Annotated in this window: 51 protein-coding genes and 3 pseudogenes (1 of these 54 only partly in view); 24 read left to right on the top strand and 30 right to left on the bottom strand. The window is 69.8% G+C overall.

The window, feature by feature from the left end:
* Positions 1-121, bottom strand: the 5' end (the start) of a protein-coding gene (locus tag ACNPQM_RS28525; RefSeq protein WP_418086212.1) for an ABC transporter ATP-binding protein. Its footprint begins 818 nt before the window's first position; only the first 121 of its 939 coding nucleotides appear in the window; its start codon is at positions 119-121; its stop codon lies beyond the left edge, outside the window.
* A 108-nt stretch (positions 122-229) separates the two neighbouring features.
* Here ACNPQM_RS28525 and ACNPQM_RS28520 point away from each other — a divergent pair, with 108 nt between their 5' ends.
* The 3 genes from ACNPQM_RS28520 (at position 230) to ACNPQM_RS28510 (ending at position 3,314) form a co-directional block, all read left to right on the top strand.
* Complete coding sequence (locus ACNPQM_RS28520; protein ID WP_358856147.1) at positions 230-1,402, top strand: sensor histidine kinase; 1,173 nt, start codon at positions 230-232, stop codon at positions 1,400-1,402.
* A gap of 4 nt (positions 1,403-1,406) precedes the next feature.
* Complete coding sequence (locus tag ACNPQM_RS28515; protein WP_358856148.1) at positions 1,407-2,057, top strand: response regulator transcription factor; 651 nt, start codon at positions 1,407-1,409, stop codon at positions 2,055-2,057.
* Positions 2,058-2,156: 99 nt separating this feature from the next.
* Positions 2,157-3,314 (top strand): ROK family transcriptional regulator, encoded by a 1,158-nt coding sequence (locus ACNPQM_RS28510; protein WP_418086211.1) that lies wholly within the window; start codon positions 2,157-2,159, stop codon positions 3,312-3,314.
* A gap of 48 nt (positions 3,315-3,362) precedes the next feature.
* Here the strand turns inward: ACNPQM_RS28510 and ACNPQM_RS28505 are convergent, their stop codons facing one another.
* Together ACNPQM_RS28505 and ACNPQM_RS28500 are read right to left on the bottom strand one after the other, a co-directional pair.
* Complete coding sequence (locus ACNPQM_RS28505) at positions 3,363-4,127, bottom strand: GntR family transcriptional regulator (protein WP_358856150.1); 765 nt, start codon at positions 4,125-4,127, stop codon at positions 3,363-3,365.
* A gap of 250 nt (positions 4,128-4,377) precedes the next feature.
* Positions 4,378-5,262: an RNA polymerase sigma-70 factor gene (locus tag ACNPQM_RS28500; RefSeq protein WP_358856151.1), complete on the bottom strand. Its 885-nt coding sequence runs from the start codon at positions 5,260-5,262 to the stop codon at positions 4,378-4,380.
* A gap of 167 nt (positions 5,263-5,429) precedes the next feature.
* Here ACNPQM_RS28500 and ACNPQM_RS28495 point away from each other — a divergent pair, with 167 nt between their 5' ends.
* Positions 5,430-6,260: an alpha/beta fold hydrolase gene (locus tag ACNPQM_RS28495; RefSeq protein WP_358856152.1), complete on the top strand. Its 831-nt coding sequence runs from the start codon at positions 5,430-5,432 to the stop codon at positions 6,258-6,260.
* A gap of 75 nt (positions 6,261-6,335) precedes the next feature.
* On the opposite strand, the pseudogene ACNPQM_RS28490 reads toward ACNPQM_RS28495, so the two are convergent.
* Positions 6,336-7,181, bottom strand: a pseudogene (locus ACNPQM_RS28490) (DMT family transporter); the annotation flags it as partial.
* Between the two features lie 47 nt (positions 7,182-7,228).
* On the opposite strand from ACNPQM_RS28490, the gene ACNPQM_RS28485 reads away from it, so the two are divergent.
* The 3 genes and pseudogenes from ACNPQM_RS28485 to ACNPQM_RS28475 all read left to right on the top strand — a co-directional run bounded on the left by ACNPQM_RS28485 (position 7,229) and on the right by ACNPQM_RS28475 (position 10,604).
* Positions 7,229-8,722: a PLP-dependent aminotransferase family protein gene (locus ACNPQM_RS28485; protein ID WP_418086210.1), complete on the top strand. Its 1,494-nt coding sequence runs from the start codon at positions 7,229-7,231 to the stop codon at positions 8,720-8,722.
* An 88-nt stretch (positions 8,723-8,810) separates the two neighbouring features.
* A pseudogene (locus ACNPQM_RS28480) lies at positions 8,811-8,939 on the top strand (twin-arginine translocation signal domain-containing protein); the annotation flags it as partial.
* Positions 8,940-9,173: 234 nt separating this feature from the next.
* Positions 9,174-10,604, top strand: coding sequence for a GNAT family N-acetyltransferase (locus tag ACNPQM_RS28475; RefSeq protein WP_418086225.1), 1,431 nt, complete (start codon positions 9,174-9,176; stop codon positions 10,602-10,604).
* On the opposite strand, the gene ACNPQM_RS28470 is transcribed toward ACNPQM_RS28475, so the two are convergent.
* A complete protein-coding gene (locus tag ACNPQM_RS28470; protein ID WP_358856155.1) occupies positions 10,540-11,751 on the bottom strand; it encodes a trans-sulfuration enzyme family protein in 1,212 nt (403 codons plus the stop codon). The two genes, ACNPQM_RS28475 and ACNPQM_RS28470, sit on opposite strands and share 65 nt — an antisense overlap.
* A 59-nt stretch (positions 11,752-11,810) precedes the next feature.
* Between ACNPQM_RS28470 and ACNPQM_RS28465 the strand changes: the two genes are divergently transcribed.
* Together ACNPQM_RS28465 and ACNPQM_RS28460 are read left to right on the top strand one after the other, a co-directional pair.
* Positions 11,811-12,317, top strand: coding sequence for an Lrp/AsnC family transcriptional regulator (locus ACNPQM_RS28465; protein ID WP_418086209.1), 507 nt, complete (start codon positions 11,811-11,813; stop codon positions 12,315-12,317).
* Positions 12,318-12,437: 120 nt separating this feature from the next.
* Positions 12,438-14,123, top strand: coding sequence for a DUF885 domain-containing protein (locus ACNPQM_RS28460; protein WP_358856157.1), 1,686 nt, complete (start codon positions 12,438-12,440; stop codon positions 14,121-14,123).
* 451 nt (positions 14,124-14,574) lie between these two features.
* On the opposite strand, the gene ACNPQM_RS28455 is transcribed toward ACNPQM_RS28460, so the two are convergent.
* Positions 14,575-15,063 carry a rhodanese-like domain-containing protein gene (locus ACNPQM_RS28455; protein ID WP_418086208.1) on the bottom strand — a complete coding sequence of 163 codons (489 nt, stop codon included), beginning with the start codon at positions 15,061-15,063 and terminating at the stop codon, positions 14,575-14,577.
* 94 nt (positions 15,064-15,157) lie between these two features.
* Here ACNPQM_RS28455 and ACNPQM_RS28450 point away from each other — a divergent pair, with 94 nt between their 5' ends.
* The gene (locus ACNPQM_RS28450; RefSeq protein WP_358856159.1) at positions 15,158-15,604 is read left to right on the top strand and encodes an Lrp/AsnC family transcriptional regulator; all 447 of its coding nucleotides are present in this window, start codon (positions 15,158-15,160) and stop codon (positions 15,602-15,604) included.
* Here the strand turns inward: ACNPQM_RS28450 and ACNPQM_RS28445 are convergent.
* The 3 genes from ACNPQM_RS28445 to ACNPQM_RS28435 all read right to left on the bottom strand — a co-directional run bounded on the left by ACNPQM_RS28445 (position 15,594) and on the right by ACNPQM_RS28435 (position 20,728).
* Entirely contained in the window at positions 15,594-18,680 is a 3,087-nt protein-coding gene (locus ACNPQM_RS28445) for an AAA family ATPase (protein ID WP_418086207.1), read from the bottom strand. The genes ACNPQM_RS28450 and ACNPQM_RS28445 overlap by 11 nt on opposite strands.
* Positions 18,677-19,843, bottom strand: coding sequence for an exonuclease SbcCD subunit D (locus tag ACNPQM_RS28440; protein ID WP_418086206.1), 1,167 nt, complete (start codon positions 19,841-19,843; stop codon positions 18,677-18,679). The genes ACNPQM_RS28445 and ACNPQM_RS28440 overlap by 4 nt, the downstream gene beginning before the upstream one ends.
* A 258-nt stretch (positions 19,844-20,101) precedes the next feature.
* Positions 20,102-20,728 carry a YigZ family protein gene (locus tag ACNPQM_RS28435; RefSeq protein ID WP_418086205.1) on the bottom strand — a complete coding sequence of 209 codons (627 nt, stop codon included), beginning with the start codon at positions 20,726-20,728 and terminating at the stop codon, positions 20,102-20,104.
* Positions 20,729-20,787: 59 nt separating this feature from the next.
* On the opposite strand from ACNPQM_RS28435, the gene ACNPQM_RS28430 reads away from it, so the two are divergent.
* The 3 genes from ACNPQM_RS28430 (at position 20,788) to ACNPQM_RS28420 (ending at position 23,086) form a co-directional block, all read left to right on the top strand.
* Complete coding sequence (locus tag ACNPQM_RS28430) at positions 20,788-21,210, top strand: CoA-binding protein (RefSeq protein ID WP_418086204.1); 423 nt, start codon at positions 20,788-20,790, stop codon at positions 21,208-21,210.
* A 79-nt stretch (positions 21,211-21,289) separates the two neighbouring features.
* Entirely contained in the window at positions 21,290-22,114 is an 825-nt protein-coding gene (locus tag ACNPQM_RS28425; protein ID WP_418086224.1) for an aminoglycoside N(3)-acetyltransferase, read from the top strand.
* A 108-nt stretch (positions 22,115-22,222) separates the two neighbouring features.
* Positions 22,223-23,086, top strand: coding sequence for an alpha/beta fold hydrolase (locus ACNPQM_RS28420; RefSeq protein ID WP_418086203.1), 864 nt, complete (start codon positions 22,223-22,225; stop codon positions 23,084-23,086).
* 85 nt (positions 23,087-23,171) lie between these two features.
* Here the strand turns inward: ACNPQM_RS28420 and fxsT are convergent, their stop codons facing one another.
* The 6 genes from fxsT to ACNPQM_RS28390 all read right to left on the bottom strand — a co-directional run bounded on the left by fxsT (position 23,172) and on the right by ACNPQM_RS28390 (position 32,822).
* Positions 23,172-27,131, bottom strand: coding sequence for an FxSxx-COOH system tetratricopeptide repeat protein (gene fxsT, locus ACNPQM_RS28415; RefSeq protein WP_418086202.1), 3,960 nt, complete (start codon positions 27,129-27,131; stop codon positions 23,172-23,174).
* Complete coding sequence (locus ACNPQM_RS28410) at positions 27,115-28,467, bottom strand: TIR-like protein FxsC (protein WP_418086223.1); 1,353 nt, start codon at positions 28,465-28,467, stop codon at positions 27,115-27,117. The genes fxsT and ACNPQM_RS28410 overlap by 17 nt, the downstream gene beginning before the upstream one ends.
* Positions 28,468-28,643: 176 nt before the next feature.
* Positions 28,644-31,073 carry an FxsB family cyclophane-forming radical SAM/SPASM peptide maturase gene (locus ACNPQM_RS28405; protein ID WP_418086201.1) on the bottom strand — a complete coding sequence of 810 codons (2,430 nt, stop codon included), beginning with the start codon at positions 31,071-31,073 and terminating at the stop codon, positions 28,644-28,646.
* 22 nt (positions 31,074-31,095) lie between these two features.
* Positions 31,096-31,290 carry a hypothetical protein gene (locus tag ACNPQM_RS28400; protein WP_037690465.1) on the bottom strand — a complete coding sequence of 65 codons (195 nt, stop codon included), beginning with the start codon at positions 31,288-31,290 and terminating at the stop codon, positions 31,096-31,098.
* 339 nt (positions 31,291-31,629) lie between these two features.
* Positions 31,630-32,193 (bottom strand): YbaK/EbsC family protein, encoded by a 564-nt coding sequence (locus ACNPQM_RS28395; RefSeq protein WP_418086200.1) that lies wholly within the window; start codon positions 32,191-32,193, stop codon positions 31,630-31,632.
* Positions 32,194-32,249: 56 nt separating this feature from the next.
* Complete coding sequence (locus tag ACNPQM_RS28390; protein ID WP_418086199.1) at positions 32,250-32,822, bottom strand: helix-turn-helix domain-containing protein; 573 nt, start codon at positions 32,820-32,822, stop codon at positions 32,250-32,252.
* A gap of 93 nt (positions 32,823-32,915) precedes the next feature.
* Here ACNPQM_RS28390 and ACNPQM_RS28385 point away from each other — a divergent pair, with 93 nt between their 5' ends.
* A complete protein-coding gene (locus tag ACNPQM_RS28385) occupies positions 32,916-33,782 on the top strand; it encodes an EamA family transporter (RefSeq protein ID WP_418086198.1) in 867 nt (288 codons plus the stop codon).
* A 71-nt stretch (positions 33,783-33,853) separates the two neighbouring features.
* On the opposite strand, the gene ACNPQM_RS28380 is transcribed toward ACNPQM_RS28385, so the two are convergent.
* The gene (locus ACNPQM_RS28380) at positions 33,854-34,591 is read right to left on the bottom strand and encodes an acyltransferase (protein WP_366134086.1); all 738 of its coding nucleotides are present in this window, start codon (positions 34,589-34,591) and stop codon (positions 33,854-33,856) included.
* Between the two features lie 144 nt (positions 34,592-34,735).
* Between ACNPQM_RS28380 and ACNPQM_RS28375 the strand changes: the two genes are divergently transcribed.
* Positions 34,736-35,266, top strand: a complete 531-nt coding sequence (locus tag ACNPQM_RS28375) for a gamma carbonic anhydrase family protein (RefSeq protein WP_418086197.1) — start codon at positions 34,736-34,738, stop codon at positions 35,264-35,266.
* Between the two features lie 43 nt (positions 35,267-35,309).
* On the opposite strand, the gene ACNPQM_RS28370 is transcribed toward ACNPQM_RS28375, so the two are convergent.
* Together ACNPQM_RS28370 and ACNPQM_RS28365 are read right to left on the bottom strand one after the other, a co-directional pair.
* Positions 35,310-35,969 carry a DedA family protein gene (locus ACNPQM_RS28370; protein WP_358856169.1) on the bottom strand — a complete coding sequence of 220 codons (660 nt, stop codon included), beginning with the start codon at positions 35,967-35,969 and terminating at the stop codon, positions 35,310-35,312.
* Between the two features lie 155 nt (positions 35,970-36,124).
* A complete protein-coding gene (locus ACNPQM_RS28365; protein WP_358856277.1) occupies positions 36,125-36,562 on the bottom strand; it encodes a DUF4442 domain-containing protein in 438 nt (145 codons plus the stop codon).
* A 165-nt stretch (positions 36,563-36,727) separates the two neighbouring features.
* Between ACNPQM_RS28365 and ACNPQM_RS28360 the strand changes: the two genes are divergently transcribed.
* Both ACNPQM_RS28360 and ACNPQM_RS28355 read left to right on the top strand, forming a co-directional pair.
* A complete protein-coding gene (locus ACNPQM_RS28360; RefSeq protein WP_418086196.1) occupies positions 36,728-37,765 on the top strand; it encodes a hypothetical protein in 1,038 nt (345 codons plus the stop codon).
* A 71-nt stretch (positions 37,766-37,836) separates the two neighbouring features.
* Positions 37,837-39,141, top strand: a complete 1,305-nt coding sequence (locus ACNPQM_RS28355; protein ID WP_418086195.1) for an MFS transporter — start codon at positions 37,837-37,839, stop codon at positions 39,139-39,141.
* Here the strand turns inward: ACNPQM_RS28355 and ACNPQM_RS28350 are convergent.
* The 5 genes from ACNPQM_RS28350 to ACNPQM_RS28330 all read right to left on the bottom strand — a co-directional run bounded on the left by ACNPQM_RS28350 (position 39,103) and on the right by ACNPQM_RS28330 (position 43,114).
* Positions 39,103-39,948, bottom strand: a complete 846-nt coding sequence (locus ACNPQM_RS28350; RefSeq protein ID WP_418086194.1) for a spermidine synthase — start codon at positions 39,946-39,948, stop codon at positions 39,103-39,105. The two genes, ACNPQM_RS28355 and ACNPQM_RS28350, sit on opposite strands and share 39 nt — an antisense overlap.
* A gap of 22 nt (positions 39,949-39,970) precedes the next feature.
* A complete protein-coding gene (locus tag ACNPQM_RS28345) occupies positions 39,971-40,816 on the bottom strand; it encodes a patatin-like phospholipase family protein (RefSeq protein WP_418086193.1) in 846 nt (281 codons plus the stop codon).
* A 68-nt stretch (positions 40,817-40,884) separates the two neighbouring features.
* Positions 40,885-42,054, bottom strand: coding sequence for an elongation factor Tu (gene tuf / locus ACNPQM_RS28340; RefSeq protein WP_358856174.1), 1,170 nt, complete (start codon positions 42,052-42,054; stop codon positions 40,885-40,887).
* A 93-nt stretch (positions 42,055-42,147) separates the two neighbouring features.
* On the bottom strand, positions 42,148-42,315 hold the full coding sequence (locus ACNPQM_RS28335; RefSeq protein ID WP_358856175.1) for a hypothetical protein: 168 nt from the start codon (positions 42,313-42,315) through the stop codon (positions 42,148-42,150).
* An 82-nt stretch (positions 42,316-42,397) separates the two neighbouring features.
* Positions 42,398-43,114 carry a DNA alkylation repair protein gene (locus ACNPQM_RS28330; RefSeq protein WP_418086192.1) on the bottom strand — a complete coding sequence of 239 codons (717 nt, stop codon included), beginning with the start codon at positions 43,112-43,114 and terminating at the stop codon, positions 42,398-42,400.
* A 49-nt stretch (positions 43,115-43,163) separates the two neighbouring features.
* Here ACNPQM_RS28330 and ACNPQM_RS28325 point away from each other — a divergent pair, with 49 nt between their 5' ends.
* From ACNPQM_RS28325 to ACNPQM_RS28315, 3 genes are all read left to right on the top strand, one after another.
* A complete protein-coding gene (locus tag ACNPQM_RS28325) occupies positions 43,164-43,877 on the top strand; it encodes a TVP38/TMEM64 family protein (RefSeq protein WP_418086191.1) in 714 nt (237 codons plus the stop codon).
* 231 nt (positions 43,878-44,108) lie between these two features.
* Positions 44,109-44,981: an undecaprenyl-diphosphate phosphatase gene (locus tag ACNPQM_RS28320; protein WP_358856178.1), complete on the top strand. Its 873-nt coding sequence runs from the start codon at positions 44,109-44,111 to the stop codon at positions 44,979-44,981.
* 421 nt (positions 44,982-45,402) lie between these two features.
* Positions 45,403-45,750 (top strand): hypothetical protein, encoded by a 348-nt coding sequence (locus tag ACNPQM_RS28315; RefSeq protein WP_418086190.1) that lies wholly within the window; start codon positions 45,403-45,405, stop codon positions 45,748-45,750.
* Between the two features lie 1,294 nt (positions 45,751-47,044).
* On the opposite strand, the gene ACNPQM_RS28310 is transcribed toward ACNPQM_RS28315, so the two are convergent.
* From ACNPQM_RS28310 to ACNPQM_RS28300, 3 genes and pseudogenes are all read right to left on the bottom strand, one after another.
* The gene (locus ACNPQM_RS28310) at positions 47,045-47,431 is read right to left on the bottom strand and encodes a hypothetical protein (protein ID WP_418086189.1); all 387 of its coding nucleotides are present in this window, start codon (positions 47,429-47,431) and stop codon (positions 47,045-47,047) included.
* Between the two features lie 420 nt (positions 47,432-47,851).
* Positions 47,852-48,656 (bottom strand): annotated as a pseudogene (locus ACNPQM_RS28305) (IS5 family transposase); the annotation flags it as partial.
* 45 nt (positions 48,657-48,701) lie between these two features.
* The gene (locus tag ACNPQM_RS28300) at positions 48,702-49,286 is read right to left on the bottom strand and encodes a DinB family protein (protein WP_358856181.1); all 585 of its coding nucleotides are present in this window, start codon (positions 49,284-49,286) and stop codon (positions 48,702-48,704) included.
* Positions 49,287-49,291: 5 nt separating this feature from the next.
* Here ACNPQM_RS28300 and ACNPQM_RS28295 point away from each other — a divergent pair, with 5 nt between their 5' ends.
* Both ACNPQM_RS28295 and ACNPQM_RS28290 read left to right on the top strand, forming a co-directional pair.
* Positions 49,292-49,420: a hypothetical protein gene (locus tag ACNPQM_RS28295; RefSeq protein ID WP_281066960.1), complete on the top strand. Its 129-nt coding sequence runs from the start codon at positions 49,292-49,294 to the stop codon at positions 49,418-49,420.
* A gap of 30 nt (positions 49,421-49,450) precedes the next feature.
* Complete coding sequence (locus ACNPQM_RS28290; protein ID WP_418086188.1) at positions 49,451-49,957, top strand: hypothetical protein; 507 nt, start codon at positions 49,451-49,453, stop codon at positions 49,955-49,957.
* A 1-nt stretch (position 49,958) separates the two neighbouring features.
* On the opposite strand, the gene ACNPQM_RS28285 is transcribed toward ACNPQM_RS28290, so the two are convergent.
* Positions 49,959-50,576 (bottom strand): TetR/AcrR family transcriptional regulator C-terminal domain-containing protein, encoded by a 618-nt coding sequence (locus tag ACNPQM_RS28285; protein ID WP_418086187.1) that lies wholly within the window; start codon positions 50,574-50,576, stop codon positions 49,959-49,961.
* Between the two features lie 65 nt (positions 50,577-50,641).
* Between ACNPQM_RS28285 and ACNPQM_RS28280 the strand changes: the two genes are divergently transcribed.
* Positions 50,642-51,904, top strand: coding sequence for a beta-ketoacyl-[acyl-carrier-protein] synthase family protein (locus ACNPQM_RS28280; RefSeq protein WP_418086186.1), 1,263 nt, complete (start codon positions 50,642-50,644; stop codon positions 51,902-51,904).
* Here the strand turns inward: ACNPQM_RS28280 and ACNPQM_RS28275 are convergent.
* Positions 51,863-52,147 carry a helix-turn-helix domain-containing protein gene (locus tag ACNPQM_RS28275; RefSeq protein WP_418086185.1) on the bottom strand — a complete coding sequence of 95 codons (285 nt, stop codon included), beginning with the start codon at positions 52,145-52,147 and terminating at the stop codon, positions 51,863-51,865. The genes ACNPQM_RS28280 and ACNPQM_RS28275 overlap by 42 nt on opposite strands.
* Positions 52,147-52,380 carry a tyrosine-type recombinase/integrase gene (locus tag ACNPQM_RS28270; RefSeq protein WP_418086184.1) on the bottom strand — a complete coding sequence of 78 codons (234 nt, stop codon included), beginning with the start codon at positions 52,378-52,380 and terminating at the stop codon, positions 52,147-52,149. The genes ACNPQM_RS28275 and ACNPQM_RS28270 overlap by 1 nt, the downstream gene beginning before the upstream one ends.
* Before the next feature lie 138 nt (positions 52,381-52,518).
* Between ACNPQM_RS28270 and ACNPQM_RS28265 the strand changes: the two genes are divergently transcribed.
* Positions 52,519-53,316, top strand: a complete 798-nt coding sequence (locus tag ACNPQM_RS28265; RefSeq protein ID WP_418086183.1) for an NAD-dependent epimerase/dehydratase family protein — start codon at positions 52,519-52,521, stop codon at positions 53,314-53,316.
* A 208-nt stretch (positions 53,317-53,524) separates the two neighbouring features.
* Here the strand turns inward: ACNPQM_RS28265 and ACNPQM_RS28260 are convergent, their stop codons facing one another.
* Entirely contained in the window at positions 53,525-54,622 is a 1,098-nt protein-coding gene (locus ACNPQM_RS28260; RefSeq protein ID WP_418086182.1) for an IS630 family transposase, read from the bottom strand.
* Positions 54,623-55,365: the final 743 nt, after the last annotated feature.

The raw sequence follows: 55,365 nt of genomic DNA, 5'->3' as shown, positions 1-55,365 counted from the left end.
CGGCGCCGTTCGGGCCGAGGAAACCGGTGACCCGGCCGGGTCTCACACTGAACGTGAGGCGGTCCACCGCGCGGGTCGCGCCGTATTCCTTGGTGAGCTCATGGACGTCGATGCTGGTCATGTCCTCAGCCTGGCGGCCACGCCCCGCCCCCGCCCTCCCCCGCCGGAGGGGATCACCTCCCTCGCTCGGGGGAGCTGTCACGTTCGAGACGGCTGGCACGATGGCGGCATGCGTCGCCTTCTCCGTCCACTGACCGAGCCGTTCACCTACACCCGCTGGCTGCACATGCTCATTCCGTGCGCGGTCGGCAGCGTGTGGCTGTTCATCTCCATGGACACCCCATGGGCCCTCCTGATCTTTGCCGTGCCTGTGGGCCTGGTCCCCGGAATGCGGCTCGCCGAGGGGGTTCAGGCCCAGCTGTTGCTGATGCCGTCGGAGCGCGGCAGGCCCGATGCAGCGATCTCCGCGGCTCCGGCGGAGACCTGGGCGGACCGCTGGCGGACCGTGGTCTGGCTGGAGGTGCGGCTGCTGCTCTCGGTGGTGGCGGGGTTCGCGACGGTGTGGTTGTCCGCCACGGCGGTTGACCTCGTCCTCACCGCGTCGGGTTTGGGCCCGAGCGACGACTGGCTGATCCGCGGCGTGGAGCCGCACTGGTGGTACGCGCTGCTTGCGCCCGTGCCTCTTCTCCTTCTGCTCGCAGTTGTCGTGATATGCGGTGAGGTGATCACGGCGGCTGCGCGGCGGCTGCTCGGTCCGTCACCGGTGGAGCGGTTGACCGCGCTGGAGGAGCGCACCGAGCAGTTGCTGGAGCGCAATCGCATTGCGCGCGAGCTGCACGACTCGATCGGGCACGCCCTGACCGTGGCGGTCGTCCAGGCGGGTGCGGCGCGGGCGGCGAACGATCCGGCGTTCACCGAACGGGCACTGGCCGCGATCGAGGAGACGGGCCGGGCAGCACTCGACGATCTGGAGCGGGTGCTCCGGGTCCTGCGGGAATCGGAGGCACCGGTGGGACAGCGACCGACACTTGCCGAAGCGGACCGGCTGCTGGACTCGGCGCGCGGTTCGGGGGCGAAGGTCGACGCCGAAGTCTCCGGTCCGGTGGAACTGGTGCCGGGACCAGTGTCCCGCGAGGGGTACCGGATCCTGCAGGAGTCCCTCACCAATGTGCTGCGTCACTCCGGGTCCGTCCCCGTGCGGGTGAAGATCACGGTCGCGGACGGCTGGCTGGAGCTTGAGGTGACCAATCCGCTCACCGGGTCGACAGGTACTCCGGGCGGCGGCAGCGGACTGCGGGGCATACGTGAGCGGGCCGCGCTCCTGGGCGGAAAGGCCAAGACCGGTCCGTACGACGGCGAGTGGAGGGTGCACGCGAGCCTCCCGCTGGACGGCCTACGCTGACCGGATGCCGGTTACCGTTCTTCTGGTCGACGACGAACCCCTCGTGCGCGCGGGACTGCGTGCGGTGCTCGAGGCCCAGCCCGATATCGAGGTGGTGGGCGAGGCCGCCGACGGTGCCGCAGTGATCCCGCTGCTGCGCCGACTGCGCCCCGATGTCGTGGCGATGGACGTGCGCATGCCCTTGATGGACGGCATCGAGGCAACCCGGGTGGTGCTGCGCACGGTGCCGGATCCGCCGAAAATCCTGGTGGTGACGACGTTCGAGAACGACGAGTACGTGTACGAGGCGCTGCGCGCCGGGGCGGACGGTTTTCTGCTCAAGCGGGCCCGGCCCTCGGAAATCGTGCACGCGGTGCGTCTGGTCGCCGAGGGCGAGTCGCTGCTCTTCCCGGCCGCGGTCCGGCAGCTCGCCGCCGAGTACGGGACGAGCAAGGCCAAGGCGGCCATGGAGCGCGCGGCGCTCACCGAGCGGGAAGGGGCGGTGCTCCGTTTGATGGCCCGGGGACTGTCCAATGCGGAGATCGCCGCCAAGCTGGTGGTCGGCGTCGAGACGGTGAAGACCCACGTCAGCGCCGTACTGGCCAAGTTGGGGGCCAGGGATCGGACGCAGGCGGTGATCGCCGCGTACGAGTCAGGTTTCGTGGCTCCGCGCTGATACCGACGGCGCCGGGATCCCTGTTCCGGGTCACGGTCGCTCCGCTTCCGGGCAACGAGTACGATCCGCTGACATGCTCGCGAGCTGGGAGGACACACCGTGGGCCGGTTGACCGGTGGGGACCCGTCGCTGTTGCGACGGATCAATTCCGCGGTGGTACTTCATGCCCTCAGGGGGGCCCACTCCCCCACGCTCACAGACCTGACTCGTATCACGGGTCTGTCCCGGCCAACCGTCGAGGGAGTCGTCGAGGGCCTCATCGAGGCCGGTCTGGTCGTCGAATCGGCGCCCGACGAGGGTGAGGCCCGACGCCAGGGCAGGCCGGCCCGCAGGTTCCGGTTCCGCGCCGAGGCGGGACATCTGCTCGGCATCGAGATCGGCCCGCACCGCGTCTCCGCACTTCTGTCGGGGCTGGACGGCAGGATCATCGGCGCCGGTTCGCGCGAGGTGTCCGAGACGGCTTCCGCGGACGACCGGCTCGACCGGGTAAGGGCCGTCGTCGCCGATCTGCTGCGGCGCTCCGGGGTGGCCCGGAGCAGTCTGCGTGCGGTCGGGGTGGGCAGTCCGGGGATCGTGGAGGCCGACGGGACCGTACGCCTGGGCACCGCGCTGCCGGACTGGACCGGTCTCGCGCTCGGTGAGCGGCTGCGGCGCTCCTTCCGCTGTCCGGTGCTCGTGGAGAACGACGCCAACGCCGCGGCGGTGGCCGAGCACTGGAAGGGCGCCGCGACCGAGTCGGACGACATCGTGTTCGTCCTGGCGGGGCTGAGCCCGGGGGCCGGTTCGCTGATCGGCGGACGGCTACATCGTGGTTACGGCGGTGCAGCGGGCGAGATCGGCGCACTCCATCTGCTCGGCCGCGAGGTCACACCGGAAAAGCTGCTGTCGACGACGGACACGCCGCTGGATCCGCTGGACGAGCAGGCGGTCGCCGCGGTGTTCGCGGAGGCCCGGCACGGCGATGTGCGGGCTCAGGCTGCGGTGGAGCGGTTCATCCAGCGGCTGGTGCACGATGTGGCGGCGCTGGTGCTGGCGCTCGACCCGGAGCTGGTGGTCATCGGTGGCTGGGCCGCCGGACTCGACGGAGTGCTGGATCCGCTCCGCGGTGAGCTGGCCCGGTACTGTCTCCGGCCACCGCGGGTCGCGCTGTCGCTGCTGGGCGAGGCAGCCGTGGCCACGGGCGCCCTGCGGCTGGCGCTCGACCATGTCGAGGAGCAGCTCTTCGCCGTGGAGAGATCGGTGACGGCCCGCCGCTGAGCGCGACGGGCCGTTCGTTGCGTTCGAAGCCGGCGGGACCGGCCGGGCTCACGACGCGTGGCGCTCCTGGCCGGGGTGGCTGATCTCCAGGTCGCCGGAGTCACCGAAGGTGAGCCGGCACGTGTCGGCCCGGTAGGTGGCGACGGAGACCGCAGCCGTGCCGCCCGCCGCGAGGTAACGGGTGGTGACGACGAGGACGGGTGCGCCGGGGAGCCGGTCGAGCTCCTTGGCGTCGTCCGCTCGCGCGGAGCCGAGCTCCACCGAGCGGTCCTGACCGTCGAGGCCGAGACGGTGCAGTTCCCGCACGACGCTGCGGGCGCGGGCGGCACCCGACGGGGTCTCGATCGCGGACAGTTCGGGGACGGACGCCGACGGCACGTACAGCAACTCCGCAGCGACCGGCTGCCCCTGAGTGACCCGGATCCGGCGAACGATGTGCACCGGCTCGTCGTTCTCCACGTCAAGCATGGCGAGGACCGGGGCGGGCGCTGTCGCGCTCGTGCAGCCAATGGGCTGCCAGGCCTCGTCGGCGCCACCCGTCCAGTCGTGCTGCGCGGTCGAGACGGCGACGCCCACGCGCGGCGGGGCGACAGTGGTCCCCACGCCGCGGCGGCGCTGCAGCCTGCCTTCGAGTTCGAGCTGCTCCAGAGCCTGTCGGAGCGTTGCCCGGGCGACGCCGAACCTGGCTGCGAGCTCGCGCTCGTTGGGCAGGATCTCTCCCACCGCAAAGTCCGAGTCGAGTGCCTCACTGAGAACGGTCTTGAGGTGCCAGTACTTCGGCTCCTGCACCGATTCCAGCTGCGTGGTCCCCACCCTGTCCTCCGCAATCACCCAGCGTCTTTTTTCCGCGACGTTATTTATTAAAGGTTCCTGTCTTAACGTTGAGACCATAGGCTGGCACACCCCCTTGGTCAAGACCAATCCTTGGCCCGTCACGCTGCGAATCGGGGCCTGTCGCAGAGCGTTCACAGGACGTTCGTGGTGCCGTGCGCTGCGCGCAGCACAAAGCCCCACGTCCGGAGTGTCCGTGGGGCTTCGGCCAGGCAGGTGTCGGGACGGGCGGCTACTCGACGGCCAGGTTGGCAAGCTTGTCAGGGTTACGGACGATATATACGCACTGGATGACACCGTCCCTTACGTCGATCTGGAAGACGCAATCGGGCTTTCCACCGGACAGCACCACCAGGGCAGGGCCGCCGTTGAGCTCCGCGAACCGGATCTCGAAGCCGGCAAGCTGATCCTTCGTGACGGCCAAGAGGAAGCGACCGACCTTGTCCTGGCTCTCGATGATCCGCAGGGGCGCCTTGGACTTTCCGCCGCTGTCGCCGACCAGACGCACATCGGGGGCGAGGAGTATCAGCAGCTCCTCGATGTCGCCGCCCGCCGCCGCGGCGAGAAACCGTTCAGTGAGGTCACGCCGCTGGGCCGGGTCGACGTCGTAGCGCGGCTTGCGATCCTCCACGTGCCGCCGCGCGCGCCCGGCGAGCTGGCGCACCGCGGCCTCGGTCCTGTCGAGTGTCGCGGCGATCTCTCCGTACGGGAAGCCGAAGGCCTCGCGCAGGACGAAGACGGCGCGCTCCAGCGGGGAGAGCGATTCGAGGACGACCAGCACGGCGACGGACACGGAGTCTGCGAGGACGGCCCGCTCCGCGGTGTCGGGCACGGCAGGACCGAAGTCGGTGACCAGCGGTTCGGGCAGCCATGGTCCGATGTAGGCCTCGCGCCGGGTCTGCAGCTGTCGCAGCCGGTCGATGGCGAGGCGGGTGGTGGTCCGCACGAGAAACGCACGCGGCTCCCGTACGTCATCGCGCGGCGCGGCCGACCAGCGCAGCCACGCCTCCTGCACCACGTCCTCGGCGTCGGCGATCCGGCCGAGCATGCGGTAGGCGACCCCGGTCAGTACGGGGCGGTGTTCTTCGAAGACGTCGGTAACGGTGTCGGCTGTCACCGTCCCATCCCAGCCGACGCACCGGGCTGTGTCCAGCACGAATCGTCCGGCCCCCTTGAACTGCTGCCTACTGAGCGGTAATTGTTATTTACGAGACGTCTAAGTCCCTTCGTGCAGAGCCATTTCAGGCAAGCCGCATTCGTGCCGGACACCCCGGGAGCAACTGCATGGCCACCTCGGTCTCGTTCACCGTCGACTCACCCGGAGGACAGCGGACCGTCTCCGTGGCGTACGAGCGCACCGGTTCGGGGGATCCGCTGTTGCTGCTCCACGGCATCGGCCACCATCGTCAGGCCTGGGACCCGGTGCTGCCGGTGCTGGCACCGGAGCGGGATGTCATAGCCATCGATCTGCCCGGTTTCGGCGTCTCCGCGGCACTTCCGGACGGCGTTCCGTACGACCTGGCGAGCGTGGTCCCGGTGCTCGGCTCCTTCTGTGAGGCGCTCGGCCTGGACCGGCCTCATGTCGCAGGGAATTCGCTCGGCGGCCTGCTGGCCCTGGAGCTGGGACGCGAGCAGCTCGTACGGTCGGTGACGGCGCTGTCGCCCGCCGGCTTCTGGACGGAGAGCGAGCGGCTCTACGCCTTCGGAACTCTGCGGGCGATGCGGCAGGGAGCGCTGGCTCTGCCGATGCCGTTGATCGAGCGGCTCTCGCGCAGCGCGGCCGGGCGTGCGGCGCTGACGAGCACCATCTACGCGAGGCCTGGGCGCCGTTCACCCGAGGCCGTCGTCTCGGAGACTGTCGCACTGCGCAAGGCGACCGGTTTCCACGAGACTCTCGCGGTCGGACGGAATGTCGCCTTCACCGACGATGTGCCGGGGCTGCCCGTGACCATCGCCTGGGGCAGCCGCGACCGGCTGCTGCTGCGCCGGCAGGGGGTCAGGGCCAAACACGCCATTCCCGGCGCCAGGCTGGTACGTCTGCCCGGCTGCGGTCATGTGCCGATGAACGACGATCCCGCGCTCGTGGCGCGCGTCATCCTCGACACCAGTCGCTGAACGGGTACCGGTCACCGAACCGGCGGAACCCTGCGGCCTGCCGCGCCGCAGGACACCTGAACCGAGCGCCACGCCGCACCCCACCAGCAGGCTTCCGGCTGCCTGCGCGATGCCGTACGAACCGGTGCCGACGAGCGGCGCGGTGAGTGCCGCTGAGACCGGGATCAGCCCGGAAAAGAGCGTGGCGCGTTCGGCGCCGATGCGCTGCATGCCCATGTACCAGCAGACGAACCCGACGACCGTGACCACGGCTGCCTGCCACAGGAGCGCCGCGGTCTCCACGGGTGTGGGCATCCGCAGGAATCCGCTGCCGTCGAGCAGGACACCGAGCAGTGCGGACTCGGCCGCAGCGATGGCGCAGACAACGGCCGACAGCAGTTTCGGCCCGAGCGAGCGCAGCACCGGTACGGCCAGGACGGCGAAGCCGACCTCGCCCGCGAGCGCGCCGACCGAGCAGAGGAAACCCGACATGTCGGTCCGGCCCCAGCCCTGGACGGTGAAGGCCCCGGCGGCGACCAGGGAGGCCGCGCACAGGACGGTGCGGGTCGGACGACGGCCGTCCAGCAGCGGTACGAGGACGGCGACAAGGATCGGGGCGCAGCCGACGAATACCCCTGGAACAGCGGGTTCCGCAGATCGTTCGGCGGCCAGGACCGCCACGTTGAAGCCCACCATACCGACGGCTGCGAGCATCGCGAGCCGGGTCCACCGGCGGCGGGTGAGTGTACGGAGGGGCGCGAGGCCGGGGCGTCCCCCGCTGTGGAGGAGCGGCAGGAGCAACAACGCGGCAAGGCCGTAGCGCAGTGCCTGGCCGCCCGCGTAGGGATAGTCGCCGAGAACGCTGTTGGCGGTGAAGGAGGCGCCCACGAGGACGCAGGCGAAAGCCGCGAGCAGCGCCCCGCGTACGGAAGTCACGTTCATGGAACCGACGCTAGGCAGCGGGGCGGTCCGGATTAAGGTCCACTTTCATGACGTCTTCGGGGACCAATCCGCCGTGGGGTGGCGCGCAGCGGAGCGCGTCCGTAACTGCTGCCTGGGAGTTACTGCTTCCGGCCGCGGCCGCCCCGGCCCGGGGACGCGGGCGTGCGCTGCAGGAGGCGCTGCGCGAGGCTATCCGCTCCGGGCGCCTGGTTCCGGGAACCCGGCTGCCGTCCAGCCGCGAACTGGCCGCGGATCTGCGGGTGTCCCGCGGTCTGGTCACCGAGGCGTACGAGCAGCTCACCGCGGAGGGCTACGTGCGCAGCGATCGGGGCGCGGGCACCTGGGTGAGCAGTGCTGTCCGCGGCGCCGTGCGGGCGGCGCACGATCTCGCTCCGCGCACCCCTGGTGCTTCGGTGGACTTCCGGCCCGGTACGCCGGATCTTTCGCTTTTTCCGCGCAGCGCATGGGCGACCGCCCATCGCGCGGCATTGGGCCGGCTGCCGCACAGCTCGCTCGGCTACCCCGATCCGCGCGGACTGCCCGAGCTGCGGGAGGCCTTGGCCGCGCTGCTGGCCAGACGACGCGGCGTGGTCGCTGATCCGGAGCGCCTGGTGGTGTGCTCCGGCGTTGCCCAGGCGACGACGCTGCTCGGGTTTGTTCTGCACGGGCGTGGCTTGCGGACCGTCGGCGTCGAGGATCCCGGAAGCCCGGAACATGCCTCACTGTTCGCTTCGGCGGGGCTGACGACCGTCCCGCTGCCGCTGGACGAGGAAGGTCTGGCACCCGCGCCGCTCACGCACTCCGGCGTGCGCGCCGTGGTAACCACGCCCGCGCACCAGTTCCCCACCGGAATCGCCTACTCCGCCACGCGTCGCCGCGCACTGCTCGACTGGGCGCGGACCACGGACGGGCTGATCGTCGAGGACGACTACGACGGTGACTTCCGCTACGACCGGGCGCCCGTCGGTGCGCTGCAGGGTCTGGACCCTGAGCATGTCGCGTACACCGGCTCGGTGAGCAAGTCGCTGGCACCCGGGCTGCGGCTGGGCTGGCTGCTCGCACCGGCGACGATGACGGACGACATCGTGGCCCGTAAACGCACGATGGATCTGGGCAATCCGGCCGTCGACCAGGCAGTGCTGGCCGACTTCGTCACCCGGGGCGGGTACGACCGGCAGCTGCGCCGCTGCCAGCGCGCCTACCGCCAGCGGCGCGACGCTCTGACCGCGGCGCTGGCGGAACACTTCCCCGGCACCGAGGTCAGCGGGATCGCCGCCGGTCTTCATATCATCGCCCGCCTGCCCGAACGGTACGGTCCCGAGCCGGTGTTCCTTCAGCGCGCCGCCGGTCGCGGCATCGCGCTGCGGCCGCTCAGTGACTGCGGCACCATGCGCCCTGCGGACCGTACGGTGAACCTGGTTCTCGGTTACGCGCATCTGGCGCCCCCGGACATCACGCGCGGCGTACGGCTGCTGGCGCAGGCCCAACGGGACACGCGCGGACAGGACATCGACGGGAGTCGGGGCCCGGTGTTCATCTGAGGTTGGTGTCCCGCCGCCGACGGGCACGAGGGTGGGGCCGGTCGACCGGCCACCCGTACCTCTGTCCCGCCGCCCCGGAGGCACCTCGATGTCGTACCGTCCGCGCATCCCTTCGCCCGACCGCCGCACCGTGCTGCGCGGTTCACTCGCCGCTTCGGCCGCGCTCGCCCTTCCCGTGGCGGGAGCGGCGGCCCCCGCCTTCGCTCTGTCCGGCCGGATGGCCGACGACATCGTGTCGTAACCCGCAGCGACGGGTCGCGCCCCGCCGTGACCCGTCCCGTTCCGCCTTCGAAGCGACCGGGCCCGCCGCAAACCCCGCAGCGACCGCAGTCATCCACGACAGCAACCAGTAAAACCGGGCGATAAAGGACCAGATCCACACTTAACCCATCAGTCACAAGGCGTTCGCGATCAGGCAACACCGCTCCGTCACAGTGAGCTCATGACTGATGTGACCTCCGCGAAGAGTGCCCGCCGGCCGCACCACTGGCGACGGGATCTGATCGAGCTGGCAGCCCTGTTCACCGCCGTCGCGGTAGCCGACGCGATCGCCAACCTGATCGGGCACCAGCCCGATGGACCGTTTCTGCTGATCGCCTCGGCCCTGGCCCTCGTGGCGACGGCCGCGTTCCACACCTGGTGGGCACGGCGTCACAGTCACGCCCCGCCGCCGACCACCGTCGACTCCAGCGTGGGCCTGTCCCACCACACGGTCACCGACAACGCGGCGGCCACCGCTGTCGCCGCACTCGTGACCACGCCCGCCGCCGGCCCCGCCCCGTCCGGCGAGGAAGCGGTGCTGTGGCGGATGCGCACCACGGTCCGGGACACCCCCGGCAGCCTCGCCGCGCTCTGCATCGCGCTGGCTCGGCACCGGATCGACATCCTCACTCTGCAGACACATCCGCTGACACAGGGCACGGTCGACGAGTTCCTGCTGCGCGCCCCCGCCTCGCTCCAGGTCCGGCAGCTGAGCCGGGCGATCTCCGCCGCGGGCGGCGACTCCGCCTGGCTCGAACGGGCCGACGCGCACGACCTGGTGGACGCCCCGACCAGGATCCTGGAACTCGCCACCCGCACCGCCCTGGACGCCGCTGAACTCCCGCTCGCTCTGCGTCAGTTGCTCGGGCGCTGCACCATCCACTCGCTGCCCGCCGTCTCGCTCACCGGCCGTGCGACCGGCGAGAGCGCGCCGGTCGAAGGGATGCTCGATGAGACAGTGATGCGACTGCGCGACCCGTCCGGCGGTGCGATCACCATCGAGCGGCCCTATCTGCCGTTCACCCCGACCGAGTTCGCCCGGGCCCGCGCCCTGGTCGAGCTCGACGCCCGACTCGGCCCCCGCGTCCCGCGCAGCGAGCACGTGCTCACGCTCCCCGAAGGCAACGAGATCACCGTCCGCCGCGCGGACGGGAGCGACCTGGCCGCCGCCCGCGCCATGCACAACCGCTGCTCCGAGCAGACGCTGCGGCTGCGCTACCACGGCCCCGTCCGCGACGCCGACCGCTACCTGGACCACCTGCTGAGCCCCAGGTTCGGCCGCACCCTGGCCGTCCAGACGGCCTCCGGCCGCCTGGTCGCCCTGGGACACCTCCTCTGGGACGGTGACGAGACCGAGGTGGCCCTCCTCGTCGAGGACGACTGGCAGCGCCGGGGCATCGGTTCGGAGCTCCTCGGCCGCCTGGTGACGCTCGCCGTCGAGGCGGGCTGCGACAGCGTCTACGCCGTCACCCAGGCGTCCAACACCGGCATGGTCGCCGCCATGCGAGCCCTCGAACTTCCCCTCGACTACCAGATCGAGGAGGGCACGCTGGTCATCACCGCCCGGCTGGACTCGACTCCGGTACGCTTCCTGCCGCCGTACGAGCAGGCGGGTCGCTGAGCGCCTGACAGAGGTCGGCCCACAGGTCCTCGACGTCCTCCAGGCCGACCGACATACGCAGCAGCCGGTCCCCGACCCCGGAAGCCTGCCGGTCTCCCTCATCCACAATGCGGTGGCTGATGGAGGCCGGGTGCTGGATCAGGGTGTCCACACTGCCGAGACTCACCGCGGGAGTGATGAGCCGTACAGCGGAGATCACCCGGTGCGGATCCCCGTACACCTCGAAGGAGACCATCGCCCCGCCCACCGATGGGTAGTGGACCCTGGCGATGCGCGGGTCGGCGGCCAGCCGACGGGACAGTTCGGCGGCGCTCGTGGAAGCGGCACGTACCCGCACCGGCAGAGTGGACAGACCTCGCAGCAGCAGATATCCGGCCATCGGATGCAGTACCCCGCCGGTGGCGAAGCGCACCTGTCGCAGCCGGGCCGCGAACTCCTCGTCGCAGGCGACGACGCCGCCCATCACATCGCCGTGCCCACCCAGGTACTTGGTGGCGCTGTGCAGAACGATCCGTGCGCCGTGCTCGACGGGCCGCTGGAGGACCGGGGTGGCAAAGGTGTTGTCGACGAGCAGCGGAACCGACCCGCAGGAGTGCGCGATTGCCCGGATGTCGACCTCGGCGAGCGTGGGGTTGGCCGGTGTCTCGACCACGACCAGGCCGGTGTCCGGACGGATCGCCTCCGCGATGCCCGCCGGATCGGTCCAGGTGACTTCGGTGCCCAGCAGCCCGGCACCGAGAAGATGGTCACTGCAGCCGTACAGCGGGCGGACGGCGATCACATGGCGGAGCCCCATGCTCGCGCGGGCCAGCAGAACCGCGGTGAGCGCCGCCATTCCGCTGGCGAACGACACAGCGCTCTCGGTCCCTTCGAGCCGGGCCAGAGCCGTTTCGAACCGAGCCGTGGTCGGGTTGTCGAGCCGTGCGTAGACGGGCGGCCCGTCGAGCTGGGCGCCGGTGGTGGCGAAGGTGTCGATCCGTTCCGCCTCTCCCCTGGAGTCGTACGAGGGGTAGGTGGTGGACAGATCGATCGGCGGGGCGTGCAGGCCGAGTGCAGCGAGGTCGTCGCGTCCGGCGTGCACGGCTTCGGTGGCCAGCGCCCTGGACCGGGGTGTCGTCGAGGGCTGCATCGAGGCTTCGGTGTCCATGACACCACTCTGAACAGGTGCCGGGCTGTGGGGCTGAAGGACCGTGCTACGTTCGGCGAATGACCGATTCTGTCGTTCTGGACCCGGTGGACCTGCACATTCTGCGGCTGCTGCAGAACGATGCCCGGACCACGTACCGCGAGCTCGCCGCCGAGGTCGGGGTCGCACCGTCCACCTGTCTGGACCGGGTGGCCCGGCTGCGCCGCTCAGGCGTGATTCTCGGCCACCGGCTGCGTCTCGACCCGGGCAGGATCGGCCGTGGTCTGGAGGCGCTGCTCTCGGTGCAGGTCCGTCCGCACCGCAGGGAGCTCATCGGCCCGTTCGTCGAGCGGATCAGGGCGTTGCCGGAGTCCCGTGCGCTTTTCCATCTGACCGGCCCCGACGACTATCTGGTCCACGTGGCCGTTGCCGACACCGCGGATCTGCAGCGGCTGGTGCTCGACGAGTTCACCTCACGGCGTGAAGTGGCCCGGGTGGAGACGCGGCTGATATTCCAGCAGTGGGAGTGCGGCCCGCTGCTGCCACCGGCCGCCACGGCGCCCGGAAGGACCGCAGAATCCGAATGACCGGTTCCGGCCACCGCGGTCGGTGATCCGCGTCCACCACGCGAACCGGAATGAACTGTGTCAGGTCCCTGAGACCTATTGATAGTGACGCGGACCCCCTGACCGTACGAAGATGTCCGCATGTCAGACACTTCGAACAGCGCACTGCCCCGCCAGGTCGCCGACGCCTACGTCGACGCATTCATCGAACTCGACCCGATCTCAGGCACCTACCTCGGTGTGGCGGAAAGCTCCCGCCGTCTTCCCGACTTCTCCCCCGCCGGGCAGGAAGCCCTTGCCGAACTCGCCCGCGCCACCCTGGTGAAGCTCGACGCCGCCGAGCAGCTCCCGGGCGCGGACAGCGACGCGGAGCGCCGCTGCGGCCGCCTGCTGCGCGAGCGGCTGACCGCGGAGATCGCTGTCCACGAGGCCGATGAGAGCCTGCGGGCCGTCTCCAACCTGCACTCACCGGCGCACAGCGTCCGCGAGGTGCTGACAGTGACGCCGACCGAGACCGATGACGACTGGGCGGCGGTCGTGGAGCGGCTGCTCGCGGTTCCCGGAGCTCTGGAGGGGTACCGCGCCTCGCTCGCGCTCGGCCTGGAACGGAAGCTGTACGGCGGTCCGCGCGCCACCGCCACCTTCATCGGCCAGCTGACCGAGTGGGTCGGGCAGGACGGAACAGGGTTCTACCAGGGCTTCGTCGCCGCGGGCCCGGACTCGCTGCGCGCGGATCTGGACGACGCCGCCCGGCAGGCCACGGAGGCCACGGAGGCGCTGCGTGACTGGATGCGCGATGTGTACGCCCCCGCGGTCGAGGGTGCGCCCGACACTGTGGGCCGCGAGCGGTACGCCCGCTGGTCGCGTTACTTCAACGGTACCGATCTGGATCTCGACGAGGCGTACGCGTACGGCTGGTCCGAGTATCACCGGCTGCTCGGCGAGATGAAGACCGAGGCCGAAAAGGTGCTGCCCGGGGCCGGTCCCTGGGAGGCGCTGGCCCATCTCGATGTGCATGGCAAGCACATCGAGGGTGTCGACGAGGTTCAGGCCTGGCTGCAGGGCCTGATGGACGAGGCGATCGAAGCTCTCGACGGTACACACTTCGAACTCGCCGAGCGGGTACGGAAGGTGGAGTCCCGGATCGCACCGCCCGGCGGCGCCGCGGCCCCGTACTACACGGGTCCGTCCGAGGACTTCTCGCGCCCCGGCCGCACCTGGCTGCCCACCATGGGCGAGACCCGCTTCCCGGTGTACGACCTGGTCTCCACCTGGTACCACGAGGGTGTCCCGGGCCACCACCTGCAGATCGCCCAGTGGGCCCATGTCGCCGACAGTCTCTCCCGCTACCAGGCGTCGATCGGCATAGTCAGCGCCAACGCCGAGGGCTGGGCGCTGTACGCAGAGCGGCTCATGGACGAGCTCGGCTTCCTGCCCGACGCGGAGCGCCGCCTCGGCTACCTGGACGCGCAGATGATGCGTGCCTGCCGGGTGATCGTGGACATCGGCATGCACGCGGAGATGGAGATCCCCGCGGACTCCCCCTTCCACCCCGGTGAGCGGTGGACACCCGAGTTGGCGCAGGAGTTCTTCGGAAACCACAGCGGCCGGCCGGCGGACTTCGTGGAGAGCGAGCTGACCCGCTACCTGTCCATGCCGGGGCAGGCCATCGGTTACAAGCTGGGTGAGCGTGCCTGGCTGCTGGGCCGGGAGAACGCGCGCAAGGCCCGCGGTGACGCGTTCGATGCGAAGGCCTGGCACATGGCTGCCCTGTCGCAGGGGCCGCTGGGTCTGGACGATCTGGTCGACGAGCTGTCGAAGCTCTGACCCGGACGGTTGTCGGCGGGAAGGCGGTCGGGCCCGGTTCGGTACGGTGGGCCCGGCTGCCTCCCCCCGTCCAGGTCGGCGGCCTGCCCCTGGGAGCCCGCGTCCAGCGTCTGTTCACCGCCCTGATCGGGGCCGGTTCCGGTAGCAGCGTCTGAAGCCGCGCTCGACGTCGATGACCCGCCCGGTGATCGGTCCTCCTGTGGTGACCACCGGGCATGCCAGGGCGTGTTTCGAAAGTAGCGTCGTCCGCCCGCAGGGCGGGCCGGGCGGCGTCCGGGGCGTGCGATCGCACGGTGGAGGGTCGCCCCGATACCGGTCGTATCGGGGCGAGCCCGACAACGCTGCGAGCGTGCGGGCCAGACGTCGCCCGGCAGACGGGACTTTCGAAATACGCCCTGGGGCGTGTTTCCGACGCTCCTCGCGAGCATGAACGGCCGGCGACGCCGGCCGTTCAGCAGCCGCAGTCGTCGGAGTCGACCGGCGCGGTGAGCGCGTCCGCGGGGCGCCGCTCGCGTCCCTCCCAAGTCTCGAACTCAAAGCCCTCGCGCGCCCAGTACTCGAAACCGCCGAGCATCTCCTTGACCTGGTAGCCGAGTTCGGCGAGTGCCAGCGCGGCGCGGGTGGCGCCGTTGCAGCCGGGGCCCCAGCAGTACGTGACCACGGGGACGGCCGGGTCGAGAAGATCCCGGGCCTGCTCGGCGATGAGCGCGGTGGGCAGGTGAACCGCACCGGGGATGTGCCCCTGGTCCCAGGAGGCGGTGGACCGGGAGTCGAGGACGACGAATCCGGGGTCACCGCCGGCCGCGAGAGCGCCGGCGACATCGGAGACATCGGCGTGGAAGGCGAGCGAGGCGCCGAAGTGCGCGGCGGCCGCGGCCGGTGTGGCCGGCGGAACGCGGAGGACCGGGTTGGCTGCGGAGGCGGTGAGCGGTGAAGTCATGACCAAAAATCTACGATCAGTGGTCCTTTGCCGGAAGACGAGATCCCCGCCACAACTCTTGATCTGCCGGGGAATCCACTGTTGTCTCTGAGGTATGACCGACTATTCCCCGGACGCCACCGACTGGCGCATCCTCGATGTCCTGCAGCGCGAGGGACGGGCGACCTTCGCCGAACTGGCCCGCGCCGTCGCGATGTCCCCGAGCGCGGTGACGGAGCGGGTGCGCCGCCTCGAGGAAGCGGGAATCATCAGTGGTTACGCCGCCGTGGTGGACCCGGAGGCGCTCGGACTGCCGATTCTCGCCCTCGTACGGCTGCGCTATCCGAACGGCAACTACAAGCCGTTCCACGATCTTCTCGACGCGACGCCCGAGATCGTGGAAGCCCACCATGTCACCGGCGACGACTGCTTCGTGCTGAAGGTCACGACTCGCTCGATGAGCCACCTGGAGGAGGTCGCGGGGAAGATCGGCACGCTCGGTTCCGTCACCACCAGCGTCGTCTACTCCTCGCCCCTCCCACGGCGGCCGATCAGCCGCTGACCCCGCCGGCCCCGCGGTGGAACACCGCCGACCCGTGCCGCTCCTTGACCACTTCGAGCTGAGCGGGGATACGGCGGCGCAGATCGCCGACGTGGCTGACGATACCGACGCTGCGGTCCCGCTCACGCAGCGAGTCCAGTACGTCGAGGACCTCGTCCAGGGTCTGGTCGTCGAGGCTGCCGAACCCCTCGTCGATGAAGAGTGTGTCCAGCCGGACCCCTCCCGCCTCGTCGGTGACGACGTCGGCGAGACCGAGCGCCAGGGCCAGGGAGGCGAAGAACGTCTCGCCGCCCGAGAGCGTCGCCGTGTCGCGCTCACGGCCGGTCCAGGCGTCGACGACATGCAGCCCGAGGCCGGACCGGCGGCCTCCGGTACGGGCGTCGGAGTGGACGAGCGTGTAGCGGCCCGACGACATCCGCTGCAGCCTTGCGGTGGCGGCGGCGGCGACCTGTTCGAGCCGGGCGGCAAGAACGTACGACTCCAGCCGCATCTTCCGTTCGTTGTCCGCGGAAGTGCCTGCGGTGAGCCCGGCCAGCCGGGCAACCCGGTCGTACTCGTCGCGCAGCGGTCCGAGCGTGCGCACGTCCTCCGCCGCCCGGCGGGACAGCCGGCCGAGTTCGGCGCAGCGCTCCCGGGCGGCGGCGAGCGTGGCGGCGGCGCTCCGCAGTCGTCCCTCGGCCACGTCGTACGCGGCCCGTGCGGCGTCGGGGTCGGCCTCCGGGTACTCGGCGGCGGCGCGGGTCTCGGGCTCGGCGAGCCGTTCGGCGACGGCTGCGGCCTCGGCCTGCCAGGCATCGATCCGGTGCTGGATGTCGCGGTGCTCGGCGTCCGTGAGCAGGGTGGCAGCGGCAGCCTCAGGGGTGTCGAACCCAGCCCGGAACGCGGCGTCGGCGAGCCGGCCGTCGGCCTCCTTGCTGCGCCGCGCCGCCAGCTCCTCGGCGCGCACCGCCTCGGCGGCGTCGGCGAGCAGAGCCACCCGGCGTTCCAGCAGGGCGGCGTGCGCGGCGACGCTGCCGGATTCACCGCGAGCTGCCGTCAACTCGGCTTCCAGGCCCGCCTGTTCCCGATCGAGCCCTTCCCGCCGCGAAATCCGGGCGGCCGAGCGGCGCTCGGCCTGCTGCCGCGCTTCGAGCCTCTCGCTCTGCTCCCGTTCGGCGACCGCGAGGGCCTCGCGCGCGGCGTGCATTCCGGCGGCGGTACGGTGCGCACGGGAATGATCGGCCGCCAACTCGGCTACCAGCTGCTCGAGTTCGACGACGGTTGGTTCAGTAGCATGGGGACCGCCATCGGCCGTCCCGGCAGCTTCGGGGTCAGTGGCATCATCGGCAGCGGTCCCCACCACGGGGAGCGCCGCGGCACGCGCCGCCGCGTGCTTCTCCCGTACGGCTCCGAGCTCCCGGTCCGCCTCCGTACGCGCCTGCTCGGCCCGCCGGTACACGGCGAGAGCCGTCTCCTCGGCTGCCCGGTCGACATGCCCGTCCGCCGCACGCGCGGGATCCGGGTGGTCGCCCGACCCGCAGACCTTGCATGCCTCGCCGTCGACGAGTTCCGCCGCGAGTTCGGCGGCGATGTCGCGCAGCCGCTGTTCGCGCAGCCCAAGCCACCTCTCGTGTGCGCCCAGGGCGCGCTCGCGGGCCGCGGCCAGCCGGTCGGCCGCATCCGTCGCCTCGGCCGCGAGCGCGTCGCGGCGACGGGCCGCGTCCAGGCGGCGGCGGGCCGGCTCGAGCCGTCCCGCAAGGTGTTCGGCGCGGGTCGCGGACTCCTGTGCCGTCTCGATGCGTTCCTGCAGTTCGCGGCGGGTGGACTCCCAGCCCGCCAGCCAGCCTTCCGCTTCCTGGACCAGCTCGTCGTCGGCGCGGGCCTGGCGTTCCAGTTCGGCCCGCTCGGTGTCGATCTCCGCGTTGCGCCGCTCGGCTCGACGCGCGGCGTCGAGACCGCCGAGCTCCTGCCGGAGCCTGCGTTCCAGGGTTGCCAACTGCTCGGCACCCGCGTCGACAAGGGTGTCGGGCAACTGGGCGCGGGCGCGGTCACGGGCCTCTCCGGCAGCCCGGTAGGCACGCTCGGCGTCGTCGCGCAACTCCAGTGCGGGGGCGACGAGTTCTGCCTTGCGCGCCCGTTCGAGCCGCTCGCGCTGCCGGTCGCGCTCGGGGCGGCGGGCTTCGAGCTCACAGGCGCGGCGACGCGTCTCCTCGTACCGCTGCTGGAGTCTGGCGAGTTCGCGTGCGGTGTCGAGTTCGCGGCGGGCGAGGGCCTGCCCGCTCTCGGCGGCGGAGAGTACGGACTCGGCGATGTCGAGCCGTTCCCGGGCGTTGCTGCGGGCCGCCGCAGCCCACTCCAGTACGCCGTCCGTGAGTCCCGGATCGCCGGGCCGGGCGTCCGGCAGGGGCAGTTCACCGCCAGCCGGTCCGGCAGCCTGGGCGATTCGCTGGGCGATCCCGAGGATCTGCTCGTCCCCGGCCTTGACCTGCGTCTCGGTGGTGCGGCGCAGTTCGGTGAGCCGTTCCTCGACGGCCGCGAATCGGCGGGTGTCGAAGAGCCTGCCGAGCAGTTTGCCGCGGGCTTCGGCGTCGGCGCGCAGGAAGCGTGCGAAGTCGCCCTGCGGCAGCAGCACCACCTGGCAGAACTGGTCCCGGCTCATCCCGACGAGCTGGGTGATCTCCTCGCCGATCTCCTGGTGGGAGCGGCTGAGCGCCCGCCAGCCGTGCTCGGGGTCGTACTCGCGCAGCCAGGTCTGCGCCTTCTCCGTGGTGAAGCCCTCGCCCTTCTTCTTGGGGCGGGGCTGGGCAGGGCGCCGGGTGATCTCCAGATGCCGTCCGCCGACGGTCAGTTCCAGCCGGACCTCGGTGGGGAGGCCGGCCGGGGCGTGATCGCTGCGCAGTGAGGTGCCGGGGCTCTGGCGGGCTCCGGGCACCGCGCCGTACAGCCCGTAGCAGACGGCGTCGAGGACGGAGGTCTTCCCCGCCCCGGTGGGTCCGTGCAGCAGAAAGAGCCCGGCGGCGGAGAGCGCGTCGAAGTCGACTTCCTGGGTGGCGCCGAACGGGCCGAAGGCGGTGAGGGTGAGCCGGTGGAGTCTCAACGGTTCACCTCGCGCACGCCGTCGTCCACCCGCACGTGGTCGAAGGCGCCGCGGAGCACTGTGCGCTCCTGGTCGTCCGCCCCGTTCCCGCCCCGGACATGCGCCACGAAGTCCTCCGCGATCTGCTGGTCGTCGCGCCCTCTGAGGCGCTGTGCGTACGAGGCGAGCGGGTCCTCGGGGGCCCGCTCGGGTTCGAAGACGAGGCTCAGGGTGTGCGGAAACCTGTCCAGGAGGCGGGCCATCGGTTCGTCCGGACGGACCGGGTCGGTGAGGGTCGCCTCCACCCATGCCTCCTCGTGCCGGGCCAGCGCGGGGTCGTCGAGCAAGGTGTCGAGGCGGCCGCGGAGCCGGGCGAGCGGGCGGGGCACCGGGCAGTCGATCCGCTCGGCGGTGATCGTTCCGGTGGCTCCGAGGTCGATCAGCCACATCGTCTTGCGGTGGGCGACCTCGGAGAAGGAGAACGCGAGGGGTGAGCCGGAGTAGCGCACCCGGTCGGTGACGGCCTGGGAGCCGTGCAGATGGCCGAGCGCCGTGTAGTCGACGCCGTCGAAGACTCCGGCGGGTACAGAGGCCACACCGCCGATGGTGATGTCACGCTCGCTGTCACTGGGTTCGCCGCCCGCGACGAAGGCGTGGGCGAGGACCACGGAGCGGGTGGATTCCGGCCGGGTGGCGAGGTCGGCACGGACCCGGTCCATGGCGGCGGTCAGCACCGCTTCGTGTCCGGCCCGCTCCGCCTTGAACACGTCCTTGACGAGGGCCGGTTCGAGGTAGGGCAGCCCATAGAACGCCACATCGCCGTGCTCGTCGTGCAGGACGACGGGGGTGGCGCACTCCGCCGGGTCGGTGCGCAGATGGATACCGGCCCGTCCGATCAGTCCCGCACCGACGCCGAGCCTGCGGGCCGAGTCGTGGTTGCCGGAGATCATCACCGTGGGTACGCCCGCGGCGGCGAGCCGGTGCAGGGCCCGGTCGAAGAGCTCGACGGCGGAGAGCGGGGGCACGGCTCTGTCGTACACATCACCCGCGACGACGACGGCATCGACCTCGTACTCATGGACGGCCGCCACCAGATGATCGAGATAGGCGGCCTGTGCCTCCAGCAGCGAGACGCGGTGGAACGACCGCCCCAGGTGCCAGTCCGATGTGTGCAGAATCCTCAAGACCTGGCTCCGACCTGCATGTTTCTCTTCCTTCGCACCCAGCGTCCGCGCCGGCCGTGCCCGGGAGCCGCGCCGGACCGGCGCAGGAGCACACGGCCGGCACCGACCACGCTAACGCCGTCGCTGCGCCCCTGATCCCTCACGAACCTGCTTCCTCACAGCTCACAGTCTCCCATCGCTACGAACAGCCTCCGACGTGTTCAGCGAAGAAGATCGACCGCGTTCCGATGTCGAGCCGTCCCACCCCGCCGAGCGCGTTCAGGCGTCCCCGTACGCCTCGCCGCCCAGCTCCAGCAGCGCCTCACCCGCCGTCGTATCGGCCAGCCAGCGCCGGAAGTCCTCGACATCCGCGTCCGGCAGCCCGATCTCGATGACCACCGCTTCCTGGTACCGGACCTCCCGGACGGCCCGTCCGGTGGCGCGCAGATCGTTCTGGAGCCTGCCTGCCCGCTGGTGGCCGACGGTGACCGTGGCGAGCCGGAACCGCTGCCGGGTGATCGTGCCGAGCTCGTCGAGCGCCTCGCCGACCGCTCCTCCGTACGCCCGGATGAGCCCTCCGGCGCCGAGCTTCACCCCGCCGTAGTAGCGGGTGACGACGGCGGCGACGTATCGCATCTCCCGGCGCATCAGCATCTGCAGCATGGGCACGCCCGCGGTGCCGCCGGGCTCCCCGTCGTCACTGGCCTTCTGTACGGAGGCGTCGGCGCCGATCACGTACGCGAAGCAGTTGTGGGTGGCGGTCGGGTGTTCCCTGCGGATGCGTGCGACGAAGTCCTGCGCCTCCTGCTCGGTGGCGGCGGGGGCGAGCGTGCAGATGAAACGCGATCGGTTGATCTCGGTCTCGTGCACGCCCGCGCGGGCGACTGTCCGGTACTGCTCCTGCATCCGTCCACCCTATGCGCAGCAGCGGGAATGGCCCGCGGCCGCAGTCTGTTGTCCGGATCATGTACGCAGAGACAGCAGAGGCCGCAGAGACGATTCGCAGGATTCTCCTGGACACGGGCGACACCTGGGCCGTGGTCGGACTGTCCGACAATGAGTCGCGCGCGGCCTACCGCGTCGCCGCGGTCCTCCAGCGATTCGGCAAGCGCGTGGTTCCGGTGCACCCCAAGGCGGAACGGGTGCACGGCGAGAAGGGATACGCGTCGCTGGCCGACATCCCGTTCCCGGTCGATGTCGTGGACGTCTTCGTCAATGGCGGACTGGCGGGCGCCGTCGCGGACGAGGCCGTCAGGATCGGCGCGAAGGCGGTCTGGTTCCAGCTCGGCGTGATCGACGACGCTGCGTACGAACGCACCCGGGCGGCCGGACTCGACATGGTGATGGACCACTGCCCGGCGATTGAAATACCCCTTCTGGACCGATAAGCGGCATATCACCCCTCGGCCGAATGTGCGGGGTGTCACGCATAACACTCCGCTGGGAGAATGCCCCCTTGTGACTGTCATCAGTGCGCCGAGTGCCGTGAACGTCGCCCACCGCCGAAGCCGGCTGGCCGGTCAGCTGTCCCGGCTCGGCGTGGAGCGGAGCGGCGTCCTCCTGGTGCATGCGTCGATGCGAGCGGTGGGAGCGGTCAGCGGCGGGGCCGGTGCCGTGATCGGTGCACTGCGGGACGCACTCGGCGAGGACGGCACCCTGATCGTCCCGTCGTTCACACCGGAGAACTCCGACACCTCCCCCCAGTACCGCAACCGGGTCCGCGGCCTCACCGACCACGCCCGGGAGGCGGTCCGCGCGAGCATGCCGCCGTTCGACCCCGCCACCACGGCCGCACCGTCGATGGGCCGTCTCGCGGAGACCGTACGGCTGGCCCCGGGGGCGGCACGCAGCAGCCACCCCCAGACCTCGTTCGCCGCCCTCGGCCCCCTCGCCGGCAAGCTGGTCGCGCACCACCGCCCCGACTGCCACCTCGGGGAGGACTCACCGCTGGGCTGTCTCTACGACGTACGGGCTCAAGTGCTGCTGCTGGGCACCGGTTTCGACTCCTGCACCGCGTTCCACCTCGGCGAGTACCGCGCCCCCACCCCGCCGCGCCGCACCTACCGCTGCGTGGTGACCACCCGGGGCAGACGCCACTGGTGGGAGTACGAGGACGTGGCACTGGACGACAGCGACTTCGCCGCGCTCGGGGCCGAGTTCGCCCGCACCGACAACGGCGCAGCGGTACGCACCGGCCCGGTGGGCTCGGCAACCGCCCACCTCTTCGACTTCGCCGACGCGGTCGACTTCGCGGCCCGCCGGCTCCCGTCGCTGCGGAAGGGGCGGGTGTAGCGGCGCGTCGGCACAGCCGCCACTGGGCAGAAGGCCTGTGCGCGTCTATACCAACACGTCAGCCTGCGCTCATACTTGCCGCGTATCGGCCTTACGGGGAGGCACCGGATGGAGCAGCTGATCCGCACGGAGGACGGTCGCGCTTTGGCCGTGGAGCACTACGGCAATCCGCACGGCAGGCCGGTCTTCCTGCTCCACGGCACGCCGGGCAGCAGACTCGGTCCGGCCCCGCGCAGCTCCCTCCTGTACCGGCTGGGCATCCATCTCATCACGTACGACCGTCCCGGGTACGGTGCCTCGCACCGATTACCTCGGCGGTCGGTGGCTCATGTCGCCGCGGACGTCACCGCAATCGCGGACGCCCTCGGCATCGGCCGGTTCGCGGTGGTCGGCCGGTCCGGTGGGGCACCGCACGCGCTCGCGTGTGCCGCGCTGCTGCCGGAGCGCACGGCGCGCACCGCCGCGCTGGTGGGCCTGGCGCCGCGTGACGCCCAGGGCCTCGACTGGTTCGACGGAATGACCGAATCCAACGTGCGCGAATACATCAACGCCGCAGCGGGCCACCACCAGCTGACGGCCGCCCTGGAGCGCCGTTCCGCGTCGATCCGGGCGGACCCGATGGGTTCGGTCGCCGATATGCACCGCGGGCTGCCCGATTCGGACCGCGGCATCGTGTCGGACACCGGGATCAGGGCCATGCTGGTCCGTAACTTCGCCGAGGGTCTGCGCAATTCCGCCGACGGCTGGGTCGACGATGTCATGTCGTTCAGCAAGGACTGGGAGTTCCGTCCTGAGGACATCACTTCACCCGTACTTCTCTGGCACGGCGAGGACGATGTCTTCGCCCCGGTGCAGCACACCCGGTGGCTGGCGGAGCACATCCCGGGTGCGGAGATGGTGGTGGAGCGCGGTGCGGCGCACTTCGGCGCGTTGCGAGTGCTGACGCGCGTGCTCAGCTGGGCCACCGGGTGACCCCCGCCGCGCCAGCTCCCGGGACGATCCGGTCCGTACCGCACGGACCGGTCCGTCCTCGCGGCTCCCGCCCCCTGGCCCGCGCTCACACGGGCTGCGGCTCCAGATCCCGGTTGATGCGCCGCCAGGTGCGGGCTGCCACCGCGATGGGATGGTCCACGCCCAGGTGTTCGACGGCCAGGGACACAACTTCGGCGCGCAGCTGCTCGGCCTCGCTCTCCCTGTCCAGCGCGCGCAGGGTGTTCGCTAGGTTGGAGCGGCAGGCCAGCACGTCCGGGTGGTTCGGTCCGTAACGGTCCAACAGCCCTTCGAGGGAAGCCCGTTCCCACCTCTCTGCCGCTTCGGGCCGGTTCAGGTCGCCATAGGCGTTGGCCAGGTTGATCGCGGCGCAGAGGGTGAACGGATGCTGCGCGCCCAGGCTCTCCTCCAGAGCGGCCCGGACCTCCTCGCCCCATTCCGCCGCCTCCCCGGCCGCGCCCATGCCGCGCAGGTAGATGGCGACGTTATTGCGGCAGGCCAGGGTGAACGGGTGCTCGTCCCCGAGCGTGTTGCGGTAACCGTCGAGCGCCTGGTTGGCGAGATCGAGCGCTGCCTGCTTGTCACCGAGGGCGGAGAAGTCGGCCGCGAGGTTCAGCCCGCAGGCCAGAGCGTCCGGAACCTTCGTTCCGTACCGCTCGCGGTAGCGGTTGTACGTCTCCTCCGTCAGCCGCTTCGCCTCGTGCGGCTGGCCGGCCTTGCGGAGCGAGACGGCAAGGCTCTTCGCGGTACGCAGCGCCTCCGGCACATCCGCGTTGAGGACCCGCTCGAATGCGGCTTTGACCTCGCGCAGGATCTGTACCGAGGACGCGTACTCCCCGACATCCCGCAGGTCCCGGCCCAGGTGTCCCTTGGTGGTCAGGGTGTACGGATGGTCCACCCCGAGCAGCGTACTGCGGCGCTCCACCGTGAGTTCGTCGAGCCTGCGCGCCGCTTCGCTGTCGCCGGTCAGGCGGTAGTCGATGGCCAGGTTGTGGGCGGCGACGAGGGTGCGCGGGTGAATGTCCCCGAACGTCTCGCCCATGACGTGATGGATCTTCCGGTCCCGGGCCAGCGCCTCGTCGAACCGGCCGAGTGCCCGGAGGTCGGCGGCCAGACTGCCGGTGGTGATCAGCAGGCTGGGGTGGTCCTCGCGCAGCAGCCGGGTCTGCCGGGCGAGGGTGTCCTCGTCCATCGTCCTCGCTTCCTGGTAGCGGCCCTGGGCACGGAGGGCATTGGCCAGTTCGAAGCGGAGATTCAGGGTCTGCAGGTCGTCCTCGCCCAGCTCCTGGGTCCAGGCAGCGTTGAGCTGGGTGCCCAGCACCCGGGCGCTCTCCAGATCCCCTCGCTTGAGTAGGTAACGGATCCGGTCGACCATGAGCTGCCGGGCCTCCGCCTCGTCGCAGTCGGCGATCCCCGACGGGCCGAGGTGCGGCCAGATCAGCTCGAAGGCCGGCCAGCTCTGCGGATCGTTGACCGGGTTGTCCTGGTCCGCCCCCTGGGCGGGGCGGGCCTCCGCCAGGATGCGGTGCACCTCGTGCACCGCCGTGGTGCGCTCCTCGGCGCTCAGTCCGGCCCGGACGGCGGCCTGGACGAGGCGGTGGATCTGGATGCTGCTGTCCGCCGGGTCGACCTTGGCCAGGGCGAAGCGGTTGAGTGCCTGGATGACCCTGCCGAGCATGTACCGCTCACGGAGATCGGGGTCGTACGGCAGCAAGGACCGGAACATCGAGTCGCTGCCGATGAGCGTCATCGAGATCGGCTCGGCGGAGAAGAACGAGCACAGTTCCAGCAGGCGGGCCGCCGCTCTGGACTCCTTGCGCAGCCGGGCGATCGAGATGTTCCAGGTCGCGCCGATCTTCTGCGCGTAGTCCTCGAGCCTGCCGAGCGAGAGCACTTTGGTGCTCTGCTCCTTGAGCTGTTCGACGTAGGCGTCGACCGGGGTCGCTGTCTCGGCGAGCCAGGCTGCCGCAACCTCCACCGCCAGGGGCAGGTCGCCGACTGCTTCGGCCACCCGGTCCGCGTCGCGCGGGGGCAGCTTTCGGACCCTTCGGCAGAGGTGTTCCACGGACTCGGCGCGAGTGAAGACCTCGACCTCTAGCGCATCCACCCGGCTGGATATCGGCTTGTTGCGGCAGGTGGCGAGAATATGACCGTAGAGACCCGAGGAGACTGGACCGGTCTCGTCCGGAAAGAGTGCAAGCGCCTGGTCGAGGTCCTCGACATTGTCGAAGACCAGCAGCCAGCGGGCGTACGACGCTCCACTGCGCAGAGCGTCCAGCGCCGCCCTGGCCGCTTCGGCGACCACTTCACCGGCCCGCAGGTCCATCCGCTCGGCCAGTTCCGCCAATGACGACACCACCCGGTCGGGCTGCTCGGCCTCGACCCACCACACCAGGTCGTAGTCGGCCCGGAACCGGTGCGCGTACTCCCGCGCCACCTGCGTCTTGCCGACGCCGCCGAGCCCGTACAGGACCTGGGGCAGATGCTGGTTCGAGCGGCCGTTGCCGCGTAATTGGTCGCGCAGCCGTTCCAGGACGGAGCCGCGTCCGGTGAACCAGGCGTGCCGGGGCCGCACATTCCACACCCCGGGGACGGCTCCGGGAAACCGGGGCCCGCCGGGCGCGACCGGGGGCCCGTCGGCGGATTCGGCCCGGTCCAGGGCGGTAAGCACCGCGGTGGCCGCTTCGCGTTCGTCCAGCCGGGCCACATCGACGATGCCCCGGCTGTTGAGCGGAAGCGTCAGCCGTACGTCACTGATCCGGACCGGGACGAGCTGGCGTCGGCTGTCCGAGGGGTCGAAGCCCAGGACCGACTCCCACAGGCTCCGGGCAAGGCTCGAACTCTGGTACGCCTGCGAGACGACCGGGACGATCCGGTAGGCGCCGGGCGACGCCCACTCCGCTTCGGTCCACGCCGCATGGGGGGTACGGACATCGACGGGCATGACATTGAAACCGGCACGGAGCAGGACGGCTTCCAGCCAGTCCGCCCACATCTGGTCCTCCGCCGCATAGGTGAGGACGATGTTGGACGGCGGCACCGGCCTGCGGCGGGTGTAGGCCGACACATAGGCCAGCCGTTCCGCCTCGTCGATGGGCGGCAATGTGTTCACCCGCCCCTCCGTGAGCACCGAGGTGAGCCGCTCGCAGGCGGTGAGCATGGAACTGGTGATGTTGGGGGCGTCCCCGAAGGTGGCCAGGATCTCCTCGTACGCGTAGAAGGGCCGATAGGGGATCTCCACCGTTCCCCAGTAGTTGGCGAGTTCCTCTTTGCCGAGTCCGCTGGGGAAGCCGGGAAAACTGTCCTTCGCAAGTGCCCGCCCGGCGTCGGCCTTCTCCTTCTCCCCGTCGTCGATCCGCATCGGCACGGGAAGGATGCGGATGTGCTTGTCGTGGAATCGTTCCTCGATGTCGCGGGCCACGGCGGACGCGCCCTCGATGCTCTGGTCACTCAGGGTGAAACAGACCACGAGTACCTGAGGCATCTGAACGGTGCAGATGTCGGCGATATCGCTGAGTCCGGTCCGACTGTCGATCAAGGTGAAGTCGTAGTGCTTCTGCATGTCGGCGCGCATGGCATCGAAGAACTGGCCGCCGCCGTAACGCTCGTAGAAGTCGTCCCAGTCCATCCTGCCGACGGTCGACGAATAGTCCCGGTTGCGACGGCCCGCGGAAAGGAAGTCGAGACTTCCGCCGTGCTGGAATGCCCAGTTGAGTGAGGTCGCATGCGGTCTGACCCGAGCGTATTCACGGTGCCAGTCCGGGTCACGCGGCGCGGGCCTGCGGGCCTCTTCCTGGTATTCGGTGATCAGATTGATCAGCCCGGGCGTGGCGGCCAGATCGGAAAGATCGAGAAAGGGGTGGAAGAACCGGTGCAGCCCCGGCGCTTCGAGATCCCAGTCCACGGCCAGGACACGATGGCCGTTCGCCGCGAGGATCCAGGCGGTATTGGCAAGTGCCATGGTGCGGCCGGTACCCCCTTTGTACGAGTAGAAGGTGACGACGGTCCCGTCACGGTTCTCGGTCATTCGATGGATCCTCCCCCTCGGAGGCTTCGCCGTCGTCGGCGCCGCCCTTGTCGTGGACCTTGCCGTGGACAGGTGGAACGGAATCGCTCGTCGAGCCGTAACCGACGCCGTCCAGCAGGAGTCTGGGGATCCCACCGCCCTCACCCGGCGGAGGGAAGGTCTCCGCGTGGGCCGCGTAGTGCCGTTCGGCGGCCTTCACCGCGCCGGGCAGTTCCTGGCTGAACGCCTCAAGCGTGGGAACGCCTCCGCCATGCGACCGGTGGCCGCTCTCCTGTTCGGAACGCTGTTCGAGCATCTCTTCGGTCACGGCACGCAGTTCGGACTCGCGACGGCCTGAGTCGGGATCGTCACGGTTCCAAGGCACCATGACGCTGATCCATGGGCGTCCCACCTCGCCCAACCGCCGCACCAGCTCCCTGCGGTGGGGCACGTCGAGGGCCCAGCGGTCCAGGAGGAGCAGCCCGGGAGCCGTCGGGCGGTCGCTCCCCAGCAGCCGTTCCGCCTCGGTCTCGAAGTCCCCCACCCTTACCTGGTAGTCGAGATTGCGGACGAGGTCGACTGCGTGGTCGACCAGCGGCCTGGACGACTTGGGATGGTAAGGGTTCCAGTCGCGCTGGGCCGGTCCGTAGCAGTCGGGGGCGCGGTCCGCCGGCAGATCGGAACGGGCGCAGGCAAGGACCGAGATCTCCATCTGTCGCGCCGGCCCCGGTGGCCCGAATGCACTGGGCACGGAGGCGTAGTCCTGGTGGGGATCGCCTTCGGGCATCCGGGTCTGTTCCGCCACCTTGACTATGCGTTTGGCCAGGAGATAGACGGCGCGTTCGTACTGGTCGCGCAGATAGCGCAGCTTGATCAGTCCGTAGAACCCCTCGTCGGCGTAGTCGTCGCCGAAGGTCGCATGGTTGAACTGGAGCCGCTCGGCAGGTTGCGGGAGCTGACGCGGCGGTACGGGGACCCAGAGCGCCGGCACGATTCCGGACATCTGGCTGCCATTGTTCCGCGCCGCCTGGTTATGGATCGCGCGGCTGGAGAATGCGTACCACTCACGTCCGCACTGTTCACTCAGAAAATAGCGTGGCGAGTAGAGCGGCACGAAGACCCTGCAGTACGCAAGGGATTCGGCGAGCCGCTCCTGCCATCCTTCGCCCGGCTGCATGTGTTGATCCAGAAAGCCGGCGGGCACTCCGGCGGGCAGCGACGTCAGTTGCAGAACATGGGCACACAGGTCCCGGTAGAACCGCTCGACCCAGAGATTCGGGTCCTTGTCCTTTGGATCGTTCCTGGGCGTATGGGCGTAACTGAGAAAGAAGTACGGTCTTGGCTCAGCTCCCCGCACTCCCGCTGCCTCAAGATCCAACGTCTCCCCCGGTCCACGTGTGGAAGCTCAGTCTAGGAAGGAGGGAATCATCGACGGAACAGCACTAACGCGCCTAATTGTTGATCCTGCCACGCAAATGTCGCTGTCGATCAATCAATTACCGCCATATCCGTCATTTTTGAAGCCAAGTGCGGTCAGCGGTGCGTGGCACGTGCCGGATTGCGCGCCTCCCAGTCGGCGCGGTGTCGTGCGGCGGAGCGTCTCGCCTCAGCCGACGCGGCGGGAGAGACGTCCTCCGCCGACCATTTCTCGACCGTGCGGGCCATCCCTGCGACGAAGCGGTCGCCGAGCGGTGTCAGGAGGCCGGACCCGGCAAGCACCTGGACGGCGCCGACGGTCTGCTCCCGCCACCGGGCGAACCGGGCCTCGGCCGTGCGCGCCGCCTGCCCCTGCGTGGTCAGTCTCCTTACGCGCCAGAAGTCCGTCACCGCGATATGCGCGTACGCCCCCTGGAGCAGACCGTCCAGCGGTCGAGGATCGTCGCGCCAGGGGGCGTAGAACAACCGACGGTCGCCAACGGGCTCATGCAGGTCGAAGCTGTCCAGGATCGCTCCCAGCTTGACGTGCTGGAACTCGTGGACGATCAGCAGGGCCAGCAGATCGGGCGTCTCGGGCCGCGCCGCCGCAACCGCCCCGAACGCCTCCCTGGAGGCGGCACTGACATCGCTGCCGTCCGGCGCGTGCAGAGGGGTGAGGACCCGGAGTCCTGCTGCCACGCCCGGTGCGTAACCGGGCAGTTCACTCTGGATCAGTGACCAGGCCTCGGCCAGGTCCTCCGCCCACACCTTCGCCTCGCCCGCGGAGAGCCGATCAGTGACCGGCCACTGGTGGCTGTCGCGCAAGGGGTCCGTGTCCTCCAGAGCGACGGCCCAGCCGGGCCGTTCCACGATCCGGACGGGATGCCAGTGCGGGGTGAGGCCGTTCAGACCTTCGTCCCAGCCGACGCGCATCTCGCAGCCGACCGCCCGGACCGTGAAGCCCTCCGGGTCCGCCGTCACCTCGGCGACGGATGCCTCGTCGGGAAGAATCACCGAACCGAGGCTCGGCAGCCGAAGCAGCCCGCCCCGCACGGGCACCGCGATCGTGTCGCCCTGGCGCGCCCGCATCGCACCGACAGCTGCGATCTCCGCGAGGCCGGACGCGATGGTCTGCGGAGCTCGGCCCTCCAGAATGCGCAGGGCCCAGGGCCGCGTGTACGGGTGAGCCACCGCCGCGTCCAGCGCCTCGGGCGCCCTGACGTCCAGGTCGACCATCAGCTGCCATGCTGCCGTCGCTGTCCGGTCGGTCCGCGGAGCGCGCTCGCTCACCGCGGCCAGCAGGTCCCAGTTGAGGTCCAGCTGGGCGGCGGCCAGCCGACTCACCGTCTCCGCGCTACCCAAACCAGAGGCCAATTCGTCCAGTTGGACGGCATCGAGGAGCTCGGCATGCCCCGCCGACGGAATGGGCGCCGAGGTCTCCCGGTCGCGAATGCTCATGATCAGTTCCATCAGATCGGGGCAGAACACGGACGGGTTGTCGAAGCCGCTGCTGGTCCGATAGCGGTGGGCATAGAGGCCGCCACCACAGGAGTTGACGACCGGGCAGGTGCGGCACTCCTTGCTCAGCTGCTGGAGGCCTTGTTGCCTGGCGAGCATGCCGGGATGACGGAGCACGTCGTCGAGCGTGTTGGCGACGACATCCATACCTGTGGCGGGCGCGGCATCGTAGGCCGTCTTCAAGCTGTCCGCCTGCTCGAACGTGCCGTCGGTCTCGATGACGACAAGGTCAGCCGGTGCCAGGCCGAGGGATTCGGTGAGGCTGCTCTCGCCGCGCAGGGTGCGCAGAACGGAGTCGAACATCCGTACAGGGACCGGCCGGCCCGCTGCGTCCCAGCGACGGTAGACGGTGAACAGCCAGTCCGCGTAGGGCGTTGCCGAGTCCCCGGGGCGGAGCGGCGGCACGTCCCACGTCGCGTGCGGCAGAAGAAAGTCGATGCGTGGCGGGTCGAGGGCGACCAGTGCGTCGTAGACGGCGATCGGGTCGTTGCGCACATCGATGGTGCAGAGCAGGCCGGCGAAAAGCCGCCGGTGGGCGGGCCGATTGAGCAGTTCGACGGCTCGCAGCACCTGGGGGTGGCTGCTGCGACCGTCGGCGTAGCGGCGGTGACGGTCGTTCGAAGCCTTGTCACCGTCCAGCGACACGCCGACCTTGATGCCGAGCTCGGCGAACAGCTCCAAGAAGTTCTCGTCGAGCAGCACACCGTTGGTATGGATGCGCAGATCGAGTGCGCTGACGCCGTCCAGTGCGCGGGAGAGCTCGTCGGCCGCGCGGCGGAGTCGGTCCGGGCCGGCCAGCAGCGGCTCCCCGCCGTGCAGCACCACGTGGATGGCCGGCAGTCGGTGGGCCCGGGCGTGCTCGGCAATGCGGTCCGCCACCCTGACCAGAGTGTCCTCGGACACCACCTTGGGCCGGCCGCGCCAACTCGTGTCCGCATGCTCGTACACATAGCAGTGGTCGCACGCGAGATCACAGCGACTGTGCATCTTAAGTACGAATTGGCTCAGCGAGGGCGACGGCCGGTCCATGGCGAAATTCTGTCCCGGCTACTCAGACCGACGACTGAAAGGCTGCGATCACCAGCGGGCTCGCCCCGGCGTCGGTCGACAGCAGCCGACTGAGCGATGCGGGCAGGGCCCCGCCGCTCTGGACGGCCGCCCGCTTGGCGAGCGGCACCCGAGGCGCGGCCGGAAGCCGCGGGGTGAGTCCCGGCCTGACGGCCGCCGAGACGAGTGTAGTGTTCATCTAAACCTCTCATGTCGATGGAGGCCCATCGGCGACACGCATGTCACCGATGGGTGCAGATCTCCATTCCCCATTGGCGGGGTAAATATGATTAAAGACAGGCAAATGGCGCATTGATATGCGTGTAGGCATGTCTCCGGCACTCAAACTCCCCACTGGACCCCGGAGTTTCGACCGAGAACGCATCGCACCCTTTCGAGCTAGCGGTCGGCCACCGTTCAGCCCACAAGGACCCGGACCCGGACATGACACACGACTCGACCAAGCCTCCCGCAGAGAGCGGGCCGGGTCAGCCGGTTGAGCCAAAACGTTGAACCAATTCACCGAAGGTCTTCGGGCTCAGCCCACCAGGACGCCGAGCCCCTCGACAAGCACCGCGTTCGGCAGCAACGCCAGGGCCTTGCCCGGGACGATCAGCTTGCCGCGGCGGCTGCCGCTGCCGATCAGGACCCATTCCTGATCGACCACCGCGGGATCGAGCAGCAGGGGCCATTCGCCCGGGAGTCCGATCGGGGTGATCCCCCCGTACTCCATGCCGGTCTCGCCGACTGCCGTGTCCATGGAGGCGAAGGAGGCCTTGCGGGCGCCGAGGTGCTTGCGGACCGCCCCGTTCACGTCGACGCGGGTGCGCGAGAGGACGACGCAGGCAGCCAGGGTGACATCGCCGCCGCGCTTGCCCGCCACCACGACGCAGTTGGCCGAGCTGTCGAGCAGCTCGGCGCCGTGGTGTTCGACGAAGGCGGCCGTGTCCGCGATCGCCGGGTCCGTGTCGACGTGCAGGATCCGGTCGGCGGGGACGTCGCCCCACCCCTCGCTCACCGCCTTGGCGACCGGTGGGGTGAGGAGGCCGAGTCGGTCGACGGCGGGGCCTGCGTTCTCGAAGGAGCCGATGGGTGCGCGCATGGAAGCAACGTAACAAGGCCTGCGCGGGATCCGGTTGGCCGTCTCAGCCGGTGAACTCAGCGCACCGGAGGAATGGAGACCGCCATGGTGATCTCGGCGGGCTCGGCGCCGTCGTTGCGGTAGACATGCGGGTGATGCGCCTCGAAGGTGGCGGATGTCCCTGCGGGTACGGAGTGCTCCTCGCCGTCGACGACCAGGGTGAGCACACCCGCGGTGACGTGCAGGAGTTCGACGGTGCCTTCGGGATGCGGGTCGGAGGCGCTGCCCTCTCCGGGCATCAGGCGCCAGGACCAGAGTTCGAGGGGACCCCTGGCCTCCGTGCCGACGAGGAGAGTCGTGGAGCTGCCCGCCTCGGTGGACCACATGCGCACCGCCTGACTCTCGGGCACCAGCCGCACAGGGGAACCCTGTTCGTAGTCGAGCAGGGTGGTGATGCTGACGCCCAACGCGTCGGCCAGCTTGACGGTGGTGCCGACGCTCGGGTTGGTGCGCGCCTGTTCGATCTGGATGATCATGCCTCGGCTGACGCCCGCGCGGGCGGCGAGGGCATCCAGGGTGAAGCCGCGTTCGCCACGCCAGCGCTTGAGGTTACGCGCGAGCGACTGCGTGAGCTGGTCGAGGTCAGACACATTCCGTCCAATATTCTGGATGACAGAGTCGAAAATACTGCACTACGGTGTGGTGCACCCAACCGTTCATCGCACTGTACTGCGAGGCATGTCATGACAGCACTGTTCGCCCTGGCCACCAGCCTGCTGTGGGGGCTGGCCGACTTCGGCGGCGGGCTGCTCACGCGACGTGTGCCCGCGCTCACGGTGGTCATCGTCTCGCAGACCATGGCGGCCCTCGTGCTGGGCGTCGTCGTGGTCGCGACCGGGGGCTGGAGCGAGTCAGGCCCGCAGCTCTGGTTCGCCGTCGCGGCGGGCGCCGTCGGGCCGGTCGCGATGCTGAGCTTCTACAAGGCGCTGGCGCTCGGTCCGATGGGGGTCGTCTCCCCGCTCGGATCGCTGGGCGTCGCCGTGCCGGTGAGTGTCGGGCTGATCGTCGGTGAGCGCCCCGGTCTGCTGCAGTTCGCGGGCGTCGCCGTGGCAGTCGTGGGCATCGTGCTGGCGGGCGGGCCGGAGCTGCGCGGGGCGCCGGTCCAGCGTCGGGCGGTTGTACTGACCCTGGTGGCGGCGTTCGGCTTCGGGACGGTGATGTCGCTGATCGCGGAGGCTTCCACGACGGTCTCCGGGCTGTTCCTGGCGCTCTTCGTGCAGCGCCTCACCAATATCGCGGTCGGCGGTACGGCTCTGTTCGTGTCGGTGCGCCGCGGAGGACGTGCGCTGCCCGAGGTGGGCGGGGCGGCCGTGATCCGGGCCTCGATGCCCGCCCTGGCGTTCGTCGGCCTCGCCGATGTCGCGGCCAACGGCACCTACTCGATCGCCGCGCAGCACGGCCCGGTCACCGTGGCCGCCGTACTCGCCTCGCTCTATCCCGTGGTCACGGCCCTGGCCGCGCGCGGGGTGCTGGGCGAGCGGCTGCGCGGAGTGCAGGCGGCGGGGGCCGGACTGGCTCTGGTGGGAACGGTGCTGCTCGCCACCGGTTAGTCGACGGGCTCGCACCAGGGGTGTCCGTCGGATCGGGCCGGACACCGCCCGGGCATGCCCCAGGAGAGGCCCTAGCTGTCTTCCAGTTCCGCGACGGCCAGCAGCTGCTCGGGCGTCACGCCCGCCGGGATCGGCACCGGGGCGGGTGTGCGCAGGGGCGGCTGCCAGCCCTTCTCCGGATCCCAGCTGCGTACGACGCGTGCGGGCGCACCGGCCACGACCGCATGGTCGGGCACCTCGCCACGGACCACCGCACCCGCCGCGACCACCACGTTGCGCCCGAGCCTGGCTCCCGGCAGGACCACCGCACCCGTACCTATCCAGCAGCCGGGTCCGATGGTGACCGGCTCCATGCGCGGCCACTGCCGGCCGACCGGCTCGTGCGGATCGTCGTAGCTGTGGTTCGTCGACGTGATGTAGACATACGGTCCGCAGTACGTGTTCGAGCCGATGGCCACCGTAGTGTCGGCGACGACGTGGCTGCCCCGGCCGAGCACCACGCCGTCCCCCAGGGTCAGGATGGGTTCCGAGCCGAGGTCCAAGTCCGGCATGAGTCCGGCGGTCAGGGTGACCTGTTCGCCGATGATGCAGTGGTCGCCGAGCTCGATCCACGGCTCCCCGAAGACCGTGCCCTGAGGGAACGCCAGCCGGGTCCCCTCGCCGATACGGCCGAACCGCAGCCCGCCCGGGTGTTCCGCGGTGATCGCGCCGGCCTCCTGTACCGCACGCCAGCCGCGGTGGACGGCTCGGGACAGGAGGCGCCGTCGCCAGGCGGTGAGGGAGGAGAACGTGTTGCTGTTCTTGGGCACTCGCTCACCGTAGTCGGCGCACCCGGGCCGGTCACCGTGGCCCCTTGTGATGTTCAACCCACTCACCGGCGGCCGCCCGGCTGTCGCATACCGTTCCCCTGGCGCGAACGGACAACCATGGTCGCAGACACGGAGGAACGGGCGATGGCAGAGAAGGCGTTGATCACGGGCATCGGCGGCCACGAGCCGGACATCGACGCGGACGCGTTCACCGCGCCGACGTCGGTCGTGATCGGCGAGGTGACCCTGGCAGCGGGCTCCAGCGTCTGGTACCAGGCGGTGCTGCGGGCCGACTGCGCTCCCATCGCCATCGGTGCCGGCAGCAACATCCAGGACAGTTGCAGCGTCCATGCCGACCCCGGGTTCCCCGTCACGGTCGGCGAGCGCGTCTCGGTCGGGCACAACGCCGTACTGCACGGCTGCACCGTCGAGGACGATGTTCTCGTGGGCATGGGGGCCACGGTCCTCAACGGTGCGCACATCGGCGCCGGTTCGCTGATCGCGGCCCAGACACTGGTGCCGCAGGGGATGAGGGTGCCGCCGGGCTCGCTCGTCGCGGGCGTGCCCGCCAAGGTCAAGCGCGAGCTGACCGAGGAGGAGCTCGAGGGCATCACGTTCAATGCCGTCGGGTACGTGGAGCTGGCCAAGGCGCACCGTCAGGCGCACGAGGGCTGAGTGACGGACGAGCGGGCGGCCCGGTGAGCCGGGCCGCCCCGGCTCAGTCCGCTGCCGGTACCGTCCCCGGCTCGGCCACGATACGGTCGGTGGACTGGGCCGCCGCCTTCTTGGCCCGGTGCCGGAGGACAAGCATCGAGGTCAGCCCGACCAGTACGGCGACCACCAGGCCGAGCCAGGAGAAGCGCTTGAGCCAGGCCTCGGCGACGACTCCGACCGAATAGACGACCGCTGTGGTCCCGCCCGCCCAGACGATGCCGCCGAGCACATTGGCGATCAGGAACTTCCAGTACGGCATGCGCAGGACGCCGGCCAGCGGTCCGGCGAAGATACGCAGCAGCGCGACGAAGCGGCCGAAGAACACCGCCCACATGCCCCACTTCTGGAACGACCGCTCCGCCATGGCGATCTGGTCCACGCCGAAGTGCTTGGGGAACTTCCCGCCGAGCCGGGCGAGGAGCGGCCGGCCGCCCTTGTGGCCGATGGCGTATCCGATCGAGTCCCCGATGACCGCCCCGGCGGTCGCGCAGACACCGAGGATCACCGGATTGATGCCGCTGTGTCCGGCGGCCAGCAGCGCCGCGCTCACAAGGACGATCTCGCCCGGGAGCGGAATGCCCAGGCTCTCCAGACCGATGACGACGCCCACCAGGACGTACACGCTGACCGCGGGGACTGTCTCCAGCCACTCCTGGATGTGCAACGCCGGTTCCTCCCGTACTGATGTGCCGTCGCCCGCCGGGCAACTCCTCGGCGCACGGCGGGCAGCCTACCTGCCGTGCCACCTGCCCGGACAGTGCGATGGGCCGCCCCGCACCCCCGATGGGGTGGGACGGCCCAGTTGGGGAGGCAGGCCGCTCAGGCGTTCGGGCGGAGCGTCCACACGACGGTCATCTCGCCGGTGACCGCGCCGTCCGCGCGCCGGATCTCGATGGCGACAGGAAATTCGGGCCGCTTGCCCGCGTCGAGTTCGGCGACGACGTCCGCCACCGGCCGGCCGAGGGTCGCGGTGGCGGTGACGACGCCCATCGCGAGCTTCTTGTAGCCGATCTCCGCCTTCACGGCGAGCGGTACGGCGCGGGACATCTGGTCCCCGAAGGCGGCGATGACGATCGCGCCGCTGGCCGACTCCGCGAGCGTGAACATCGCACCGGCGTGCGGTCCGCCGACGTGGTTGTGGTAGTCGGCCTGGTCCGGCATCCGGACGACGGCGCGCTCCGAAGTCGTCTCGAGGAACTCGAGGTTGAGGGTCCTGGCCATCGGAACCGTCGCGAGGAGCATGTCTCCGACTGCCATCTGTTCAGTGCTCATGAGCAGAAGGTTACTCACGAGTAGGACTGTTTGGCCATCCCCGGAGCGCGCCCGCACGACCTCCCGGCATCCGTGTGGCCACCGCCGTGACCGTTCCTTCACGGGGGCGGGCGTAGGCGACCGGTAATCGTCCCTCTATGGTTACTCGCCATGTGGCCAGGACAGCAGCCGCCCGGGGGCGAGCAAAACCCGCAGAACCAGAATCAGAATCCTTACCAGCAGCCGGGATACCAGCAGCCGAATCCCTATCAGCAGCCGGGATATCAGCAGTACGGCCAGCCGGGGCAGCAGCCGGGATACCAGCAGCCGAACCCGTACCAGCAGCCCACCGTGCCGCAGTACGCGGTCTCGGGCCCGCCCGGTGCACCGCAGCCCGGGGGCGACAACAAGAAGAAGACGACCGTCGTCGCGATCGTCGCAGCCACCGCTGTGGTCGTGGCCGCCGTGGTCACTGGCGTCGTGGTGATCAACAAGGACGACAAGAGCGGCACCGACGTCGCCGATGGCGGGAAGTCGTCGCCCGCAAAGCCGTCCGCCGACACGTCCTCCGCAGCGCCGAACCCGCGGGGCACCGATGGGGACGCCAAGCCTCTCGTCGCCGGCTGGAAGGTCGTCACCAACCCCAAGTGGGGAACCCAGTTCGACGTACCCGGTGACTGGGAGGTCGGGGCGCCCGGGACGTTCTCTTACTTCGAGGACGACAAGAAGGGCGACGGCTCACCCCTCATCGGCTTCTCCGCGCCGGCGTACTTCCAGAAAAAGTGGTGCGTCGACGACGAGGACAAGGACGGGACCAAGGAGGAGTACAGCCTGGCCAGTGCGGGCACCCGCGGCGCCGAGGGCGCCACGGACGCCGACGCCAACGCCCACAGCGAGGCCGGGACATGGGCATGGGCCGCCTACGCGCAGCACATGCCGCAGAAGACCATCAAGTTCACCAAGGCGAAGAAGTACACCACCCAGTCGGGTCTGACCGGCAGCCTCGTGACGGCCACCGCCCCCAATGTCACGAAGAAGAAGAAGTGCGACTCCGACGGCAAGACCTTCGCCTTCACCTTCAAGAACAAGAACGGTGACTTCTCCTCCTGGGTCCTCTACGGTGCCGACTCCGTCAAGGACGAGCTCCCGGACGCCACGATCATGAAGATCCTCAGCACGGTCCGGCTGACCGACGTCACCGCCTCCTGACCTGACGTGCTCCCCCCCGCTCCGGCACAAAGCACTTGGCAGGGCGGGAGCCCGGCAGCGATAGTTCCCCGGTGACTCCTGCCGGCATACCCCGTCCCCGCATCCGCCGTCCCACCTGGGCCGGCCGCAACTACAGTCTGCTGACCGCCGCCGCGATCATCACCGGCCTGGGTACCCACGGTGCGTTGATCGCGGCGGCGTTCGCCGTTCTGCAGTCCGGTGGCGACGGCGGCGACGTCGGCCTGGTGGCAGCCGCCCGTACCGCGCCGCTGGTGCTGTTCCTGCTCATCGGCGGCGCCATCGCGGACCGGGTGCCGCGCCACCGGGTGATGGTGGCGGCGAACGCGCTCAACTGTGTCTCGCAGGGCGCGTTCGCCTGGCTGGTCCTGGCCGGCGACCCGCAGCTGTGGCAGATGATGCTGCTCACCGCGTTGTGCGGTACCGGGCAGGCGTTCTTCAACCCGGCGGCCGAGGGCATGCTGATGTCCAGTGTCAGTGGCGAACAGGCCGGCCGCGCCTTCGCACTCTTCCGGATGTCGATGCACGGGGCCGCCATCGGTGGTGCCGCGCTCGGCGGTGCCATGATCGCGGCGATGAATCCGGGCTGGGTACTGGCCGTCGACGCGGCGGCCTTCGCGGTGGCCGGTGCGCTGCGCGCCTTCCTGGATGTCGCGCACATCCCGGCGCGGGAGCCGGGCGGCGGACTCCTGTCCGATCTGCGCGAGGGCTGGCAGGAGTTCATCGGCCGCCCCTGGCTGTGGTCGATCGTGGCGCAGTTCTCGGTGGTGGTCGCCGTGGTCGGTGCCGCCGAGTCGGTGTATGGGCCACTGGTCGCCCGGGACGAGCTCGGCGGCGCCCGCCCCTGGGGATTCGCGCTTGCCGCGTTCGGGGTCGGCACGCTGTGCGGGGCGCTGCTGATGATGCGCTGGAAACCCCGGCGGCTCCTGCTCGCCGGGACGCTCTGCGTCTTCCCCCTGGCCCTGCCGTCGGCGGCGCTGGCGGTGCCGCTGCCGGTGGCCGGACTCGGTGCGGTGATGTTCGTCAGCGGCGTGACCATCGAGGTGTTCGGCGTCTCCTGGATGACGGCCCTGCATCAGGAGATCCCGGAGGAGAAGTTGTCGCGGGTATCGGCGTACGACTGGTTCGGATCGGTGGCGATGCTGCCGCTGGCCACCGCGGTGGCCGGTCCGGTGGAGAACCTGGTCGGGCGCGGTCAGGCGTTGTGGGGCTGCGCGGCGCTGGTCGTGCTCTGCACGGGGGCCGTGCTGTTCGTACCCGACGTACGCAACCTGACCCGCCGGACGGCAACCATCGAGGTTGCGTCAGGGAAGACGCTGTCAGCCGATACCGAAGGAACCGCCGGGCGGCTCGGGTGAGGCGACCGCGTCGGCGTCCCCGACCGGCCGTGCCGCGCCGATGAGCCGGGCCAGACCGGCGCCGTGCTCGACCCGGGCGGGGAATACGTCTGCGGCGCAGCGGCGGGCCAGGGCCGCGGTGTCGAGGGGGCTGCGGGAGGCGACCAGGACGTGGTTCCCGAAGCGCCGGCCGCGCAGTACCGCCGGTTCGGCGATCAGCGCGAGCTCTTCGAAGACGGCGGCGAAGTTGGCCAGTTGCGAGCGGAGGAATGCGAAGGGCGCGCCGTCGGCGAGGTTGGCGGCATAGATGCCGTCGTCCCGCAGAACCCGCCCGGCCGCCTGCGCGTACTCGACGGAGGTGAGGTGCGCGGGCACGCGCGATCCGCCGAACACGTCCGCGATCAGGACGTCGACGGTGCCGGGCGGCGTCTGTTCCAGCAGTCCGCGGGCGTCGGTGCCGTGCACGGTGATGCCGCTGTCGTCGGGGAGTGGCAGCTGCTCGGCGACCAGGGCGAGCAGACCAAGGTCGGCCTCGGCGACGACCTGCCGGGAACCCGGCCGGGTCGCGGTGACATAGCGGGGCAGGGTGAGGGCGCCGCCGCCGAGATGGAGTACGTCGAGAGGCGCGTCCGGTTCCGCGGCACAGTCCAGGACGTGGGCGAGCCGTCGGGCGTACTCGAACTCCAGGTGGACCGGATCGTCGAGGTCGACGTACGACTGGGGTGCGCCGTCGACCGTGAGCAGCCAGGCCCGGTCCCGGTCCACGTCGGGAAGGAGTCTGGCGGTGCCCTGGTCCACGTCTCGGATCACGGGTATCGGCTCGTTCACTCCCCCATTGTGGGGTGCCGGTTCAGCTGCCGACGACCGCGGCGACCGCTTCGGTGTGCGCCGCGGACTGCGCGAGTCCGGCGCGGGCGGCGGCCGCCCGGCGGCTCGGGTCGAGCACATTGCGGCCGAATGCCTTCTTGGCGGCCGCGTCCGGCGTGATGACCACGACCCGGGCACCCTTCGCTTCGAGGTCGGTGGCCTGGGACCGGGGGGAGACGATCACCTTGTTGTCACTGGCCGTCGGTGCGATGACGACGACGCGCTCATACCCTGCGGCCAGATGAACGTTGGCCGGGGAGTACACCCCGCCGTCGATCCAGTCCTGCCCGTCGATGGTGGCGACCGGCCAGACGGCGGGGACCGCGCAGCTGGCAGTAACGGCGTCGGCCAGCGGGACACCGCTGTCCTTGTCGAAGATGTGGAGTTCACCCGTGTCCGCGCGGACGGCGGTGATCCGCAGCTGCCGCTCGGGCCAGTCGGGCGACAGGAGCCGGCTCGCGATCATCTCCTGCCGTTCGGCTGCGGAGATGGCGGTCCGGGTCTCCCGCGCCATCCGGGCCAGCTTCTGCCCGTACGCCTCCGGGGTACGCGACGTCAGCACCGCCCGGGCGTAGCGCATGAGGGCGGCAGTGCCGAGCTTCCCGCCGGTCTCGCCCTGCGGATCGGCCAGCTGACGTGCGTACAGTTCCGGGAGGCCGAGCAGTCCGGAGGCGAGCTGGGCGCCGACGAGGGCCCCGGCAGAGCTTCCGATGACGAGACCCGCGGTGGACAGGTCCACGCCCGCCTCGGCGAGGCCGTGCAGAATGCCGGTCTCCCATGCGCCGCCGGTGGAACCGCCCGCTCCGAGCACCAGTGCAATATCTGTCATGCCGTCAGTCTCGCGCATGGCGCCAAACCCGCCTCCCATGGGGTCGGTTGACGGGTTTGGCGCCCGGATCAGAGCAGGTCGGTGACGGTGCCCGCGCCGACCGTGCGGCCGCCCTCACGGATCGCGAAGCCGAGCCCGGACTCCAGCGGGGTGTCGCGGCCCAGTTCGACGGTCATCGTGACCGTGTCGCCGGGGCGCGCCACCGCCGCTTCGCCGAGGTCGATGTCCCCGACGACGTCCGCCGTACGGATGTAGAACTGCGGCCGGTAGCCGGTGGTGACCGGTGTGGTCCGGCCGCCTTCCCGCGCCGACAGGACGTACACCTGCGCGGTGAAACGACGGCTCGGCGTCACGCTGCCGGGCGCCGCCACCACGTGGCCGCGGCGGACCCGGTCGCGCTCCACCCCGCGTACGAGCAGCGCCACGTTGTCACCGGCCTGCGCGGACTCCATCGGCTTGCCGAAGGTCTCCAGGCCGGTGACGACGGTCTCGATGTCCGCGCCGAGCACGGAGACCCGGTCGCCGACGCGGACGGTGCCGCGCTCGACGGCTCCGGTGACGACCGTGCCCCGGCCGGTGATGGTCAGGACGTTCTCCACCGGCAGCAGGAACGGCGCGTCGGTGTAGCGCACCGGCATCGGTACGTACGTGTCGACGGCGTCCAGCAATGCCTCGACGGACGCGGTCCAGCGCGGGTCGCCGGCCAGCGCCTTCAGCCCCGAGACGCGGACCACGGGGACGGTGTCGCCGCCGTAGCCGTGCGCGGAGAGCAGCTCGCGGACCTCCAGCTCGACCAGGTCGGTCAGTTCCGGGTCGCCCGCGTCGGCCTTGTTGAGGGCGACGACGATGTGGTCGACGCCGACCTGGCGGGCGAGCAGGACGTGCTCGGCGGTCTGCGGCATGATCCCGTCGAGCGCGGACACGACGAGAATCGCCCCGTCGAGCTGCGCGGCGCCGGTGACCATGTTCTTGACATAGTCGGCGTGACCGGGCATGTCGATGTGCGCGTAGTGGCGGGTGTCGGTCTCGTACTCGACGTGCGCGATGTTGATGGTGATGCCGCGCTGTGCCTCCTCCGGCGCCCGGTCGATGCGGTCGAACGGGACGAACGTGCCGGTGCCGCGGTCACTGAGGACCTTGGTGATCGCGGCTGTCAGGGTGGTCTTGCCGTGGTCGACGTGGCCCATGGTGCCGATGTTGAGGTGCGGCTTGGTGCGCACGTATGCCGTCTTGGGCATGGCTCGTTCCTTGGAAACTCGAAGCTGAGAGAGAAGACCCCAGGGCCCCGCCGACCCTCCCCTTACGGGGTCCGCCGGACTGTCGGGGGAGGGTCAGCTTCGGGCGCCGCCGATGGGCGCTGCGGCAGCGCTGAACGCTGCTGCGTCGACTGCGGCTGCCGCCACGGTGATTGCGGCAGGAGCGAGGAAGGAAGGGATGACGGCAGCCTTCGGCGCGTCCGCGACTGCGGACTGCGCTGCGAGGAAGGCGTACCGGAACATGGGTCCGATCATGGCCGACGGCCGCGGCCCCGTCGAATGGTTTTCCAGCGGGCCCGGAAAGGGGGTTCGGCGCCGACGTGCCTCAGAGGTGCTTCATGGCTTCGCGTACGGACAGCGGCGAGAGCCGGTCCCGGGCGCTGTCGACGAAGCCCCTGACAGCACGCGGATCGGTCTTGGCGTACTCGCGCAGACACCAGCCGATCGCCTTGCGGATGAAGAAGTCGGGATGATCCGCCCGGCGCAGGCAGTAGCCGAAGAGCCGTTCGGTGTCGGTGGCGTCCCGGTAGCGCAGCTGGTGCAACAGGGCGGTGCGGGCGATCCACAGGTTGTCGTCCTCGATCCACTCGTCCATCACCGTCTTCAGCTCCGGGTCGGCGGCGACGAGCGGTCCTGCGACATGGGCGGAGAGCACATCGACGGTGTCCCACCAGGGGACGGTGGAGACGAGGTGCCGTACGACGGGCAGGAACCGGGAGGAGCAACGGGGCACGTGGCGGCGCAGATAGTCGGCGGCGAAGTACTGGTACTCCCGCTCGGGCAGCTGCCAGCAGCGCAGGGCGACAGCCGCGCAGTCCACCTCGTCGGGACGCCCGGTGCCGTCCAGGACCGTACGTGACAGGGACCGGCGCTGCGGGGTGGGGATGCCGAGGAACGGGGCGACGTGCTTCATGTACGCGGCGGCGGAGGCGGCCCGCCCACGATCGGCGGCCGTGGGGTAGAGGAGCGTCAGACGCGCCAGCACGGTGTCGGCGAGCTCGCTCGGCGGCACGTCGGGAGCGGCATCGGCTGCGGTGCTCATACGGTGCACATTACGGCGATCAGAAGGAGATGTCGGTTACTCTCCCCGAATGCTCGACCCCGTCCCCGCCGCCCGGCCCGCCACCGGCCTCGCCGTGCGCTGTACGAGGGCGCTGCTCTCGCCCTGGTCCCGGTTCTCGCTGCTCGTGGCCATGCTGCTGGCCGCCGCGGCGACCACGCTGCTTCTCGATCCGCAGCGCCTCCTGGCCCATGGCTGGCCGTCGCAGCTGAGCGGTGGCGGCGCAGCGGTCCTGCTGTTCGGCCTCGCGTACGGCCTGTCCACTGTGGCATTCGTGCCTCGGCCGCTGCTCAACCTCGCCGCGGGTGCGCTGTTCGGGTCGCAGGCCGGTCTGGCAGCCGCCCTGGCGGGCACGGTGCTCGGCGCGGGCATCTCGTTCGGGCTGGGCAGGGTACTGGGGCAGGACGCGCTCCGTACGCTGGTGCGCGGGCGCTGGCTGACGGCTGCGGACGGGCAGCTGAGCCGGCACGGCTTCCGTTCGATGCTGGCGCTGCGGCTCTTCCCGGGGGTTCCGTTCGCCGCTGCCAACTACTGCGCCGCGGTCTCACGGATGGGGTATTCGCCCTTCCTCGTGGCCACCGGGCTCGGCTCGATTCCGAACACCGCCGCCTACGTCATCGCGGGCAGCGAGGCCTCGTCCCCGACATCGCCCGCGTTCCTGGCGGCGATGGGCTTCATCGTGCTGACGGGCGTCGGTGCGGCCGTCGTCGCCTGGCGCAAGCGGCACCGCCTCGCCAGGGACTGAGCCTGTGAGCCGGTCTGCGGTCCAGTTCCCCCCTGACATCACCGGCGGTTCGCGATGGGTGCGGGGGCAGTCGTACCCCTGTTCACCCAAGGGCGATACGCTGCCCGCGCACCACAGACGATCACGGGCCCGACGTGGCCCGTCCCTCATATTGACCGCAATCCGCACGCTGTCGACGGCTCTGAAGGCCGTCGACCGATGCACGATCACTTCCGGGATGGCCAAAGCCCCATGAGCTGGTTCGAATCGTTCGTCCTGGGCCTCGTTCAGGGACTGACCGAGTTCCTGCCGATCTCCTCCAGCGCGCATCTGCGGCTCACCGCAGCGTTCGCCGGCTGGCAAGACCCGGGGGCGGCCTTCACTGCCATCACCCAGATCGGCACGGAGGCCGCAGTCCTCATCTACTTCCGGAAGGACATCGTCCGGATCGTCTCGGCCTGGTTCCGCTCGCTGACCAACCGGTCGATGCGCGGCGACCACGACGCGCAGATGGGCTGGCTCGTCATCGTCGGCTCCATCCCGATCGGCGTCCTCGGCGTGACCCTCAAGGACCAGGTCGAGGGCCCGTTCCGCGACCTGCGACTCATCGCCACCACGCTGATCGTGATGGGCATCGTCCTCGGCATCGCCGACCGCCTCGCCGCCCGCGACGAGGTGGGTGGCAAGCACCGGGCTATCCGGGAGCGCAAGTCCCTCAAGGAACTCGGCGTCAAGGACGGCCTGATCTTCGGCTTCTGCCAGGCGATGGCACTGATCCCCGGCGTCTCCCGCTCGGGCGCCACGATCAGCGGCGGCCTGCTGATGGGCTACACCCGCGAGGCCGCGGCCCGCTACTCGTTCCTGCTCGCGATCCCGGCGGTGCTCGCCTCGGGTGTCTTCGAACTGAAGGACGCGGGCGAGGGGCATGTGTCGTGGGGGCCGACGATCTTCGCGACGTTCATCGCCTTCGGCGTCGGATACGCGGTCATCGCCTGGTTCATGAAGTTCATCACGACCAAGAGCTTCATGCCGTTCGTCATCTACCGGATCATTCTGGGCATTCTGCTCTTCATCCTGGTCAGCGCGGGGGTTCTGAGCCCGCACGCGGGCGAGTCCACCGGTTGACCGAGTCGCCGCACCTAGCACCATCCAGCGCATTCTGACGATTTCACGCATCCATGCGTCATGATCGCCTCCCACTTCTCTCCCACTCGGGAGACCGGGAGACGCACGGCTGAACAGCTGTGCGACAGCAAATCCGGGGACCGAAAGAAGGGCCTGCACAGCCTCAAGCTGTGCAGGCCCTTCTACGCGGCGGCCAAGTCCTGGTCGGTCCAGGTCGAGGCGAGCCGGTGGGCCCTGGACGCCCTCGGCGAGCGCCTTCTCCGGGTCCGGGCTGATCGTGGCCAGGGCCACCGCAGCGCTCACAAGGACGTCGCTCAACTCCTTCTCGACGTCCGACCAGCCGTGGCTGTCGCCCTTACGAGGGTTGGCGCCGAGGGCGCCGGTGACGGCCTCGGAGACCTGACCAACCTCCTCCGCGATCTTGAGGTGGCAAGACCGCCTCCGCGTCCCGAACTACCTCGCCGTGATCGAGTACGGCCAGCGCCTTCCACTGGACCTGACCCATCCGGTCCACCGCCGCGTACTGCGCACCGCCCTCGACAACGCCCGGCGCCTGGATCTGCGCGAGGTCCCCGCCGGCGACGTACAAGGCTGGATCGGAAGGGCGCGCGAGATACGGCTCTCCCTGGGCCTTCCTCAGCCCGAGAACGCCAATGCGCCCCGGCCACACCCCGCCACACCAGCTGCACCCGGGCGGCACCTTCCCGGGCTGGCGCCGCCCTCCACGGCCAGCTCCACGCCCACCCGCGCCACTACGACGAGATCCTGAGTCGGCACCTGCTCCGCCCTCTCGCCGCATTCGGCGACACCCCGCCGATCTCGTGGTTCACCCAGCACCGGGAGATGGCCCGCCCGGACGCCGATCAGAGCCTCGACCTCACACTGCACCTGCCGCAAAGCACGTACGGCACCACGGCCGAACACACCCACACCTAAGGGCTGTCACTCTTCACGCCGTCGGCCTGGCGTCCGGGCTCGTCCTGGCCACCCGCCAACCGCAGACCGGGCGCTTTGTCCACCAGGCGGCCACGACGACGCATGCTGCGACGCGAATTACGTTCCAGGTCATGGCGAAAATCGGACCCTGTGAATCCGCCTCTGTGCTCAATCGCTGAGTGGCGTCGAAGGAGGCGATCAATGGAACAAGCAGGCGGAACAGAAGGCCATCAACTCCGGGCGTTCGCGCTACGTTCCCCACGAGTCCCACAGGCGCACCGAACACGAAAGCCGCTGTTCCCCACACGAGAATTTGCCCCTCGCTGGAGGCGCCAGAGGCGGGTGGGCCTCGAAGACGCCTGGGATCTCCTCGACGACGCGCACTGGATCGAATGGCGCGGCGGACGGGCCCACCGGTACGAAGCGGCGTGACGTGTATCGAAAGTAGATCTTGACCGCGCGATGATCTCGGCAAGTGCCGCCGATGTCGCCGACCGGTCAGCCACCGGGTCCTCCACTGCCAAAAGCCCCACCGTTGTCACCCTTGCGTACGTTCCTTAGCGAAGAGGGCCGATTGATCTCATATGGGCTGAGACCTTCCCCGAAATCATCTGCAGCCCTCAAAGGCCGCTGGCTTCGAGGGGACCGCTCGGCTCGCAGTCCCTGCTGTCGTGCCCGAGACCGACGGCGCGCGTCCCACCAGAGGAGGCCAAGCAGAACAGCGACTACGGCCACTGCTATGCCGAGGGGGAAAATCCAGCGCACAGCCGAAGCGGCCACTGTGATGTCACCGATGGGCACCTGGCTCACAAGATGGCTCATCTGGCCCACGTCCTTCCTGAGGGGATTCCACCGCTCACAAAGCGAGGCAGAGGCTTCCGCTCATTGGAGAGAGCCCGCGATGGCCGGAGCCGTGGGAAACTCCAATCCCGCCACCCTTGGCGGGATCAATCTCGCGCGGCCCGCCCGAACTGGACGTCTGGCAAGGCTCAAGCTCCCTGATAAGTCTACGGCGGGGAGCGTGCGGGGGGCCGCTGGAGCAAGCGCAAAAGGCTGCATACAGCTATTTGCTGCGCGCGGCCCTGCGAGCCTTGTGGCGCTCTACGGGGCCGCCTCTCCCCCGGCGGTCAGAAACCTTGATAGGCGAGGAACACGAGCACCATAGCGACGATCACGGCGGTGACCCAGCGCTCGATGGAATCCATGTCCGACCACCCCTCGGTGCGGTGGCAGTCGATGCGATCGCCGACCGGGATGCGGCCCCCCGGCACCTCCTCCTCTCCCGGTGCCTTCTCCCTTTCGAGTTCTTCCTTCGCCTTCCTGGCCTTCTTCCTCGGGCCCCGTTTCCTGGGCGCGGGTGCCTCTTCTGCGGCGGGCTTCAGCGGGGCCGGCCGCCGGACGAGTCGATCGGACGCGGCAGCGATGAGGACCTGGTGCCCGATGGCGAGGCGTTCGGCGGTGCCGCCCAGACCGCGGTGGGCCCAGTCGGCAATGCGGGTGGTCAGACCGGGCATGTCAGAAACCGCCTTCGACGGCGGCGATGACCTGGGCGCCGACCTCGTTGCAGAGCGGGACGAGGGACTTCTGGACGAGGCCGCCGTAGCCGCCGGTGTAGGTGAGGCAGACGCCGCAGAACAGGCCGCCGATGAGGCGCAGACGCTGAGCCGGGCGCCACCACGTCGCTCACACAGTGCAGACTCGCGGGTCGCTTCCCACTTGGGTGCGAGTTCTTCGAGCAGTTCGCCGAAGTGTGCGCGAGAGACTCCGCACAGGGCAGGATGGGAGCAGGCCGTACGGGCCCAGGTCAGCTTCACAACTTACCCAACCCGTACGGCCCTTCTCATGTCACGGACCAAGCCCTCCCGCATTGCCCTCAAGGTCGTAACGACCTCGGGAACGATCGACTCACCGTTGGTGAGGCTTCTGTCAGACCGTTTCGCGAGCTTCTTGTAGCAGGTCAGGGTGGCGGCCAGGCCGAGGAAGACGAGGAAGTGCGAGCCCTTTCGTTCGTATCGGACGGTGAGGCGGCGGTAGCCGAAGAGCCAGGCGATCGACCGCTCGATCTTCCAGCGGTGCCGACCGAGGCGTTCGCCGGACTCGATGCCGGGCCGCGCGATGCGCGCGACGAGCCCGCGCTCGCGCAGCCAGGCCAGGTGTTCGGCGGAGAAGTACGCCTTGTCCGCGCGGAGTTTGACGGTCGGCGCCGCCGTGGTCCCCGGCGGGACCGGACGGCGGGTATGCCGCGGATGAGCGGCTTGAGGGCGAGGCTGTCGTGCATGTTCGCGCCGGACACGGCGACGGCGAGCGGGATGCCCTGGGCATCGGACAGCACGTGCAGCTTGCTGCCCTTCTTGCCGCGATCGACCGGGTTCGGCCCGGTCAGCGATCCCCGCTTTTGGCGCGAACGGAGGACGTGTCGACGATCGCCGAGGTCCAGTCCACCTCGCCCCGGGCCCCGAGTTCGTCCAGCACCGCCCGGTGCAGCCGACGCCAGAGACCGGCCTCGGTCCATACCGTGAAGCGGCGATGCGCGGTGGCGGGCGACGTGCCGAACGTCGGCGGCAGATGTCGCCAGGCACAGCCGCTGGTCAGCGCGTACACCACTGCCGTGAACACGGCCCGCTCGTCACACGGAGCGGTCCCACCACCTTGCGGACGAGCAGCGAACGACGGCAGCCACGGGGCGGCCAGCTCCCAGAGTTCATCAGGAACCGGACGCTTCGATAGATCAGCACCCACGACCGGCATCATGCCGCACGAACATCACGTCACGTGAGACAACCTCTAAGCCTTGATTGGTGCGGCCGACCTGGCGGCCTGCTCGATCTTCGCGCAGTAGGCTGCACGGGCTTCCTCGTCGATCTGCTTCTCGTGTTCGGCGCGCAACCCGGTCCGGCCGTCGAGGCCCTCGCGCAGGATATCGGCGTGCCCGGCATGCCGGATGGACTCGCCGAGGACATGGACCATGATGGCGAACAGGTTCGTGTCGGCATAAGGCTCCGGCCACCACGGCACGTGGCCGGGGGCGCCGAGGGGAAGCTCGTTGATCGTCGCGTCCGAGTGTTCCCACGTGCGCCGGTAGAACCCGATGATCTGATCGCGGGTCTCGTCCTCGGTCGCCCACAGATCGCTGCCGTTGGAGTCCTGCCACCGGGGCAGCGGTTCCGGGGACGGGCGGTCGAAGACCTCGCCGAAGTACCTGGCCTCGACGGTGGCCACGTGTTTGACCAGGCCGAGGAGGTTGGTCCCGGTCGCTGTCAAAGGTCGGCGGGCGTCGTATTCGGACAAGCCGTCGAGTTTCCAGAGCAGCGCCTTGCGGTCCCGCCGCAGTCTCCCGTGCAGGTTGTCTTTCGCGAATTCATCGATCATGCGGCATGAGCCTGCCATGGGCTGCTCGTGGTCTCAAGATCCCGTACGTGGTCCGCAACGACCGGCAGAGCCGAGGCCTGGCCATGGCCGCCGCCCTGACCTGCTACAAGAAGCTCGCGAAACTTGCCACGTGAGACAACCTCTTAGTACTCCAGTCTGACTCCGTGATTACCGACGCCAGCCTGGCCACGGACGTCCCGGCGCTCGCCTCGATGCTGCGGGACGACGTCCGGTGCTCGATGCCGCCCACGCCGGGCCTGTACGTCGGCCGCGACGCGGTGGTGAACGACTGGGTCGAGAGCGGCTTCGAGGGCATGAAGGGCCTGCGCGGCGTCCTCACCTCCGTGAATCGGCAGCCCGCCGTCGCCTTCTACCTCTGGCGGAAGCGGGAGGGCGCGTACCTGCCGCTGACGATCGACGTCGTGCGCGTCACCGGCGGGGCGATCACCGAGATCGTCATCTTCCAGGACGACCAGTTCCCGCGGCTCGGGCTGCCGGAGCGCCTGCCGGCGGACGGCACAGTCCCGGTGTCGACGCTCGCGCTGCGCGGTGGCGCGCGTGTCGCGGTGGTCGCGGTGGTCGCGGCGGAGTGGTGCGACGCGTTCGGCGTCGTCACCCGCGGGCGGGTGCAGCTGGAGCTCCACGTCGGCGAGCCCGGCCTGTTCGACTGAGCTAACCGGGATCGGGTCCGTCGTGGATGGTCAATGCTCCGGCGAGGTCGAGGTCGGCGACAGTGCCGTGTGCCCCGGCGCGGACGAGCAGCACTGCGCCGAGCGCGGTGCTCCAGAACGTCCTGGCCTCCACGTCGAGCGGTCGACGGGCCGTCCAGCCGCGACTGTCGACGAGCTGGCTCACGAAGCGCTCGGATTGCCGGAACAGCAACTGGAGGTGCCGGTCGACCACGGGGGCGAGTTCGGGCTTGGAGATCCCGGCGGCGAGTGCTCGCGTGACTGACGGGAGCGAGGGCATGGCCAGTACGGCGCGGGCGATGTTGCGCCGGAATGTCGCCGCATCGGGGGCTTGGCGACCGATGCGCTCAATCCGTCGGGCGTCGTGCAGCAGGCCGAGGAAGGCGGCGTGCACGAGCAGTGAGTCCTTGGAGCCGAAGTGGTAGGTGACCTGATTGGGGAAGACGCCTGCCGCGTTCGCGATCTCCGCGACGCTCATCTCGGCGCCGGGCCGCTCCTTGCAGAGCTGCGCAGTTGCCTCGATCAGCCGGCGCCTCGTCGCGCGACCGCGGTCACGCGAACGGGCCGGCGTTGATCGGGCTTCGGTTCGCTTCTTCTTCACACCAAAATTGTATGTGATACAACAGGGATTGTTGTTTGTATCGCATACAAGAAAGGTGGAGGGGCATGCACCGGACTGAAGTCGTCGTAACCGGACTCGGCGCGATCACACCACTCGGGGCAGACGTGGCGTCCACCTGGGACGCCCTGCTTGCCGGCGAGTCCGGCATCCGCGGCGGCGTCCTGCGCGGCCACGAGGACGTCGGCCTTCCCGACACCGTCGCGGGGACAATGGCGATCGACCCCGCCGAATTGCTGCTGCCGGTACAGGCCAGGCGGCTCGACCGCTCGCAGCAGGCGGCCTTCATCGCGGCGGCCGAAGCCTGGGCCGATGCCGGTGCCCCGGAGGTGGACCCGGACCGGCTCGCCTCGGCGATCGGCACGGGCATCGGCGGCATAGGGACGCTGCTGAAGGAGGACGACGTACTGGAAGCGGCCGGGACCCGGCGCGTCTCGCCACGCACGGTCCCGATGCTCATGCCCAATGCGGCGGCGGCGCTGATCAGTATCGAGTACGGCGCACGGGCCGGGGTCTACACGCCCGTCTCGGCATGCTCTTCCGGTGCCGAGGCGATCGCCCTGGGGGCCAGGCTCATCCGTGCCGGCGAGGCGGACGTGGTCATCGCGGGCGGGACCGAGGCCGCAACCACCCCGATCACCGTCGCCGGCTTCGCCCAGGCACAAGCACTGTCGAGGCACACCACCGAACCCGCCTCAGCGTCACGGCCGTTCGCCGCGGACCGCAGCGGATTCGTCCTCAGCGAAGGCGCCGCTGTCATGGTGCTCGAAAGCGCCGAGCATGCCAGCGCCCGAGGCGCGCGCGTCCACGCCGTGCTCGCGGGCGCCGGCATCGCCGCCGACGCCCACCACATCACGGCGCCCGCTCCCGACGGCTCCGGTCAGATCTCCGCCATGCGGAAGGCCCTCGCGCAGGCCGGTTTGGCTCCCGAGCAGATCAGTCACATCAACGCCCACGCCACCGGAACTCCGGTCGGCGACGTCGCGGAGGCACACGCGATCGGGGAGGTCTTCGGCCACGCCACCGTGACAGCCCCCAAGGCCGCGCTCGGTCATCTCTTCGGCGCCGCCGGCGCGATCGAAGCACTCATCGCCGTCCTCAGTGTGGAGCACGGCGTCATCCCGCCGACCCGCAACCTCACCGCGGCCGGCATCGATCCCGACATCGATCTCGATGTCGTCGCAGAGCGACGAGACGTCCCCCAGGAGGCGGTGCTCAGCAACTCCTTCGGTTTCGGTGGGCAAAACGTCTCACTCATCGTCACCGGCTCACGGCACCACGCGTCCCGCACAGCCCCGACCACACCATGACCCACGCGAACGCACCGTTGTCCGTGCAGGCTTGACCCGCTTGGGTCGGCGGGCCGCCAGGAGCGCGGCCAGCACCGGCATCGAGAGCCGTTCGGGGGTGCCGGAGACCAGGCGGTGGACCTGGGACGCGGAGAGTGTGATGCCCCGCTCGGACAGGTGGGGCATCAGCTCGGTGACGGTGAACATGCCGCGGGCGGCCATCAGCTCGCGCAGACGCCACCGGTAGCTGATCTGGCGTGGCATCAGGAGCTCCTCCCCGGCCGCAGGGCGACGTCGACGGTGGCGTCCAAGACGCGGCGCAGGGTGCGAGTGCGCAAGTCGGAGGAGACGCAGGTGTAAATCGCGGTGGTGGACGCATGGTCGTGGCCGACCTGGTGCTGGACAAACAGCGGGTCGAAGCCAGCCTCGATCAGATGGGTGATGTAGGTGTGCCTTGTGTCCGCAGAAGCTGTGTGCGGGTGACCTCGTGTGGCCATTGAGCGGGGCTGTTGCCGAGAGGGGATTCGTCTCTGGGGTGGTGCGAGGTGTGCGATTCCCGGTCCGCGGACGTGATGCAGATAACTTTGGCCAGGGCCCTCGTGGTCGGGCTGTCGGTGGTGCGGCAGAGTGGCCGCATGGGAACGAGTCTTGGAACCGTGGTGGTCACCGGTGCGGCCGGGCGAGTCGGGTCGGCGGTGCGGGTCGGCTTGCGTGGTGAAGTCGAGCGCTTGGTGCTTGTTGATCGTGTTGGTCTCGCCGTGCAGGACGCGGTCGAGGAGGTGCGGCAGTTCGACCTGCGTGACGCCGAGGCTGTGACGGCGGCCTTGGCGGGTGCCGATGCAGTGGTGCATCTGGGCGGGGTCCCGGATGAGGCGCCCTTGCCGGACCTGCTGGATGGCAATGTTCTGGGGACACATAACGTGCTGGAGGGCGCGCGGCGGCAGGGGGTCGGGCGGGTGCTGCTCGCCAGCAGCAACCGTCTCACCGGCTTCTATCCGGCGTCGGAGACCGTAACTCCCGAGATGCCGCCGCGACCGGACGGTCTCTATGGGGTGAGCAAGGTTGCGATCGAGGCCCTGGGGCGCCTGTATGCGGACAAGTTCGGCCTGTCCGTGGTGTGCCTGCGCATCGGGAGCTTCGAAGACGTACCGACGGAGCATCGTCACCTGGCGACATGGCTGAGCCCTCGCGACTGCCTCGGTTTCATCCGTGCGGCTCTCCAAGCCCCCGACATCCACTTCGAGACCGTCTATGCCGTTTCCGCCAATGCCCGCCGGTTCTGGGGCATCGAGGCCGGAGCGGCCTTGGGATACACGCCCGTTGACGACGCGGAAGTCCATGCGCCGGGTATTCCGCCGGACAGGGACACGGCGGCGAGCGGCCTGCAGGGCGGCGCCTATGCCGATGCGGAATACACACTCCGGCATGTGTAAAGGTGGCTGGACGCTATGGCCGGGCATGTCAGCTGCAGGTCCCGATCACGGTGGTCCGAGGTGCCGGAAGGCGGCTGACTCGGCTCGTCTGGGCGGCGGCCTCGCGAAGGTGCACGAGCCCAGCAAGCCATCCGCTCCCAAGGGCGGAGGGCAGCCGCATGAACGGGCCGATCGACCTCCGCACGGCCGTCCTGCTGCTAGTGGCTCGTCAGGCAGCCTTGGCCGGGTAATGCGTCCAGGAGCGGATGGGTGAGTCGGGGGCGAAGTTGGTCTTCGGTTCGGTGCGGGCATTGCGCCAGCGGACGTAGGCGGCGATGGCCGCGTTCTGCTCGTCGTGGCTGCGATGGTCGGTGCCGTTGAGTGCGAAGTAGCGCAGGGCTGCGAACTCGGCCTCGATCCAGTTCAGCCAGGAGCCGTAGGTCGGCAGGAAGACCAGTTCGATGTCGTTGTCGGCCGCCCAGGTGCGGACCTTGGCGTGCTTGTGCGGGGAGAAGTTGTCCAGCGCCACATGCAGCCTCTCCCCGGGCCAGCGGGCGCGCAGGGCCTTGAGGAGGGCGAGGAATTCGCGCCAGCGCTTGCGCGGGCGGATGCGGTAGTACAGCTTGCCGGTGGCCAGATCGAGGGCAGCGAGCATGTGCCTGACGCCGCTTGTGCGGTTGTAGGTGGCCCGCAGCCTGCGCGGACGCCTCACCGGCCCCCACGCCTTGCCCTTGCGGGGCATCAGGTTCAGCGGTCCGAACTCGTCGACGCATATCACCCGCCCGTCGGCGGGCGGGGTGTCGTACAGCGCCAGGATGCGGTGCATCTTGGCGATGAACTCCGGGTCGGTGGACGCTTTCCACGTAGTGGTGGTCTTCCAGGAGACTTTGCCCTCGCGCAGGATCCGGCGCAGGGTCTCCCGGCTGATGGCCGCGGCCACCTTCTGCTTGACCAGGTGCTCGGCGAGCTTGCTCAGGCTCCAGGTGGAGAAGGCGGTGATCTTCCAGTCGGCGGGGGACGTCCGGGCGATCAGGCAGATGTGCTCGCGTACCTGGTCACTGATTGTCTTGGGGCGTCCCCCGCTCCATTTTGGGTCCAGCGCGTCGAACCCCCGCTCGTTGAAGGCGTGGATGACATCGCGGACGTAGTCCTCGCCGACCTGCATCAGCGTGGTGATGTCCTTGACCGTCTGGCCCTGGGCGGACATCAGCACCACGATCGCCCGGCGGAGTTTCACCGGGTCCTTCGCGGTCCGGCTGATCCGCTGCAGCCTCCGGCCCTCGTCCATCGTGACCGGCCGGACGAACACACTCGGTCGACGTCCCACGCCCACCTCCAAGATCAGGTCTTGGAGACAGTCTGCTGACCGACGAGCAGGTCGTACGACGGGTCTGAGCAATTCGGTTGGCGAGTCGGCAGGGCGCAGTTTGCGAACGGACCCCCCATCACACCGCCGGCGGTTCCAGGTCGACCCCGTCGCTAAACCGGAACCCCAAGGCGTGAACGAGCGCGAAGACCAAGTCCTCCGCCAGCGGATCACACTCAGCCACCAGGGCAGCCCTGAGCGCCACCGGGTCCGGCTGAAGGCCAGCCCCTCGAGCCCAGGCTGCAGCTCGCTCACCTACTTCGACCGAATCACCGATCCACTCACCAGGGAGGCCGTAATTCCGCGCCATCTCCGGCGACAAAGCACATTGCCATGACCGGCCATCGGGACTCGCTGCCTGAACTGTCGCGAAGTCGCTGTCAATCACATGACAGACCAGGACAGAAGTGCGCGTCTCGCTGATGATCGAAGGGTCAGGATCTGCGACAGGGCACGCTTGTACGATCTGCCACTCGCCATCACGCGCCCACCAGAGCGGCACATAGTCCGAGGCCCGCATCGCCGCCAACTCCGTCAGCGGCCGACCGGCTCGCGCCACGATGAAAGACCCCGAGAACCCCATGACCGGGAACCATAGTCGCGATCACTGACAGTGATAGTGGTATCCGGGTTCCCGGTGGTCGTGACTCGATCACTGACTGACGTCCTGCTGGGCTGTCTTCGCCTTGGTCTGTCCGGCTGCC

This window comes from Streptomyces sp. NPDC056231 (assembly GCF_048270745.1).
In the GTDB taxonomy this organism is placed as follows: Bacteria; Actinomycetota; Actinomycetes; order Streptomycetales; family Streptomycetaceae; genus Streptomyces.
The sequence above is the reverse complement of the archived record's forward strand: the minus strand, read 5'-3'. Positions and strand labels throughout refer to the sequence as shown.

Excerpts from the sequence above, each read along its gene's own strand:
- ACNPQM_RS28420 (WP_418086203.1), top strand. The coding sequence starts at position 22,223 with ATGGAGCAGCTGATCCGCACGGAGGACGGTCGCGCTTTGGCCGTGGAG.
- ACNPQM_RS28405 (WP_418086201.1), bottom strand. The coding sequence starts at position 31,073 with ATGGACCGGCCGTCGCCCTCGCTGAGCCAATTCGTACTTAAGATGCAC.
- ACNPQM_RS28455 (WP_418086208.1), bottom strand. The coding sequence starts at position 15,063 with ATGACTTCACCGCTCACCGCCTCCGCAGCCAACCCGGTCCTCCGCGTT.
- ACNPQM_RS28495 (WP_358856152.1), top strand. The coding sequence starts at position 5,430 with ATGGCCACCTCGGTCTCGTTCACCGTCGACTCACCCGGAGGACAGCGG.
- ACNPQM_RS28450 (WP_358856159.1), top strand. The coding sequence starts at position 15,158 with ATGACCGACTATTCCCCGGACGCCACCGACTGGCGCATCCTCGATGTC.
- ACNPQM_RS28345 (WP_418086193.1), bottom strand. The coding sequence starts at position 40,816 with ATGACAGATATTGCACTGGTGCTCGGAGCGGGCGGTTCCACCGGCGGC.
- ACNPQM_RS28465 (WP_418086209.1), top strand. The coding sequence starts at position 11,811 with ATGACCGATTCTGTCGTTCTGGACCCGGTGGACCTGCACATTCTGCGG.
- ACNPQM_RS28295 (WP_281066960.1), top strand. The coding sequence starts at position 49,292 with ATGAGCCTGCCATGGGCTGCTCGTGGTCTCAAGATCCCGTACGTGGTC.
- ACNPQM_RS28385 (WP_418086198.1), top strand. The coding sequence starts at position 32,916 with ATGACAGCACTGTTCGCCCTGGCCACCAGCCTGCTGTGGGGGCTGGCC.
- ACNPQM_RS28470 (WP_358856155.1), bottom strand. The coding sequence starts at position 11,751 with ATGGACACCGAAGCCTCGATGCAGCCCTCGACGACACCCCGGTCCAGG.
- ACNPQM_RS28325 (WP_418086191.1), top strand. The coding sequence starts at position 43,164 with ATGCTCGACCCCGTCCCCGCCGCCCGGCCCGCCACCGGCCTCGCCGTG.
- ACNPQM_RS28310 (WP_418086189.1), bottom strand. The coding sequence starts at position 47,431 with ATGCCCGGTCTGACCACCCGCATTGCCGACTGGGCCCACCGCGGTCTG.
- ACNPQM_RS28300 (WP_358856181.1), bottom strand. The coding sequence starts at position 49,286 with ATGATCGATGAATTCGCGAAAGACAACCTGCACGGGAGACTGCGGCGG.
- ACNPQM_RS28270 (WP_418086184.1), bottom strand. The coding sequence starts at position 52,380 with ATGGCCACACGAGGTCACCCGCACACAGCTTCTGCGGACACAAGGCAC.
- fxsT (WP_418086202.1), bottom strand. The coding sequence starts at position 27,131 with ATGACCGAGAACCGTGACGGGACCGTCGTCACCTTCTACTCGTACAAA.
- ACNPQM_RS28400 (WP_037690465.1), bottom strand. The coding sequence starts at position 31,290 with ATGAACACTACACTCGTCTCGGCGGCCGTCAGGCCGGGACTCACCCCG.
- ACNPQM_RS28330 (WP_418086192.1), bottom strand. The coding sequence starts at position 43,114 with ATGAGCACCGCAGCCGATGCCGCTCCCGACGTGCCGCCGAGCGAGCTC.
- ACNPQM_RS28265 (WP_418086183.1), top strand. The coding sequence starts at position 52,519 with ATGGGAACGAGTCTTGGAACCGTGGTGGTCACCGGTGCGGCCGGGCGA.
- ACNPQM_RS28485 (WP_418086210.1), top strand. The coding sequence starts at position 7,229 with ATGACGTCTTCGGGGACCAATCCGCCGTGGGGTGGCGCGCAGCGGAGC.
- ACNPQM_RS28280 (WP_418086186.1), top strand. The coding sequence starts at position 50,642 with ATGCACCGGACTGAAGTCGTCGTAACCGGACTCGGCGCGATCACACCA.
- ACNPQM_RS28320 (WP_358856178.1), top strand. The coding sequence starts at position 44,109 with ATGAGCTGGTTCGAATCGTTCGTCCTGGGCCTCGTTCAGGGACTGACC.
- ACNPQM_RS28335 (WP_358856175.1), bottom strand. The coding sequence starts at position 42,315 with ATGTTCCGGTACGCCTTCCTCGCAGCGCAGTCCGCAGTCGCGGACGCG.
- ACNPQM_RS28275 (WP_418086185.1), bottom strand. The coding sequence starts at position 52,147 with ATGCCACGCCAGATCAGCTACCGGTGGCGTCTGCGCGAGCTGATGGCC.
- ACNPQM_RS28520 (WP_358856147.1), top strand. The coding sequence starts at position 230 with ATGCGTCGCCTTCTCCGTCCACTGACCGAGCCGTTCACCTACACCCGC.
- ACNPQM_RS28435 (WP_418086205.1), bottom strand. The coding sequence starts at position 20,728 with ATGCAGGAGCAGTACCGGACAGTCGCCCGCGCGGGCGTGCACGAGACC.
- ACNPQM_RS28395 (WP_418086200.1), bottom strand. The coding sequence starts at position 32,193 with ATGCGCGCACCCATCGGCTCCTTCGAGAACGCAGGCCCCGCCGTCGAC.
- ACNPQM_RS28515 (WP_358856148.1), top strand. The coding sequence starts at position 1,407 with ATGCCGGTTACCGTTCTTCTGGTCGACGACGAACCCCTCGTGCGCGCG.
- ACNPQM_RS28460 (WP_358856157.1), top strand. The coding sequence starts at position 12,438 with ATGTCAGACACTTCGAACAGCGCACTGCCCCGCCAGGTCGCCGACGCC.
- ACNPQM_RS28430 (WP_418086204.1), top strand. The coding sequence starts at position 20,788 with ATGTACGCAGAGACAGCAGAGGCCGCAGAGACGATTCGCAGGATTCTC.
- tuf (WP_358856174.1), bottom strand. The coding sequence starts at position 42,054 with ATGCCCAAGACGGCATACGTGCGCACCAAGCCGCACCTCAACATCGGC.
- ACNPQM_RS28365 (WP_358856277.1), bottom strand. The coding sequence starts at position 36,562 with ATGGCAGTCGGAGACATGCTCCTCGCGACGGTTCCGATGGCCAGGACC.
- ACNPQM_RS28360 (WP_418086196.1), top strand. The coding sequence starts at position 36,728 with ATGTGGCCAGGACAGCAGCCGCCCGGGGGCGAGCAAAACCCGCAGAAC.
- ACNPQM_RS28375 (WP_418086197.1), top strand. The coding sequence starts at position 34,736 with ATGGCAGAGAAGGCGTTGATCACGGGCATCGGCGGCCACGAGCCGGAC.